Source organism: Streptomyces sp. NPDC053367 (assembly GCF_044545925.1).
Taxonomy (GTDB): domain Bacteria; phylum Actinomycetota; class Actinomycetes; order Streptomycetales; family Streptomycetaceae; genus Streptomyces.
In genome coordinates this window covers 56,315-113,815 of record NZ_JBITYN010000016.1, presented here as the reverse complement: position 1 = coordinate 113,815, position 57,501 = coordinate 56,315, and the positions used below count along the sequence as shown (strand labels likewise).

50 protein-coding genes and 2 pseudogenes (2 of these 52 only partly in view) are annotated in these 57,501 nt (G+C 72.8%); 37 read left to right on the top strand and 15 right to left on the bottom strand.

The annotated features are described in order from the left end of the window. Positions 1-589: the 5' end (the start) of a polymorphic toxin-type HINT domain-containing protein gene (locus ACIGXJ_RS35565; protein ID WP_399654547.1), read on the bottom strand. 6,140 nt of this gene lie to the left of the window's left edge; 589 of the gene's 6,729 nt are visible here — the first part of the coding sequence; the start codon lies at positions 587-589; the stop codon falls past the left edge of the window. 212 nt (positions 590-801) lie between these two features. Here ACIGXJ_RS35565 and ACIGXJ_RS35560 point away from each other — a divergent pair, with 212 nt between their 5' ends. Beyond that, positions 802-1,104, top strand: coding sequence for a hypothetical protein (locus ACIGXJ_RS35560; RefSeq protein WP_399654546.1), 303 nt, complete (start codon positions 802-804; stop codon positions 1,102-1,104). Between the two features lie 345 nt (positions 1,105-1,449). Further along, positions 1,450-1,722 (top strand): annotated as a pseudogene (locus tag ACIGXJ_RS35555) (GTP cyclohydrolase I); the annotation flags it as partial. Here ACIGXJ_RS35555 and ACIGXJ_RS35550 read toward each other — a convergent pair. Further along, positions 1,691-2,134 carry a MarR family winged helix-turn-helix transcriptional regulator gene (locus ACIGXJ_RS35550; RefSeq protein WP_399654543.1) on the bottom strand — a complete coding sequence of 148 codons (444 nt, stop codon included), beginning with the start codon at positions 2,132-2,134 and terminating at the stop codon, positions 1,691-1,693. The pseudogene ACIGXJ_RS35555 and the gene ACIGXJ_RS35550 sit on opposite strands and share 32 nt — an antisense overlap. A gap of 147 nt (positions 2,135-2,281) precedes the next feature. Between ACIGXJ_RS35550 and ACIGXJ_RS35545 the strand changes: the two genes are divergently transcribed. The 3 genes from ACIGXJ_RS35545 to ACIGXJ_RS35535 all read left to right on the top strand — a co-directional run bounded on the left by ACIGXJ_RS35545 (position 2,282) and on the right by ACIGXJ_RS35535 (position 5,426). Next, a complete protein-coding gene (locus ACIGXJ_RS35545) occupies positions 2,282-3,784 on the top strand; it encodes an MFS transporter (RefSeq protein WP_399654541.1) in 1,503 nt (500 codons plus the stop codon). A 94-nt stretch (positions 3,785-3,878) separates the two neighbouring features. Next, entirely contained in the window at positions 3,879-4,673 is a 795-nt protein-coding gene (locus ACIGXJ_RS35540) for a maleylpyruvate isomerase family mycothiol-dependent enzyme (RefSeq protein WP_399654538.1), read from the top strand. Positions 4,674-4,889: 216 nt separating this feature from the next. Continuing rightward, positions 4,890-5,426, top strand: coding sequence for an SRPBCC family protein (locus ACIGXJ_RS35535; protein ID WP_399654535.1), 537 nt, complete (start codon positions 4,890-4,892; stop codon positions 5,424-5,426). A 367-nt stretch (positions 5,427-5,793) separates the two neighbouring features. On the opposite strand, the gene ACIGXJ_RS35530 is transcribed toward ACIGXJ_RS35535, so the two are convergent. After that, on the bottom strand, positions 5,794-6,237 hold the full coding sequence (locus ACIGXJ_RS35530; protein WP_399654533.1) for a MarR family winged helix-turn-helix transcriptional regulator: 444 nt from the start codon (positions 6,235-6,237) through the stop codon (positions 5,794-5,796). A 92-nt stretch (positions 6,238-6,329) separates the two neighbouring features. On the opposite strand from ACIGXJ_RS35530, the gene ACIGXJ_RS35525 reads away from it, so the two are divergent. The 25 genes and pseudogenes from ACIGXJ_RS35525 (at position 6,330) to ACIGXJ_RS35405 (ending at position 39,005) form a co-directional block, all read left to right on the top strand. Beyond that, entirely contained in the window at positions 6,330-6,677 is a 348-nt protein-coding gene (locus tag ACIGXJ_RS35525) for a DoxX family protein (RefSeq protein ID WP_399654530.1), read from the top strand. Between the two features lie 313 nt (positions 6,678-6,990). After that, complete coding sequence (locus ACIGXJ_RS35520) at positions 6,991-8,373, top strand: cellulase family glycosylhydrolase (protein WP_399654528.1); 1,383 nt, start codon at positions 6,991-6,993, stop codon at positions 8,371-8,373. Between the two features lie 205 nt (positions 8,374-8,578). After that, on the top strand, positions 8,579-9,784 hold the full coding sequence (locus ACIGXJ_RS35515; protein WP_399654526.1) for a cellulose-binding domain-containing protein: 1,206 nt from the start codon (positions 8,579-8,581) through the stop codon (positions 9,782-9,784). Between the two features lie 134 nt (positions 9,785-9,918). Beyond that, positions 9,919-10,932 (top strand): helix-turn-helix domain-containing protein, encoded by a 1,014-nt coding sequence (locus ACIGXJ_RS35510; protein WP_399654524.1) that lies wholly within the window; start codon positions 9,919-9,921, stop codon positions 10,930-10,932. A 523-nt stretch (positions 10,933-11,455) separates the two neighbouring features. Next, positions 11,456-12,931 (top strand): sugar transferase, encoded by a 1,476-nt coding sequence (locus ACIGXJ_RS35505; protein ID WP_399654521.1) that lies wholly within the window; start codon positions 11,456-11,458, stop codon positions 12,929-12,931. Positions 12,932-13,010: 79 nt separating this feature from the next. After that, positions 13,011-14,327, top strand: coding sequence for a nucleotide sugar dehydrogenase (locus ACIGXJ_RS35500; protein ID WP_399654519.1), 1,317 nt, complete (start codon positions 13,011-13,013; stop codon positions 14,325-14,327). Next, positions 14,317-15,581, top strand: a pseudogene (locus ACIGXJ_RS35495) (glycosyltransferase family 4 protein). The gene ACIGXJ_RS35500 and the pseudogene ACIGXJ_RS35495 overlap by 11 nt, the downstream one beginning before the upstream one ends. Then, positions 15,578-16,945, top strand: coding sequence for a Wzz/FepE/Etk N-terminal domain-containing protein (locus tag ACIGXJ_RS35490; protein ID WP_399654516.1), 1,368 nt, complete (start codon positions 15,578-15,580; stop codon positions 16,943-16,945). The pseudogene ACIGXJ_RS35495 and the gene ACIGXJ_RS35490 overlap by 4 nt, the downstream one beginning before the upstream one ends. Continuing rightward, positions 16,942-18,495, top strand: a complete 1,554-nt coding sequence (locus ACIGXJ_RS35485; RefSeq protein WP_399654514.1) for a Wzz/FepE/Etk N-terminal domain-containing protein — start codon at positions 16,942-16,944, stop codon at positions 18,493-18,495. Before ACIGXJ_RS35490 ends, ACIGXJ_RS35485 begins: the two co-directional genes overlap by 4 nt. 3 nt (positions 18,496-18,498) lie before the next feature. Further along, positions 18,499-20,412, top strand: coding sequence for an asparagine synthase (glutamine-hydrolyzing) (gene asnB / locus ACIGXJ_RS35480; RefSeq protein ID WP_399654511.1), 1,914 nt, complete (start codon positions 18,499-18,501; stop codon positions 20,410-20,412). A gap of 85 nt (positions 20,413-20,497) precedes the next feature. After that, positions 20,498-22,672 (top strand): bi-domain-containing oxidoreductase, encoded by a 2,175-nt coding sequence (locus tag ACIGXJ_RS35475; RefSeq protein ID WP_399654508.1) that lies wholly within the window; start codon positions 20,498-20,500, stop codon positions 22,670-22,672. Further along, positions 22,669-24,615: an alginate lyase family protein gene (locus ACIGXJ_RS35470; protein ID WP_399654505.1), complete on the top strand. Its 1,947-nt coding sequence runs from the start codon at positions 22,669-22,671 to the stop codon at positions 24,613-24,615. The genes ACIGXJ_RS35475 and ACIGXJ_RS35470 overlap by 4 nt, the downstream gene beginning before the upstream one ends. A 15-nt stretch (positions 24,616-24,630) precedes the next feature. Next, complete coding sequence (locus tag ACIGXJ_RS35465; protein WP_399654503.1) at positions 24,631-26,154, top strand: right-handed parallel beta-helix repeat-containing protein; 1,524 nt, start codon at positions 24,631-24,633, stop codon at positions 26,152-26,154. Between the two features lies 1 nt (position 26,155). Beyond that, positions 26,156-27,457, top strand: coding sequence for an O-antigen ligase domain-containing protein (locus tag ACIGXJ_RS35460; RefSeq protein ID WP_399654500.1), 1,302 nt, complete (start codon positions 26,156-26,158; stop codon positions 27,455-27,457). 2 nt (positions 27,458-27,459) lie between these two features. Beyond that, complete coding sequence (locus tag ACIGXJ_RS35455; RefSeq protein ID WP_399654497.1) at positions 27,460-28,683, top strand: glycosyltransferase; 1,224 nt, start codon at positions 27,460-27,462, stop codon at positions 28,681-28,683. After that, the gene (locus ACIGXJ_RS35450) at positions 28,680-29,924 is read left to right on the top strand and encodes a class I SAM-dependent methyltransferase (RefSeq protein ID WP_399654494.1); all 1,245 of its coding nucleotides are present in this window, start codon (positions 28,680-28,682) and stop codon (positions 29,922-29,924) included. Before ACIGXJ_RS35455 ends, ACIGXJ_RS35450 begins: the two co-directional genes overlap by 4 nt. Further along, positions 29,921-30,715: a glucose-1-phosphate cytidylyltransferase gene (locus tag ACIGXJ_RS35445; RefSeq protein WP_399654491.1), complete on the top strand. Its 795-nt coding sequence runs from the start codon at positions 29,921-29,923 to the stop codon at positions 30,713-30,715. Before ACIGXJ_RS35450 ends, ACIGXJ_RS35445 begins: the two co-directional genes overlap by 4 nt. Then, the gene (locus tag ACIGXJ_RS35440; protein WP_399654488.1) at positions 30,712-31,359 is read left to right on the top strand and encodes a PIG-L deacetylase family protein; all 648 of its coding nucleotides are present in this window, start codon (positions 30,712-30,714) and stop codon (positions 31,357-31,359) included. Before ACIGXJ_RS35445 ends, ACIGXJ_RS35440 begins: the two co-directional genes overlap by 4 nt. Before the next feature lie 3 nt (positions 31,360-31,362). Beyond that, positions 31,363-32,388, top strand: a complete 1,026-nt coding sequence (locus ACIGXJ_RS35435; RefSeq protein WP_399654486.1) for an NAD-dependent epimerase/dehydratase family protein — start codon at positions 31,363-31,365, stop codon at positions 32,386-32,388. Next, complete coding sequence (locus tag ACIGXJ_RS35430) at positions 32,376-33,659, top strand: DUF4910 domain-containing protein (RefSeq protein WP_399654483.1); 1,284 nt, start codon at positions 32,376-32,378, stop codon at positions 33,657-33,659. The genes ACIGXJ_RS35435 and ACIGXJ_RS35430 overlap by 13 nt, the downstream gene beginning before the upstream one ends. Positions 33,660-33,664: 5 nt before the next feature. After that, positions 33,665-34,963: a hypothetical protein gene (locus tag ACIGXJ_RS35425; RefSeq protein WP_399654481.1), complete on the top strand. Its 1,299-nt coding sequence runs from the start codon at positions 33,665-33,667 to the stop codon at positions 34,961-34,963. After that, entirely contained in the window at positions 34,960-35,907 is a 948-nt protein-coding gene (locus ACIGXJ_RS35420) for a glycosyltransferase family 2 protein (protein WP_399654479.1), read from the top strand. Before ACIGXJ_RS35425 ends, ACIGXJ_RS35420 begins: the two co-directional genes overlap by 4 nt. Then, positions 35,904-37,115, top strand: coding sequence for a polysaccharide pyruvyl transferase family protein (locus tag ACIGXJ_RS35415; protein WP_399654476.1), 1,212 nt, complete (start codon positions 35,904-35,906; stop codon positions 37,113-37,115). Before ACIGXJ_RS35420 ends, ACIGXJ_RS35415 begins: the two co-directional genes overlap by 4 nt. Continuing rightward, a complete protein-coding gene (locus ACIGXJ_RS35410) occupies positions 37,112-37,663 on the top strand; it encodes a dTDP-4-dehydrorhamnose 3,5-epimerase family protein (protein ID WP_399654474.1) in 552 nt (183 codons plus the stop codon). The genes ACIGXJ_RS35415 and ACIGXJ_RS35410 overlap by 4 nt, the downstream gene beginning before the upstream one ends. Before the next feature lie 7 nt (positions 37,664-37,670). Beyond that, complete coding sequence (locus tag ACIGXJ_RS35405; protein ID WP_399654471.1) at positions 37,671-39,005, top strand: glutamate-1-semialdehyde 2,1-aminomutase; 1,335 nt, start codon at positions 37,671-37,673, stop codon at positions 39,003-39,005. Positions 39,006-39,260: 255 nt separating this feature from the next. Here ACIGXJ_RS35405 and ACIGXJ_RS35400 read toward each other — a convergent pair whose 3' ends face one another. Beyond that, the gene (locus tag ACIGXJ_RS35400; protein WP_399654468.1) at positions 39,261-39,950 is read right to left on the bottom strand and encodes a phosphatase PAP2 family protein; all 690 of its coding nucleotides are present in this window, start codon (positions 39,948-39,950) and stop codon (positions 39,261-39,263) included. Between the two features lie 240 nt (positions 39,951-40,190). Between ACIGXJ_RS35400 and ACIGXJ_RS35395 the strand changes: the two genes are divergently transcribed. Then, a complete protein-coding gene (locus tag ACIGXJ_RS35395; RefSeq protein WP_399654465.1) occupies positions 40,191-40,913 on the top strand; it encodes a dienelactone hydrolase family protein in 723 nt (240 codons plus the stop codon). Between the two features lie 51 nt (positions 40,914-40,964). After that, entirely contained in the window at positions 40,965-41,399 is a 435-nt protein-coding gene (locus ACIGXJ_RS35390; protein ID WP_399654463.1) for a VOC family protein, read from the top strand. A gap of 94 nt (positions 41,400-41,493) precedes the next feature. Here the strand turns inward: ACIGXJ_RS35390 and ACIGXJ_RS35385 are convergent, their stop codons facing one another. From ACIGXJ_RS35385 to mftA, 10 genes are all read right to left on the bottom strand, one after another. Then, a complete protein-coding gene (locus tag ACIGXJ_RS35385; RefSeq protein WP_399654461.1) occupies positions 41,494-42,051 on the bottom strand; it encodes an adenylate kinase in 558 nt (185 codons plus the stop codon). A 42-nt stretch (positions 42,052-42,093) separates the two neighbouring features. Continuing rightward, positions 42,094-42,762, bottom strand: coding sequence for an SDR family NAD(P)-dependent oxidoreductase (locus tag ACIGXJ_RS35380; RefSeq protein WP_399654459.1), 669 nt, complete (start codon positions 42,760-42,762; stop codon positions 42,094-42,096). Between the two features lie 25 nt (positions 42,763-42,787). Next, positions 42,788-44,710, bottom strand: coding sequence for an acetate--CoA ligase (acs, locus tag ACIGXJ_RS35375; protein WP_399654457.1), 1,923 nt, complete (start codon positions 44,708-44,710; stop codon positions 42,788-42,790). Positions 44,711-44,828: 118 nt separating this feature from the next. Further along, positions 44,829-46,325: a mycofactocin biosynthesis glycosyltransferase MftF gene (gene mftF, locus ACIGXJ_RS35370; protein ID WP_399654454.1), complete on the bottom strand. Its 1,497-nt coding sequence runs from the start codon at positions 46,323-46,325 to the stop codon at positions 44,829-44,831. Then, the gene (locus ACIGXJ_RS35365; RefSeq protein WP_399654452.1) at positions 46,322-47,107 is read right to left on the bottom strand and encodes a mycofactocin-coupled SDR family oxidoreductase; all 786 of its coding nucleotides are present in this window, start codon (positions 47,105-47,107) and stop codon (positions 46,322-46,324) included. The genes mftF and ACIGXJ_RS35365 overlap by 4 nt, the downstream gene beginning before the upstream one ends. Continuing rightward, positions 47,104-47,949: a mycofactocin biosynthesis peptidyl-dipeptidase MftE gene (gene mftE, locus ACIGXJ_RS35360; protein WP_399654449.1), complete on the bottom strand. Its 846-nt coding sequence runs from the start codon at positions 47,947-47,949 to the stop codon at positions 47,104-47,106. Before mftE ends, ACIGXJ_RS35365 begins: the two co-directional genes overlap by 4 nt. Position 47,950: 1 nt before the next feature. Further along, complete coding sequence (mftD, locus tag ACIGXJ_RS35355) at positions 47,951-49,123, bottom strand: pre-mycofactocin synthase MftD (RefSeq protein ID WP_399654447.1); 1,173 nt, start codon at positions 49,121-49,123, stop codon at positions 47,951-47,953. Next, positions 49,120-50,355: a mycofactocin radical SAM maturase gene (mftC, locus tag ACIGXJ_RS35350; protein ID WP_399654444.1), complete on the bottom strand. Its 1,236-nt coding sequence runs from the start codon at positions 50,353-50,355 to the stop codon at positions 49,120-49,122. The genes mftD and mftC overlap by 4 nt, the downstream gene beginning before the upstream one ends. After that, positions 50,352-50,666, bottom strand: coding sequence for a mycofactocin biosynthesis chaperone MftB (gene mftB, locus ACIGXJ_RS35345; protein ID WP_399654441.1), 315 nt, complete (start codon positions 50,664-50,666; stop codon positions 50,352-50,354). The genes mftC and mftB overlap by 4 nt, the downstream gene beginning before the upstream one ends. Before the next feature lie 9 nt (positions 50,667-50,675). Continuing rightward, positions 50,676-50,789: a mycofactocin precursor MftA gene (gene mftA / locus ACIGXJ_RS35340; protein WP_399654438.1), complete on the bottom strand. Its 114-nt coding sequence runs from the start codon at positions 50,787-50,789 to the stop codon at positions 50,676-50,678. A gap of 375 nt (positions 50,790-51,164) precedes the next feature. On the opposite strand from mftA, the gene mdo reads away from it, so the two are divergent. The 5 genes from mdo (at position 51,165) to ACIGXJ_RS35315 (ending at position 56,933) form a co-directional block, all read left to right on the top strand. Beyond that, positions 51,165-52,457, top strand: a complete 1,293-nt coding sequence (gene mdo, locus ACIGXJ_RS35335; protein ID WP_399654435.1) for an NDMA-dependent methanol dehydrogenase — start codon at positions 51,165-51,167, stop codon at positions 52,455-52,457. A 77-nt stretch (positions 52,458-52,534) separates the two neighbouring features. Further along, positions 52,535-53,698 (top strand): AAA family ATPase, encoded by a 1,164-nt coding sequence (locus ACIGXJ_RS35330; RefSeq protein WP_399654433.1) that lies wholly within the window; start codon positions 52,535-52,537, stop codon positions 53,696-53,698. Between the two features lie 25 nt (positions 53,699-53,723). Further along, positions 53,724-55,247, top strand: a complete 1,524-nt coding sequence (locus ACIGXJ_RS35325) for a VWA domain-containing protein (RefSeq protein ID WP_399654429.1) — start codon at positions 53,724-53,726, stop codon at positions 55,245-55,247. A 28-nt stretch (positions 55,248-55,275) separates the two neighbouring features. Continuing rightward, positions 55,276-56,202 carry a mycofactocin oligosaccharide methyltransferase MftM gene (gene mftM / locus ACIGXJ_RS35320; protein ID WP_399654426.1) on the top strand — a complete coding sequence of 309 codons (927 nt, stop codon included), beginning with the start codon at positions 55,276-55,278 and terminating at the stop codon, positions 56,200-56,202. Between the two features lie 77 nt (positions 56,203-56,279). Further along, entirely contained in the window at positions 56,280-56,933 is a 654-nt protein-coding gene (locus ACIGXJ_RS35315; protein ID WP_399654423.1) for a GPR1/FUN34/YaaH family transporter, read from the top strand. Between the two features lie 54 nt (positions 56,934-56,987). Here the strand turns inward: ACIGXJ_RS35315 and ACIGXJ_RS35310 are convergent, their stop codons facing one another. Further along, positions 56,988-57,501, bottom strand: partial view of a response regulator gene (locus ACIGXJ_RS35310; protein WP_399654420.1) — the 3' portion only. 152 nt of this gene lie beyond the right edge of the window; 514 of the gene's 666 nt are visible here — the last part of the coding sequence; its start codon lies beyond the right edge, outside the window; its stop codon occupies positions 56,988-56,990.

The window sequence follows — 57,501 nt, the reverse complement described above, 5'->3', positions numbered from 1 at the left end:
CGGCGTTCACGTAGGTGGCGCGCGTGCCCTCCAGCCGCGGCTTGGGCAGGCCGCCCTTCCACTGGAGGGTGATCTGCTGGTCGCCTTCGCCCAGGGTCACGAGGTCGCGTGCCGCGGCGGTGGCCGTCTCCCGCAGTGAGCGGGCCTTCGCGCCGCCGCCGGCGTTGAGCCGCAGCCCGTTGGGGTGGCCCACGGGCTCGACCGCGCCGCCGGCCTGTTGCACCAGGGTGAGGTCCACCGGGTGCCAGCGGCCGTTCTCCTGGTAGCGGATCGGGCCGGCCGTGAGCTCGGTGGTGAGCGAGCCGTCCTTGTTGGCCCACGTCGTCGAGGTCTCGGTCCGTTCGGAGAGGGCCTCGACCCGTCTCCCCGACAGTCGTGCGGCCACGCGGGCGGACGGGATGTCGGCCGCCTGCGTCACCGCGGGCTTCGGGTCCTTTCCTGCCTTGTCCGCCTCTGCCGCGAACGCCGTGCCGGTGGCGTCGAGCAACGAGACGGCCAGTGCGAGGGCGACGCCTCCCGCAGTCGAGCGGAGTGTCCCCCCGGACCAAGGCCGGCCCCGTTCGCTGGGACCGGGTATATGGATCGTCATGACTCCTCGGTCTCTTGTGAGTTGCTGTGCGTCAGCTGTGTGTGACGCTGTTGCAAAAGTAATGGGGAGGAAGTGAACTGGAATTGCTACAAGTTGCGACAACTGAGGCCGGAAGGTGCTCAAACTGCCCCGTGATCTAGGCCACTTGTGCCATCCGGGCGCACGCCGTGCGGTGTCTGCCGTTCCCTCGGGTGAACGCGGGGTGCCGCGGCATGGGGGCGCCGGTGAACGGCTCCGTCCAGGCGTTCGTCCGACGCTTCACCCCAGCCGGGGACGAGTCGGCGGCGCCTGAGCCCTCGGCTCGGAGGTGCCGGGCGGAGGCGGCTCCCGCCCGCGCAGGCCGGACCGTGCCGCGTGCCGCTCAGCAAGAGCGCGAGCACGAGCGCGGTCAGCACGAGCGCGGTCAGCCGGAGCGCGGTCAGCCGGAGCGCGGTCAGCCGGAGCGCGGACAGCGGGAGCGCGGACAGCGGGAGCGCGGTCAGCGGGAGGGCGGCGAGGGCGGCGACGCGGCCTGACGGCACAAGGGGGGCTGACGGCAAAGAGGGCCTGCGGCTCCTCGCGTCCCGGGCAGCCACCCGGGGCGTCGGCCCGCCCGCGGAGCGATGAGCCGGACGAGGCCGTGACGGTCAGCGCAGTGCGCTGCGGGTCAGCGGTCGGACGACGGCTCGGCTTCGCCCTGACCGGGTGCCGCGCCCTGCTCAGCCGTGCTGGGGCCCAGCCGGACGCAGCACTCCCCCGGCTCCGGGGCCTTCGCGGCCAGCGGGTGGAAGGGGCAGTTGCGCAGCCGTACCCGGGTCGGGGTCTCCCGGAGGGCTTCGTAGCCGTGCTGGTCGAGGAGCCGCTCGCAGGCGGTCAGCCCTCGCGTCGTCGAGCACTTCGCCCGCCGCCCCCAGGTCCAGGAGCGCCTCACCAAGGAGGTCGCCGACTGGCTGCAGCACCATCTACAGCCGAAGGGCGTCGGCGTGGCCATCGAGGCGGAGCACTGCTGCATGACGCTGCGCGGAGTGCAGGCCACCGGCTCCAGCACCATGACCTCCACTCTCCTCGGCCTGACGGGGAGCGGCCTTCTGACCACGGCGCCCCGGGAGGGGGCGAGCGGGCTCAGGCGGTGGCGGGCCGGGACTGCGGAGTGAAGGCCCGTTCCAGGAGGGCGTAGAGCGTGTCCCGCTCCTCGTCCGAGAGGCGGTCCAGGCCGGCGCGGGTGGCGTGCATCTTCCCGCGGATCACGTCGATGACGCGCTCGCCCTCGGCGGTGAGGACGACGTTCTTGACGCGCCGGTCGGTCGGGCTGGGCTCGCGCTGCACCAGGCCGCGCTTCTCCAGCCGGTCGACGATGCCCGTCATGTTGGAGGCGTCACAGGTCAGGATCTCGGCGAGAACGCGCATGGCGGCGGGGCCCCGGCGCAGCACGTTGAGGGTCTTGGCCTGGCTGGCCGTGAGGTTCTCGCTCGCCGCGGCGGCCGTGAAGTCGCCGTAGTAGGCGGCGAGCGACACCGAGAGCAACTCCATCAGCCGAGCTGTGCCGACACCGCGGGTTCCTGTCATGAGACTCACCCTACGCCCGGAAGCTTGACTATCTCAAATATTGAGGTCTACCGTCAGGGCGATTGCTTGAGATTCTCAAGCATCGCGATCCTCAAGCTTTGCGATCCTCAAGCATCGCGGGTTCCACACAGTTAGGGCAGAGCTTCCGTGTCTCACTCTCAGCAAGCGGCGTCGTCGTCGAGACCGTCCGGGCAGACCGGGATCATCCTGGTGCTCGGGCTGGCCGCCATGGTCGTGTCGATGATGCAGACCCTGGTCGTGCCGATCCTGGGGATCATCCAGAACGACCTCGACGCCACCACCGCGAACGTGAGCTGGGTGACCACGGCCACGCTGCTGTCCGCCGCCGTGTTCACCCCGCTGCTCGGCCGCTTCGGCGACCAGCACGGCAAGAAGCCCACGCTCGTCGGTGTGCTGCTCGTGATGATCGCCGGCTCGGTGCTCGCCGCCACCACCACCTCACTGACCTGGCTGATCGTCGGGCGGGTGATGCAGGGCGCGGCCACCGCGATCTTCCCGCTCGCCCTGTCCGTCCTGCGGGAGGAGGTCAGGCCCGAGAAGCTGCACGGCGCGATGGCGCTGGTCAGCGGCACGCTCGCGTTCGGCAGCGGGCTCGCCCTGGTCGGCGCCGGCCTCCTCACCCAGGGTTCGCACCCCGACTACCACCGGGTCTTCTGGCTGGCGGCCGCACTCGCGGTGGTGGCCCTCGCGGGCGTGCTGTTCGTAGTGCCCGCCTCGCGTACGAAGACGGGCGGCCGGACGGACTGGCTGGGCGCGCTGACCCTCGGAGCGCTGCTCGTGCTGGTGCTGCTGCCTCTGTCGCAGGGGCACGAGTGGGGCTGGACGTCCGGCCGCACGCTCGGCGCCTTCGCCGGCGCGGTCGTGATGACGGGTGTCTGGGTCCTGACCGAGAACCGGGTCGAGGAGCCGATGGTGGACATGAAGATGTTCGTCCAGCGCTCGGTCCTGTTCACCAACCTGGCGGGCCTGCTGCTCGGCTTCGCGATGTTCACCCAGTTCATCGGCGTCTCCTACCTGGTGCAGATGCCGGAGGACCTCGTCGGCTACGGCTTCGGCGCCTCCGTGCTCGCCGCGTCGGTCGTCTACCTGCTCCCGACCACGCTCGTCTCCCTGGCCGGCGCCCAGGTCGGCGGGGTGCTGGTGGGCAGGCTCGGCGCACGCGTCACCCTCACCGCGGGCGCCTGCTTCGGAGTGCTCGGCTTCGCCTGGCTGACCCTCGCGCACGACACCAGTGCCTCCGTGATCGGCGCGGGCATGCTCATCGGCCTGGCGATCAGCTTCGGCTACGCCGCCATGCCGGCGCTCATCGTCGCCAGTGTCCCGGCCCACCAGACCGGCATCGCCAACGGCATCAACTCCATCTCCCGCTCCGTCGGCAGCGCTGTCGCGAGCGCCGTGATCACCTCCCTGCTGGCGTCGAAGACCATCGAGCTGCCCGCCGGTATGCCGGCCCTCCCCCAGGAGAGCCAGTTCACGACCGGGTTCGCCCTCGCCGGTACGGCGTTCGTCCTGGTCGCGGCCGTCGCCCTGTTCGGGCTCAGGAAGGCGCACACGCCGTCCGCGGCCAAGGCGCGCAACGTCGCAGCCGCGGAGCCCGCACCGGCCCAGCCGGCGGCCGAGACCGTCTGACCGGGTCCGCTGCCCGCAGCTCCTCCCGTGTGCCGGGCACGGCTCCCTCGCTCACCGCATCCGATCCAAGTCCACCGCAGAAGGGCACCCCACGTTGAACCCCCCGCAGCACAGCGACAGCGACGCACCGGCCCCGGTCGACCACCGCTCGGCGATCGCGGCGGAGACCGCCCGGTTCGTCGCGGCGCTCACCCACGCCGATCTGACGACTCCCGTGCCGAGCTGTCCCGGCTGGACCCTGGCGGACCTCGTCAAGCACACCGGCAGCGTCCAGCGCTGGTTCGCGGCACTCCTGCACGCGCGCATCCAGGAACCGCCCCGGAGCCGCGAGGTGGACCTGCGGCTCCCGGACCGGCAGGACGGATACGCCGACTGGCTGGCCGAGAGCGCGACCGTCGCCGAGAAGGCCTTCGCGGCCACCGACCCCGACCTGCCCATGTGGGCCTGGGGCGTCGACCAGCACGCCCGCTTCTGGGCCCGCCGTATGCTCTTCGAGACCCTGCTGCACCGGGTCGACGCCGAACTCGCGCTCGGGCTGCGGCCCGTGATCGAGCGCCGGTCGGCCGTCGACGGGATCGACGAGTTCCTCGTCAACCTGCCCTTCGCCGCCTTCTTCGCACCCGACGTCGCCCAGCTGCGCGCACCCGGCGGCACCATCCGCTTCCGGGCGACCGACGGTGACGGCGACTGGCTCGTCCGCCTCCGGCCCGACGGCTTCGGCCTCGACACGACCGCGTCGGCGGCGGAACCCGCCGACGCGACCGTCCGGGCCACCGCTGCCGACCTGCTGCTGCTCGTCTACGGTCGCCTGCGCCTCGGCGAGGAGGCCGTCACGCACGACGGTGACGAGGACCTGTTGACTCTCTGGTTCGCCAACTCGGCGTTCTGACCGGCTCACTCCCGGGCCCGCTCCTCGATCGCGGCCGGACGCGGTCGCGCGGCCCGGCTCCGGCTGACGTCGAGCTCGACTCCGCGGTCGAGGCGTCCGGTGCGTGTGAGGTGGACGGCGATACGGGGGGCTCCTCGCCCCCTGGTTGTGCGGCGCGTACCGTGCAATGATCCCTACTCGGCAGTAACTCGCGTTTCCCCGTCGAGAGGCAGCACCATGTCCCGCGTGTTCACCGTGAGCGACAGCATCATCGTCGACGTCGCGCCGGCGGTCGCGTACCGCGCGGTGAGCAACCCGTCCGAGATGGGCCGCTGGAGCCCGGAGAACCTGGGGACGGCCCCCGGAGCGGCGTCCGGCCCGGTCACGGTCGGGACGACGTTCGTCGGGCGCAACAAGCGCGGGAAGTTCCGCTGGGTCACGCGGTGCACGGTCACCGCGGCCGAGCCGGAGCGCGCATTCGCCTTCCGAGTGCACGAGATCGGGCTGACCCGGCCGCGCCTGCGCGCCCCGATCGCCACCTGGGAGTACCGCTTCGAGCCCGTCGGTGACGGCACCCGCGTGACCGAGACCTGGACGGACGACCGTCGGCGCTGGCCGGACTCCGCCGCCGGCCTCTTCGACCGGATCGCCACCGCGGGCAGCACCTTCGCCGACTTCCAGGCCCGCAACATCGCCAGGACCCTGCGCAACCTCAAGCGCGAGCTGGAGCGGGAGCCGGGGCCGGAGCGGGAGCAGGCGGAGGGGAACGTCTAGGGGCCGGCCGGACCACGCGGCCGGGACCCCTCCCGCACGTGCGCGAGGCCACGGGCAAGGACGGCTGACAGCCGGCAGCCCTGCCCTGATCGACGGCCTGCGCTCCACCGCCTCGACTGCTTCCCCCCACCCCTGCCGTTTGCCCCTGCCCCTGCCCCTGCCCCTGCCCCGAAGAAGGGTGTGCCGGGGGCGGGCGGAAACACATCCCGAACACCCCCACGTTCTGCTGGTGGGGCGGGACGACCTACAGCCGCGCCGACGTCCCGCGGTCCACGGCGCACACGGGCTGGAGCCTCAAGTTCCCCGAGTGAGGAGCGCAGGCGCCCGTCGCGGTGCCCTGCACGGCCGATGACACCGGCCTCGCCGCCTACTCGCCACACTCATGGGCGGCCCGGTCCACCACCACACGGTCCAACAGGCCCCGCAGGAGCTCCTGTTCCGCCTCGGTGAGGTTGCCGAACAGCTCGCGCTCGGCCTCGCTCACCGCCTGGTCGATGTGCCCCAGGGCCTCCTTGCCGGCCGGGGTGATCTCCACGATGTGACGCCGCCGGTCGGCGGGATCGCGGCGACGCTCACACAGCCCGGCGGACTCCAACTCGTTCAGTACCGCGACGAGTTGACTGGGATCGATCTCCATCGTCGCGGCCAGTTCGCGCTGGCTGGTGGCACCGGGGGCGAGCTGCATCAGGGTCATCGCGTGGCGCGGGTGCAGTCCCGTGACGGCGACGGCGGCACGGATGCGTGCGCCGGTGAGCTCCCCACGGAAGGAGAGCAGGAAACCGAGGCGGTCGTTCGGGTGCGCAGCTGCCATGCCGTCCACGGTAGCAGCGGGCTGATTATGGACCACCGCAAATCATTGTTACGCTTCAACGGTTTCCCCTCCCCAATCGTTGGAGTCATGCCATGTTCGTCGCCTACGTGATCGTCGCCGCGCTGCTCGCGTTCGCCTGCACCGCCTCCGCCTTCCTCACGTTCACCCGTAACCCGCAGGTCGTGAGCAGCATGACCAAGGTGGGCGTGCCGGACTCCTGGCTGCCCTGGCTCGCGACCGCGAAGGCTGCGGGCGCGGCCGGCCTGCTCGTGGGCCTGGCGGTCCCGGCGCTCGGCGTGGCCGCCGCCGTCGGCCTGGTGCTCTACTTCGCCGGCGCGGTGATCAGCCACCTGCGCGTGAAGGACTACAACGTGGCGCCGGTCGTCGTACTGACGCTGCTGGCGGTCGCCGCGGTGGGCCTGCGCACGGCCTCGGCCTGATCCCGGCCCCCGAACGCCCGCCCGGAGAAGCGGGCCACGCCCTCCGGTCACACCACGGCCGGGCGCGGCCCGCTCTCGGCGCCACTCCTCAATCCGTCGAACGCGGCGCGTCGAATACCTATACGGGGTTCGACACAGCGTGTACGGTCTCGGGCCGACGGGTTTTGGGAGCGCTCCCATTCGGCGCGACTCCCGCACCGCACGGCACCACCCTGCACCGCACCGCACAGCACCAGCACCAGCACCAGCACCAGCACCAGCACCAGCACCACGCTGCATCGCACCGCACCGCACCGCACGAGGAGGAACGCCAGTGAAACGCCTTTTGTCCGGGCTCGCGACCTGTGCGACGGTCCTGGGCCTCACCACACTGGCCGGCTCGCCGGCCGAGGCCGCCACCGGCTGCAAGGTCGACTACACGATCACCAACCAGTGGCAGGGCGGCTTCCAGGCCGGAGTCAAGGTCACCAACCTCGGCGCCCCCGTCACCGGGTGGACTCTCAAGTTCACGATGCCGGACGCGGGCCAGAAGGTCGTCCAGGGCTGGAACGCCACCTGGTCGCAGTCCGGTTCCACGGTCTCCGCCGCCAACCTCGACTGGAACCGCACCCTGTCCACCGGCGGCACCGCCGACCTGGGCTTCATGGGCTCGTTCACGGGCTCCAACCCCAAGCCCAGCGCGTTCACGCTCAACGGCGTGGCGTGCACCGGCGATGTCGGCGGCGAGGAGCCTCCGCCCAATCCCGACCCGGGCGGCTCCACGCCCGTCGGCACCAACGGACAGCTCCACGTCTGCGGAGTGAACCTGTGCAACCAGTACAACCGCCCCATCCAGCTGCGCGGCATGAGCACCCACGGCATCCAGTGGTTCAGCAAGTGCTACAACAACGCGTCGCTGGACGCGCTGGCCAAGGACTGGAAGTCGGACCTGCTGCGCATCGCCATGTATGTGCAGGAACAGGGCTACGAGACCGACCCGGCGGGCTTCACCAGCCGCGTGAACAGCTACGTCGACATGGCCGAGGCCCGCGGCATGTACGCCCTGATCGACTTCCACACCCTGACGCCGGGTGACCCGAACTACAACCTCGACCGCGCCAAGACGTTCTTCGCGTCCGTCGCCGCCCGCAACGCGGCCAAGAAGAACGTCATCTACGAGATCGCCAACGAGCCCAACGGCGTGAGCTGGACCGCCATCAAGAGCTACGCCGAGCAGGTGATTCCCGTGATCCGGGCCGCCGACCCGGACGCCGTGATCATCGTCGGCACCCGCGGCTGGTCCTCGCTGGGCGTCTCCGACGGCTCCAACGAGTCGGAGATCGTCAACAACCCGGTCAACGCCACGAACATCATGTACGCGTTCCACTTCTACGCCGCGAGCCACAAGGACAACTACCGGACCACGGTCAGCCGGGCGGCCACCCAACTGCCCCTGTTCGTGACCGAGTTCGGCACGGTGAGCGCCACCGGCGGCGGAACGATGGACCGGACCAGCACCACCGCCTGGCTGGACCTGCTGGACCAGCTGAAGATCAGCTACGCGAACTGGACGTACTCGGACGCCAATGAGAGCAGCGCGGCCTTCAGGCCCGGGACCTGCAACGGCACCGACTACAGCAGCAGCGGTGTGCTGACCGAGTCCGGCGCCCTGATCAAGAGCCGGATCAGCACCGCCGACAACTTCCCGGCCGGCTGACGCACCACGGGGCTGCGGCTGTGCCGCAGCCCCGCACCGGGGCCGTCAGCCCCTGACGACGGCCCCTTGACCGACGGTCCCCCGACGGCCAGGCCATTGCTGTCGGCCCCTGCCGTCGGCCGCTCCCCCTCCCCCGAACTGGGAGCGCTCCCGAAACCTTCCCCAAGCTCCCAAATCTTCCCAACTCCCTTCGATGGAGGCACAGATGTACTCCCCTCTCCCCCGATTACCGCACCGGCCCTGGGCGGCCTTCGTCACGGTCGCCGCACTGCTGGCGTCGTGCTTCACCGCGGCCGCCACCCTCACCGCGAGCGGCGCGGAGCCGGCGGAGTCCGGCTGCCGGGTCGACTACACGGTGAACGAGTGGAGCGGTGGTTACACCGCCCAGGTCAAGCTGACCAACCTCGGCCCGTCTCTCAGCAGTTGGCGTCTGACCTGGACCTACACCGGCGATCAGCGAGTGACCTCGGCGTGGAACGCCACCGTCACCCAGTCCGGCGGCTCCGTCGTCGCCGTCAACACGTCATGGAACGGCACCCTGGCCACGGGCGCCTCCGCCGAGTTCGGCGTGCAGGGCACCTGGCGGTCGGCCGACCCCGCACCGGTCGACTTCGCCCTGAACGGCATCCCTTGCGGCGGCACGGGCACCCAGCCGCCGACCACACCGCCCCCGACCACACCGCCTCCCACGACACCGCCGCCCACCACTCCTCCGCCGGGCGCGGGCTGCGAAGGCGCGGTGATCTGCTCGGACTTCGAGGACCAGACCGGCCCAACACCCACCGGGGCCTGGCGGTTCACCGCGCCCGACTGCCAGGGCACCGGCACGGCGGCGGTCGACACCTCGGTCGCCCACAGCGGTGGCAGGTCGCTGCGGATCGACGGCCGGGCCGGCTACTGCAACCACGCCTTCGTCGCCGCCACGGCGGACCTGTCCTCGGTCGGCCCGGTGCTGCACGTCCGCATGTGGGTGCGGCACACCACCGCGCTCCCAGCGGCCCACGTCACGTTCGTCTCCCTGCCTGACACCTCCCAGGGCGGCCGCAGCCTGCGCGTCGGGGGCCAGAACGGCGCCCTGCAGTGGAACCGGGAGAGCGACGACGCCACGCTCCCGGCGCAGAGCCCGGCCGGGGTGGCACTGAGCCGGCCGCTGCCGACGGGAAGCTGGCAGTGCCTGCGGTTCGCGATCGACACCACTGCGCCCAGGCTGGACACCTGGCTCGGCGCCGACCAGATCCCGGGGCTGCACGCCGACGGTGTTCCCACCCAGGACATCGACCAGCAGTGGCTCGCCCGCACCACGCCGCCGCGCCCCACCGCGCTCCGGCTCGGCTGGGAGAGCTACGGAGTCGGTGACGACACCCTGTGGTTCGACGACGTGGCCGTGGGCTCCACCCCCATCGGCTGCTGACAGCACGGCAGTCGGCGGCACTACCGCCGTCGCCGGCAGTGCGGCGCGACGCGACCGCAGCCGACCGGAAGCAGTCCGGTGCCGCCGCCCCGCGGTCCGTACGCTGGAGCGGTCACGGATCGCGGGGGGGCGTCATGGGACGGACGGTGTGGCTGGGGTCGGTCGAGCGGGTGCAGGTCAGGGTCTCCATGCATCCAGGGGCGACGCTGTTCTCGGTGCTCAAGGACGTGTTCGGCGGGCACCGCCACGGGGTGCCGGCGCCGTGGCGTGAGACGGTCCGGCAGGCGCTCCCACCCCGTGCGGCGGCGGTCGTGGGCCCCTCGCTGGCGTCGCGCGACTGCTGGCTGCCGGACCGCCTGGCGCTGGTCGGGGACCTGTGGGCCGCCGATATGCGGGGCATTACCGGCGAGTTGGCGGAAACGGACCCGGAGCTGTTCGCCGCCGAGGTGGCCGGTCACCACGGCAGCGTGACGCCGCGCGCGTGGCGGCAACTCGTGGACGATCCCCGTGGGTTCCTCACGGCGTACCGCGAGGTCGTGGGTGCGGCGTGGGACGCGTTCGCGCCACTCTGGCGACGGGCGGACCCGCTTCTGGGCCGGGAGAGCGAGCGGGTCGGCCTGGCCACCGTGACGGGCGGACTCGACGCGCTGCTGGCCGGGCTCGACACCGAGGTGCGCTACGCCGCGGGAAGGCTGGACCTGCCGCACGAGTGTCCCCGTGAGCTCACCGAGTTGGGAGGCCGACCGCTGGTGCTGGTGCCTCTGGCGTCCGGGTCGTCGGCGCAGATGTACGGCGCCGACCGGGACGACGCCCTCTGGATCGCGTACCCCGTGCCCGGCCTGGGGCGGATCGCGGGGCGGCGGGGAGGCACCGACGCCGCCCCGCCGCCCGCGGACGGGCTGAGCACCGTCCTCGGCCCGGTACGCGCCGAGATCCTGCGCCTCCTGCCCTACCACCCGACGGTGAGCGCGCTCGCCCGGCACCTGTACCTGAGCGTCAGCACGGCGACCTACCACTGCGGGCAGCTGGCGGAGGCCGGCCTGCTCCACCGCGAGCGCCACGGCCGTGAGGTACGCCTGCTGCCGAGCGAGCGCGGCCGTGCCCTCACCGAACTCCTCGCCGCTCCCGCCCCCACCAGGATTCGGTGAGGGCTGCGCTCGGTCGTCAGGTCGTTGCGGAAGTACGGCTGCGCGCCGGCGGTCGCGGTCGGTGTGCCGGCGCGGCCGTGAAGTCTCACGGGATTGCTTTTGGCCGGGCTTCAAAACTCGGTTGCCGCCGTGGCCTGCCCACAGGCCCTGCTCGGCCGTCGGTGGATCCGGCCCCAAAAGCTTGAGCACAAAATCCACACATCCTCTCTTCATATTGCTCGCGATGGTCTAGATTGACCGTGCTTCAGCTGTTGGGACATGAGGCGACCAACAAATGATCTTTAGGTTCCAGGTGATCGATTGAATGATCATTTCCTGGAGCCCGGGACGGCCTTGGGTGCGGGGAGCGCCCGGGGTTTCGACGGGTTCCGGTGCATCCCGAGAGCTGTGAAGTAGCCGGGGTGCCGTACGCGGAGGGGCGGGGGCCTCCCGAGGGGAGGAACAGTGCGGGAGGCGGGGGCCTCCCGAGGGGAGCAACAGTGTTAGGCGACCACGTCGAACCACTGGGGACCTGGGGGGTTCTGTGCGGCAAGGGGGACTTGTCAGCCCGTTTCCGTCGGCCGGCGGGCATCTGGCGAACGGTCCGATCAGCCGGCCCGCGAGCGACTGGGAGCAGCGGTACCGCCGTACCGTGATCATCAGCGACACCGTGGCCACCGCCGTCGTGGTGGCGGCGATCGGCAACTTCTTCGGGGCCCGTGACGCGGCCAACTGGCACGAGAAGTGGGGAATTCTCGCATTCGGCACCGAACTTCTGGTACTGGGTTCCCTTGCGGTGACCCGGTCATGGGCTCCGGCTGTTCTCGGCCAGGGCGCGGAGGAATTCCGCCGACTCGGACGTTCACTTTTCACAGCGACCGTCGTACTCGCACTCGGTGGGATCGCTCTCACCTCGCGCAACATCAAACTCTGGATCTTCGTCGCGATTCCCGCGATCGCGCTCGTCACGATGACCGCGCGGTATCTGCTGCGTCTGTCCCTGCACAAACAGCGCAAGGAAGGACGGTGTCTGAGACCCGTGCTGGCCGCCGGGAGCGTGGCCACCGTCCGCGATCTGATCAGCCGTACGCGCAAGTTCCCGCATCTCGGCTGGCGGGTGGACGCCGTGTGCACGGACACCACCGGGCTCCCCGGCGACCAGCTGGACGGAGTGCCGGTCGTCGGCCGGCTGACGGACGTCGCGGGCCATGTCCGCCGTTACGGCTACCGGGTCGTCGCGGTCACTCCGGACCCGCACTGGTCGCCGGACCGGCTGCAGCGGCTGGCCTGGAACCTCGAGGGCAGCGACGCCGAGATGGTCGTGGCGCCCGTACTGATGGAGGTGGCCGGACCGCGGCTGCACGTCGACGCGGTGCTCGGCATACCGCTGCTGCGGGTCAGCATGCCGACCTTCACCGGAGGCCGCCGGGCGGTCAAGGAGGTCGTCGACCGGGTGGGCGCGGCGGTCCTGCTGCTGCTGTTCGCGCCGCTGATGCTGCTCGTCGCGCTGCTCGTCCTGCTCGACAGCCGGGGCGGGGCGTTCTACCGCCAGCGCAGGGTCGGCAAGGACGGCCGCGAGTTCACCATCCTCAAGTTCCGCACCATGGTCCCCGGCGCCGACCGGGCCCGGGCCGAGCTGGCCGAGCGCAACGAGGGCGCGGGCCTGCTGTTCAAACTCCGCCGGGATCCGCGGGTGACCCGGGTGGGGGCGGTGCTGCGCCGCTACTCGATCGACGAACTCCCGCAGCTGTTCAACGTGCTCACCGGATCGATGTCGCTCGTCGGCCCGCGGCCCCCGCTGCCGGAGGAGTGCGCCGCGTACGGGCCGGACATCCGAAGGCGGCTGCTGGTGAAGCCGGGGCTCACCGGCCTGTGGCAGATCAGCGGGCGCAGCGACCTGCCGTGGGAGGAGGCGGTCCGCCTCGACCTGCGGTACGTGGAGGACTGGTCGCTCGCCCTGGACACCGTGATCTTGTGGAAGACGCTGCGTGCGGTGGTCCAGGGGCAGGGGGCGTACTGATGCGCGGGGGGCGGCGCCGTCGTACGGCCGGCGCTCGGACCGCAGGCCGCAAGGGCCTGTCTGGGGGGAGGAACGCGTCATGAGGGTCAGTGTCTTCGGACTCGGCTACGTGGGCTGTGTGTCGGCCGCGTGCCTGGCCGGGATGGGCCACGAGGTCATCGGGGTGGACGTGAACCAGGTGAAGGTCGACCTGGTCAACGACGGCAAGGCCCCGGTGGTGGAGGAGCGGATCGGCGAGCTCGTCGCCGACGTCGTGCGGACCGGAGCCCTGCGCGCCACCGGCGACGTCCGCGAGGCGATCATGGACAGTGAGATCTCGCTGGTCTGCGTGGGCACGCCGTCGGAGCCCAACGGCAGCCTGTGCACGACGTACTTGGAGCGGGTCACCGAGCAGATCGGTGCCGCGCTCGCCGAGCGGGGCGGACGGCACACCGTGGTGTTCCGCAGCACGATGCTCCCGGGCACCTGTCTGAACCTGCTGGTGCCGATCCTGGAGAAGTACGTCGGCGGCACGGCCGGGGTGGACGTCGGGGTGGCGGTCAACCCGGAGTTCCTGCGCGAGGGCACGAGCGTGCGGGACTTCTTCGACCCGCCCAAGACCGTCGTCGGCGAACTCGACCCGGCCAGCGGCGACGCGGTGCTGGCGCTGTACGAGGGCCTGCCCGGCGAAGTGTTCCGGGTGCCGATCCCGACGGCCGAGGCCATCAAGTACGCGGACAACGCCTTCCACGGCCTGAAGATCGGCTTCGCGAACGAGCTGGGCGCGGTGTGCCAGGCACTGGGGGTGGACTCGCACCAGGTGATGGACGTGTTCCTGGCCGACCGCAAGCTGAACATCAGCCCCGCCTATCTGCGGCCCGGCTTCGCCTTCGGCGGCTCCTGCCTGCCCAAGGACCTGCGCAGCCTGGTCCACGCGGCGCAGCGGGCCGATGTCTCGGTGCCCATCCTCGCCCATGTGCTGGCCTCCAACGCCGACCATCTGCAGCGCGCGGTGGAGCTGGTCGAACGCACCGGCAAGCGCCGGGTGGGCCTGTTCGGGCTGTCCTTCAAACCCGGCACCGACGACCTGCGCGAGAGCCCGCTCGTCGAGCTGGCGGAGCGGCTGTTCGGCAAGGGGTACGAACTGAGGATCTACGACGCCAATGTGAGCCTGTCCCGGCTGCTCGGCGCGAACCGCGAGTACATCGAGACCCGGCTGCCGCACCTCGCGCAGCTGCTCGCTGGCTCCGTGCAGGAGGTGCTGGAGCACGCCGAGGTGTGCCTGGTCGGGACCAGGGACCCGGCCGTGCTGGCGGCGCTTCCGCACGGCGGCGCCCCGGTGATCGTCGACCTCGTCCACCTTCCCGACGCCGACGCGCGCCGGGCCGAACCGGGGTACATGGGCCTTGCTTGGTGACACGACCGGCGGCGGCGGTTCCGGCCGGCGCGCGCTGATCCTGGTGGAGAACCTGTCGGTGCCGTTCGACCGGCGGGTGTGGCAGGAGTGCACGACGCTGCGCGACGCGGGCTGGACGGTGCACGTCATCTGCCCGCAGGGGAGCAAACGGGACACCGAGCCGGAGGCGCTGGTCGACGGGGTGCGGATCCACCGCTACCCGTTGCGCGCGGCCACCGGGGGGCCCGCGGGCTATCTGCGGGAGTACGGCTCGGCGTTGTGGCACACGTTCCGGCTGGCCCGCAAGGTCGGCCCGGTCGACGTGGTCCACGCCTGCAACCCGCCCGACCTGCTGTTCCTGCCGGCGCTGTGGCTGAAGCGGCGCGGCGCGCGGTTCGTCTTCGACCAGCACGACCTGGTGCCCGAGCTGTACCTGTCCCGGTTCGGCCGCGGCGAGGATCTGCTCTACCGCGCCGTGTGCGGGCTGGAGCGGCTGACCTACCGGGCGGCGGACGTCGTGATCGCGACGAACGAGAGCTACCGGGACGTGGCGGTGCGCCGTGGCCGACGGCGGCCGGGGGACGTCTTCGTGGTGCGCAGCGCACCCGACACCGACCGGTTCCGGCCCGTACCGCCCGAGCCGGAGCTGAAGCGCGGCAAGCCCCATCTGCTGTGCTATCTCGGCGTCATGGGGCCCCAGGACGGCGTCGACTACGCCCTGCGGGCCCTGGCGAAGCTGCGCGACGAGGTCGGGCGGACCGACTGGCACGCGGTGTTCGTCGGTGCCGGCGACACCTTCGACGAGATGGTGGAGCTGTCCCGGCGGCTCGGGCTCGCGGACCAGGTGGAGTTCACCGGGCGTATCCCGGACGCCGACCTGGCGCGCTACCTGTCCACCGCGGACGTGTGCCTCTCCCCCGACCCGCGCAATCCGCTCAACGACGTGTCGACCATGAACAAGGTCCTGGAGTACATGGTCATGGGCCGGCCGATCGTGTCGTTCGACCTGAAGGAGGCGCGCGTGTCCGCCGGGGACGCCGCCCTCTACGCGCCGGCCGACGACGAGGCCGCCTTCGCCGGGCTCGTCGCGCTGCTCCTCGACGACCCGGAGCAGCGGGCACGGATGGGAAAGATCGGCCAGGAGCGGGTCAACGGACCGCTGTCCTGGCGCAATTCGCAAGTGTCGCTGCTCGCCGCCTACGCCGCTGCCTGCCGTGACCACGCTCCGGTGTCGCGGGCGACCCGGGCCGGGCAGGGAAGAGGCACTGCTGTTGAGCGATGACACCATACGCCTGGTCACGATCGGCCGGATCCTGCGCCGCCGCCGGCGGCTGCTCGCCCTCCTCGTCGTGGTGGGGGCACTCGTCGGCTACGGCACCTCGCTGCTGTTCCCGCCCCGCTACACCACGTCGGCCTCGGTGCTCCTGCCCGGGCAGTGGGAGGAGCGCGAGCTGCTGACCCAGGCGGAGATCGCGACCAGTTCGGTGGTGGTGGACCGGGCGGCCGCAGCACTCGCGTGGCCCGGGGTCGACGGAGGCGAGCTGCGGGACCAGGTGAGCGCCAAGGCCGCCGACGGGAACATCATCAGGATCTCGGGCACGGCCGACACCCCGGAGCGCGCGCAGCGGCTCTCCGACCAGGTGGCCCAGCAGTTCGTCGCGTTCGCCGCGCGGCTCGCGGGCGACAACGGCGACCCCGCGGCGGCGGCGGGGCCCGAGGCGTTGCGGAAGGCGGTCGAGCAGACCAACCGCCGTATCACCGACCTGGCGGAGGCGGCCGATCCCGGCCGGACGGTGGAGAGTGTGCAGGCCCGCACCGATCTGGAGAAGCTGCGCACCACGCTCCTTGAGGCCATGAGGAAGCTGGACGAGGCCGACCCGGCGAGCAACAAGGCCAACATGGTCGTCATGGGGCCGGCGGCCCGGCCGACGGGCGAGGCGGCGCCGACGAGGACGCAGTTCGTCGTGGCCGGGGCGCTGCTGTTCTTCCTCCTCGCGGTCGTCGGCCATCTCACCGCCGCCCGGGTGAGCCGCCGGCTGCGCACCGCGCCGGAGATCGCCGCGGCGCTGGGCTCCGCGCTGCTGGGCACCGTGGACGTACCCGACGAGCGGCACGCGCGCCGGCCGCACGGACGTGACCGGCGGACCGCGTTGCGGCGGCTGCTGGGCGTCGACACCCGTTGGGACGTGCCGGACCCGCAGCCGTCCGACGGCGAGGCCGGCCGGCGGATCCGCTACCGGCGGCTGTGCGCGCGGCTGCGGGACCGGCTGCCGGTCCCCCGGCGGCTGCTGGTCGTCGTACCGGAGGGTGACGAGACCGGCCGCCTGGCCGCCGGGCAGCTCGTCGCCGAGGCCGGGGGCGATCCGCTGCTGCGGGTGGTGGAGGTGGCCGTGTCCCGGCCGCTGGTGCCGGACCGTGACACCGAGTCCGGTGCCCTGGTGCTGCTCAGCGCGGGCGACTGGACCGCGGCGGAGCTCACCGGCCTCGCCGAGGCGTGCGCGGACGCGGGGCACGACGTGGTCGGCGTCGTCGTCGCCGGCACGGTCCGCTCCCGTGCGGCGCGCTCTGCCGACGGCCCCCCGGACGAGGCCGCTCCGGCGCTCGCGGGGCGGGGCCACGCGACGGGAGGTGCAGTGTGACGACGGACAGGACCACGGAGTCGTCGGCATCCGCTCCACTGCTGGACCTGCAGGCGCTGGTGGTGGCCGTGCGCAGGCGCCGTCGCCTGTGGGGCTCCCTGGCGCTGCTGGGGCTGCTGGTGGGCGCGGCGGTGGCGGTGCTGCTGCCGCCCCCGCCGACCGCGGTCGCCAAGGTGCTGGTCGCGCACCAGGAGGACCAGCCCAACGACACGGGAACGCTGATCCGCACCGACGTCGAGCTGCTGCACACCACCCGGATCGCCGGCGCGGCGCTGCGGTCCCTGAAGTCCCCCGAGAGCCCGGAGGACTTCATGCGGGACTACCGGGCCACCGGCCTGACCAACAACCTGCTGCAGATCGAGGTGACGGCCGGCAGCGACGCGGAGGCGGTGCGGCGGGCCGGGGCGCTGGCCGACGCGTTCGTCGCCGACCATGTGCGGCGGATGCGGGAGAGCGCCACGGCCGAGGCCGAGGCCCTGCTCGACCAGCGTGACCGCATGCGCAAGGAACTCGCCGAGGTCAACGAGGCGATCGGCGACGGGGTGCCGGAGGGCGACCCGGAGGGCTCGGCGAGCCTGGAGTCGCTGTTCTCCCGGCGGGCCGAGCTCACCTCCCGGGTGGCGGACTTCGACCAGCGCGCGGAGGAAGCACGCATGGGCACGCCCCGGATCGTCGCGGGCACGCAGATCGTGGACGCCCCGCGCGCGGTACGGCACTCCCTGCCGAAGGCCGCCGCCACCGACGCCGTGATCGGGCTGGTCCTCGGGCTGGTCCTCGGGCTCGCCGTGGCGGCGGTCGGCGTGGTGGTGGCGGACCGTCCCGTGCTGCGCCGGGAGATCGCGGCGAACCTCGGCGCCTCCGTCGTCGCGGAGCTGCCCCGGCGGTCGCCCTGGTTGTGGAGGCGCCGGCGGACCCGGGCGGCACGCGAACGGCTCACGGTGTCCCTGGCGCGCACCGTACGCGGCACGAAGGACCCGGTGTCGTTTCTCGAACTGGGCTGTCCGCGCACCGCGGGCGCCATCGCCCTGGACGTCGCCGGAGCACTGGCGGCGGAAGGTCCCGCGGTCGTCGTCGACGGGCTGCCCGGCAGGCAGCTCGCGGGCCGCCGCCACAGGCCAGGAGACCCGGCCGTGGTCCACGGCGAGCGCGCCGAGGCCGTGTCACCCCAGGAGCGCCGGATCGGTGTCGGCTCGGTCGCGCCCGGCACGGCATGGACCGACCTGCGGTACCTGGGCACGCAGACGGTGCTCGTCGTACGGGCCGGGCACGGCAGCGCCGCATGGCTGCACACCGTGGCGCGGCAACTCGCGGACCAGCGGATCGCGGTGATCGGGGTGGTGCTGATCGACCCGGACCCGCGGGACCGCACCGACGGCACGCTGTGGGACGGGCTGCACACCGCGCTGCGCGGCCGGAACGAGACCCTGCCGCGGCAGAACGGTGGGAGTGCCACCCATGCCGTTGAGGCAGTGGGTGAGGGCAGGCGGCGGGCTGAGCGGCTGCCGCTGTGGGCGGCGCGGGTCCCGGACAGCGACCAGGAGGCGCGGTAGCACATGTGTGGCATCGCAGGCACGTACCGGTGGCCGGACGGGAAGGCCGTCACCGACCGGCTCACCGACACCCTCGCCCACCGCGGTCCGGACGGGTCCGGCCGCTACAGTCACGCCGCCGGTGACGGCGAGGTGCACCTGGGGCACCGCAGACTGGCCGTCATCGACCTGTCCGACACCGGGGCCCAGCCGATGGCCAAGGACGCCCTCGTGGTGACGTACAACGGCGAGCTGTACAACGCGCCCGAACTGCGGGCCGAGCTGGAGTCGGCCGGGGTGCGCTTCCGCGGCACCTCCGACACCGAGGTGCTCCTGGAGGCCTGGCGGCGCTGGGGCACGGACTGCCTGCCCCGGCTGCGCGGCATGTTCGCGTTCGGGGTCTTCGACGAGCGGACCGGTGAACTGGTGCTGGCGCGCGACCAGTTGGGCATCAAGCCGCTGTTCCTGCTGCGGCGCGGCGAGGGTCTGGTGTTCGCCTCCGAGCTCAAGGCGCTCGCCGCCGTGACGGGCGGGTCGCTGGAGGTGGATCCCGGGGCGCTGGTGGCGTCGCTGCTGTACTACTGGGTGCCGGACTCGCGGTGCGCGTTCCGTGACGCGGAGAAGCTGCCGCCGGGGAGCTGGCTGAGGTGCCGGCCCGACGGCCGGGTGGAGCGCGGCCGGTACTGGAACCTCAGGGACGTCGCCCACGAGGCCCGCGACGGTGAGGTGCCGGACCTGGCCGCCGTCGTCGAGGAGTCGACCCGGCGTCACCTGCTGTCCGACGTACCCGTGGCGACGTTCCTGTCCGGGGGTCTCGACTCCAGCTATCTGACCGCGCTGGCGGCCCGCGACCGGCCCGGGATCTCCGCCTACACGATCGGGTTCCGCGCGGAGGACGCCCGGTTCGAGGCGATGCCGGACGACCTGCGCTACGCCCGGCGGGTGGCCGAGCGGTTCGGCGTCGACCTGCACGAGATCGAGATCGCCCCGGACGTGCTCGACCTGCTGCCGCGGATGACGTACCACCTGGACGAGCCGATCGGTGACCCCGCCGCGATCAACACGTTCCTGATCTGTTCGGCCGCCCGGGAGGCCGGGGTCAAGGTGCTGCTCTCGGGGATGGGCGCCGACGAGCTGTTCGCCGGGTACCGCAAGCACCTGGCCAACCTGCTCGCGCTGCGCTACCAGCGTGTCCCGCGGCCCGTGCGGCGCGGGGTGTCCGCGGTGGTGGAACGGCTGCCGGTCGCGACGGCCCGCCGCGGCTACCGCTCGGTGCGCTTCGCGAAGCGGTTCCTGTCCTTCGCCGGTCTGCCGGAGGAGACCGCGTTCCGGCGCAGCTACACCATGTACGACCAGGAGGAGCTGCTCGCCCTGGTCGATCCGGATCTGGCGGGCACGGTCGAGGACGTGCTGACCGAGCACGCGGACGTCTACCGGGACAACGACCTCGACGACTTCGTCAACCGCATGTGCCTGGCCGACGCCCGGATGTTCCTGCCGGGCCTGAACCTCACGTACACGGACCGCTCCAGCATGGCCGCGTCGACCGAGGTGCGGGTGCCGTACGTCGATGTCGAGGTGGTCAGGGCGGCGTTCGCGGTGCCCGGCGACCGCAAGATCGTCGGACGGCAGGGCAAGGCCGTCCTGAAGGAGGCGGCCACCTCGGTCCTGCCGCGGGAGATCGTGTACCGGCCCAAGGGGTTGTTCAGCGCCCCGCTGCGGGCCTGGATGAGCCGGGACCTGGCACCGCTGGTGCGCGAGGTGGTCCACGACGGCGAGCTCGTGCGCTCCGGGTTCCTGCGGCGGGACGCGCTGGCGCGGATGGTCGCCGAGGACGCCTCCGGGCAGCGGGACTTCTCCAAGCACCTGTGGCATGTGCTGACCCTCGAACACTGGTACCGCGGCGCGACCTCCGGGTCCGCCCGGACCCCTTCCTGAAGGCCCCGACACGCACGGCCCGGGGGCAGATACGGCCCCCACGCACGGCTCACACACAAACGGCGCAGAGACAAGAGGACTTCGGGTGAAACAGGTTGTGCAGAACTACAAGAGCGGCGAGCTGGCGCTGCTCGACGTGCCGGTGCCGGGCTGCAAGCCGGGGGGTGTGCTCGTCCGCAGCGCCTACTCGCTGATCTCCACCGGGACCGAGCTGATGAAGGTCTCCGAGGCCGGCATGTCGATGCTGGGCAAGGCCCGCTCCCGGCCGGACCAGGTGGCCAAGGTCGTGCAGAGCGTGGCCACCAACGGGGTGCCCGCCACCTACCGCAAGGTGATGGGCAAGCTGGACTCCTACACGCCGCTGGGCTACTCGCTGTGCGGGGTGGTCGAGCAGGTCGGCGCCGGCGTCGACGACGTGAAGGTCGGCGACCTCGTGGCGTGCGCGGGCAACGAGCACGCGCTGCACGCCGAACTGAACTGGGTGCCGAAGAACCTCTACGTCCCGGTGCCGGACGGACTCGCGCCGCGGCACGCCGCCTTCGGCACCGTCGGGTCGATCGCGATGCAGGGCGTGCGCCAGGGCGAGCCGCAGCTCGGCGAGGTGGCCCTGGTCGTCGGCCTCGGGCTCATCGGACAGCTGGTGGTGCAGCTGCTCGTCGCCTCGGGGGTCCGCGTCGTCGGCGCCGACCCCGACCCGGCGCGCTGCGGGCTCGCCGAGCGCCTGGGCGCGGCCGCCTGCGGCGATCCCGCCTCCGCGGCCGTGGAGAGTGCCGTCGCCGAACTCACCGGCGGCCACGGTGTGGACCAGGTGTACCTGGCCGCCGGCGGCGGCAGCAACCAGCCCGTCGAACTGGCCGCCAGGCTGAGCCGGGACCGCGGCCGGGTCGTCGACATCGGCAAGTGCCGCCTGGACCTGCCGTGGAACGCGTACTACGAGAAGGAGCTCGACGTCCGGTTCTCCCGGTCGTACGGCCCCGGGCGCTACGACCCCGCGTACGAGCTGGAGGGCCGCGACTACCCGATCGGCTACGTGCGCTGGACCGAGCGCCGCAACCTGGCGTGCTTCCTGGACCTCCTCGCCCGTGGCAGCGTCGACGTGGAGCCCCTGATCTCCCACGTCGCCGACTTCGACCACGCCGTGGAGACGTACCAGAGCCTCAAGGACGGCGAGCTGAAGGCCGTGGCCGTGCTGTTCCGCTACCCCGCGGAGCAGGTGGCGGAGGCGCAGGCCCCGGAGGTGGCCGTGCCCGAGGTGCGCGTGCCCCGGAGCCCGGTCCGGGCCGCCGGGTCGCCGGTGCGGGTCGCGTTCGTCGGCGCGGGCAACTATGCGACGTCGATGCTGCTGCCGCATCTGGCACAGCGCGACGGCGTCCAGCTGTCCACGGTCGTCACCACGACGGCGCTGTCCGCGGCCAACGCGCAGCGGAAGTTCGGCTTCGCCGCGGCGACCACCGACCTGGACGCCGTGCTCGGCGACGAGAGCATCGACGCGGTGTTCGTGGTCACCCGCCACAGCTCGCACGCCGACCTGACGCAGAAGGCGCTGCTGGCCGGCAAGTCCGTGTTCGTGGAGAAGCCCCTGGCACTGACCGAGGACGAGCTGGCTGGTGTCCTCGCGGCGGTGGAGAGGTCCGGCAACGACCGGCTGCAGGTGGGCTTCAACCGCAGGTTCGCGCCGCTGCTGCGAGAGGCCAAGGAGCGGTTCGGCGCCCGCACCGGCCCGGCGAGCCTGCGCTACCTGGTCAACGCGGGCCGCCTCGACCACGGCAGCTGGTACCTCCAGCAGGGCAGCGAGGGCTCGCGGTTCGCCGGCGAGGGCGGGCACTTCATCGACACGGCGAGCTGGCTGCTCGGCGCCGACCCGGTCTCGGTGTACGCGCTCTCCCCGTCCGGCGACGACGACCTGCAGGTCGTGCTGCGCTACCCGGACGGGTCCACCGCCACCATCAGCTACGTCACCAGCGGCCCGGCCGGCTTCCCCAAGGAGACGCTGGACCTCGTCGCGGACGGCAAGGCGCTGCGGCTCGACGACTTCGTCCGCGCCTCGGTGTACTCCCGTAAGCGGTGGGTGAGTTCACGGCTGCCCAGGGCCAGGGACAAGGGCCAGAACGCCGAACTGGCCGCGTTCGTCAGGGCCGTACGGACCGGCGGGCCGATGCCGGTGCCGCTGCAGTCGCTGGTCGCCACCACGGCGGCCACCCTCGCCGTGCCCGCGGGGCTGGCCGGCGGCGCGCCCGTGACACTGGCGGGGGCGCGATGACGATGAGCCCGGGCTGGTACCTGCGGCGGCTGTCCCGGATGGGGCCGCGGGAGGTCGGCGGCCGGACGGTCGACGCGCTGCGCAGGCGGCGGTGGCGGTCGGCGCCGCCGGACGGCCCGGCGGTCACCGGCGCCCGGTTCACCGCGGTCCTGCCCGCGGGGGCGGTCGCCGCGGTGCCCCCCGACGCCGCGAAACGCCTCGTCGCCGAGGCGGACCGGCTGATGGCCGGGCACGCGGAGTACTTCGGGGTGGACCGCGACGACCTGGCCGACCCGGACTGGTCGTACGACCCGAAGACCGGGCGGCGCGCCCCGTCGGGCTACGCCTTCGACGTGCCGTACCGCAGCGAGGACGCGGTCGGGGACATCAAGCAGATCTGGGAGCTGTCCCGGCACCAGTACCTCACCGTCCTGGCCGCCGCCTACGCGCTCACCGGGGACGAGCGGTACGCCGAGCGCGTGGCCGGGCACCTGCGGTCGTGGTGGGCGGCCAACCCGCCGCTGCGAGGCGTGCACTGGGTCAGCGGCATCGAGCTGGGCATCCGGCTGCTGTCCTGGGTGTGGGTGCGCCGGCTGCTGGAGGGCTGGCCGGGCGCGGCCGGGCTGTTCGAGGGCAACCCGGTGGCGCTGAGGCAGATCTGGCACCACCAGCGCTGGCTGGCCGCCTTCCCCAGCCGGGGATCGTCGGCGAACAACCACGTCGTCGCGGAGGCCGCCGGGCAGTTCGCCGCGGCCTGCGCCTTCGGGTGGTTCCCCTCCTCGGCGCGGTGGCGGGCCGACGCGCTGCGGTCGCTGGAGCGGCACCTGCGCGGCAACACCTTTCCCTCCGGCCTCAACCGCGAGCTGGCCAGTGAGTACCACGGACTGGTGCTGGAACTCGGCCTGGCCGCGGTGGCCGAGGCGGACAGGGCCGGCGTGCCGGTGCCCGCGACGGTCCGGCTGGTGCTGCTGCGGATGACGGACGCGCTCGCCGCCGTCGTCGACAACCGGCTGCGGCCGCCGCGCCAGGGGGACTCCGACGACGGACACGGTCTGGTCGTGGACGGCGCGGGCACCGACCGCTGGGCCTCCCTGCTGGCCACCGGGGACGCCGTGTTCGGGCGGCTCGCCTGGTGGCCTACGGTGACCGGCACCGACGTGCGCACGCCGCTGCTGGCCGCGCTGATCAAGCGCACGGAGAGCACGGTGACCCGGCCGGCGGGCAGGCCGGCCCACTTCGCCGACGCGGGGCTCACCGTCCTGCGCGGCCCGGGCGAGATCTGGTGCCGCTGCGACGGCGGTCCGCACGGCTTCCTGTCCATCGCCGCGCACGCCCACGCGGACGCGCTGTCCCTGGAGGTCCGGCACGACGGCGTCGACGTGCTCGCCGACCCGGGGACGTACTGCTACCACGGGCAGCCCGAGTGGCGGCGGTACTTCCGGTCGACCCTCGGCCATAACACCCTGGAGCTGGACGGCGGCGACCAGTCGGTCTCCGGCGGGCCGTTCCTGTGGACCCGGCACGCCCGAAGCCGCGTCCTGGTGGCGGAGCCGTCCGGCGACGGGGTGGCCCGCTGGTGCGCCGAACACGACGGATACCGGCCCTCGGTGCACCGCCGGAGGGTGGAGCTGACGGCGCAGAGCCGGGAGTTGAGGGTGGTCGACGAGGTGCGCGGCGGCCCGCGCCGGGCCGTGCGCCTGGCGTTCCATCTCGGCCCCGCTGTCACCGCCGACCTGGTGGGCGACCGGGCGCGGCTCACCTGGACGCGGGACGGCGAGGACCGCTCCGCCGTGCTCGCCCTGCCCGGTCGGCTGGACTGGCGGGCGCACCGCGGGGAGAGCGACCCGCCGCTGGGCTGGTACTCCGCCGGCTTCGGGCGCAAGGAGCCCGCCACCACGCTGGTCGGCACCGGTTTCGCCGACGGCACGGAGGAGTTCGTCACCGTACTCGGGTTCGGCGGCTAGGGAGAGGGAGGACGCGTGGGGATCAAGTGGCGGCGCTGGGCGTGGCCCGTGGCACCGCTGGCGCTGGCCCTGCTGGCGGCGGCCGGCTGTGAGGGCTCGTCGGGCTCCCCGGCGGCGGGGCCGACCGCTGCGCCCTCCACGTCCGTGGCCCGGGTGTGCGCCAAGCCCGCGGCCGGTCCGGCGACGGCGCCGGCGGGCGCGGTGACGGTCGACCCCGCCGTGGTCGGTGATCTGGCCGAGAAGACCGCCGGCAGCCCGCCGAACACCACGTTCTGGCTGCGACCGGGCACGCACCGGCTGGAGCCGGACCGCTACGCCCAGGTCATCCCCAAGGAGGGCGACGTCTACCTCGGCGCGCCGGGCGCGGTGCTCGACGGCCGGAAGACCAACCAGTACGCGTTCGGCGGCAGCGCCCGCAACGTCACCATCCGCCATCTGACCGTGCAGGGTTTCGTCGCGCCGCACGACGAGGGCGTGGTCAACCACGACTCGGCCGACGGCTGGGTGATCGAGCACGCCACGATCCAGGACAACTCCGGTGCCGGGCTGATGGCCGGTGCCCGCCAGCAGGTCCGCGCCAACTGCCTGCGGGGCAACGGCCAGTACGGCATGAACGCGTACAAGGCGCCAGGCCGGATCAGCGCTCTGGTGGTCGAGGGCAACGAGATCGTCGGCAACAACCGGGACGACTGGGAGCGGCGGCGGCCGGGCTGCGGCTGCACCGGGGGCGTCAAGTTCTGGGCCGTCGACGGCGCCGACGTCCGCGGCAACTGGGTGCACGACAACCACGGACCCGGGCTGTGGGCGGACACCAACAACAACGACTTCCGTATCGAGGACAACGTCCTGGAGGGCAACGACGGTGCCGCGCTGATCTACGAGACCAGCTACAACGCGGTCGTGCGGGGCAACACGATCCGGCGGAACAACTGGGTCGAGGGCCGCAAGGCGGCCGACCGCGGCGACACCTTCCCGTTCGCGACCGTCTATGTGTCGGAGTCCGGCGGCGAGCCGCGGGTCCCCGCCCGCACGGACAAGATCGAGATCTACCGGAACGTGCTGGAGGACAACTGGTCCGGCATCACCCTGTGGGAGAACGCCGACCGGTTCTGCAACAGCCCGGCCAACACCTCGTCCGGCCACTGCACGTTGCTGGTGAAGGACGTCGACCGCTGCGTCCGGCCGGCGATCGCCAGGGCCCCGCTGTACTCCGACTGCCGCTGGAAGACCCAGCGGGTGGACATCCACCACAACCGCTTCGTGCTGGACAAGTCCGTCCTCGACTGCACGGTGCGGTGCGACAGCATGGCGGTGCTGGCCAACTACGGCACCTACCCAGACTGGTCGCCGTACCAGGGCGAGCGGGTGGCCGAGGCGATCACCCGGGGGCAGCACAACCGCTGGCACGACAACGTCTACCTCGGGCCCTGGACCTTCGTCGTCCACGACCCGGGCCGGACGCTGGACTCCTGGCAGTGGCAGAGCACGCCGTACCAGCAGGACACGGGCAGCGTCTTCCGCGCACAGGACGGTGGTTGAGATGGGCGCGGACGTGGTGGGGACGGGCGCGGACGTGGCGAAGACAGGCGCCGGCGTGGTGGGGACGGGCGCGGGCCGAGCGCCGAGGGCCGTCGGGACCGTCTGGGGGCTGCTGGTCCTCAACACGCTCGGCTCCGCCGGGGCGAGGACCATCGTCCCGCTGCCCCGCTCCCTGATCCAGATGGTGACCATGGGCGCGCTGGTGGCCGCGTTCACGCTGGCGCTCGCGCTCAATCTGCGGCTGCGTGTCCGGCCCAGCGCCTACCTCTTCCTGCTCACCCTGCTGCTGGTGCCGAGCGTGATCTCCAGCGCGGACCTCCAGTCCGGGTTCGGCGCGCTGTTCCGCTGCGCCCGGCTGGCTCTCTTCGTCGGCACGCTGTGGCTGCTCAGCCGGTGGTGGGACGGCCGCGAGACGTTCGTACGGCACCACATCCGGATGTACTTCGCGGTGCTCGGGTCGGTGGCCGCCGGCCTGGCCGTCTCACCGGGCGCGGCGATGCCGGAGCTCTACGGCGGGCGTCTGGTGGGCGCGTTGTGGCCGCTCACGCCGCCGCAGATCGGGCAGTACGCGGCGGTGATCACCGGGCTGACCGTGCTGCTCCTGCTGGGCCGCCGCACCGACCGGCTCAGCGCGGCGGTGGTCGTCGTGCCGTCGCTGGTGCTGCTCGCGCTGACGCACACCCGGACGGCCACGCTCGGTCTGCTCGTCGGGCTGGCGCTGGCGGTCGGCTCGCTCGTCCTGACCAGCGGCGCCGCCCGCCGGTTCTTCGCCTGGGCGGTGCTGTGCGCGGCGGTGGCCGCGGTGGGGTTCGGCTCCGCGCTGCAGGCGTGGTTCCTGCGCGGGCAGAGCAGGGAGAACTTCTCCAGTCTCACCGGCCGGGCCAAGGTCTGGGACGCGCTGCTGGCAGCGCCCCGGTCGGTGCCGGAGCAGTTGTTCGGCGCGGGCCTGGGCGACAAGTCGTTCGGCGGGCTGCCGATCGACAACAGCTGGCTGGCCGTCTACCACGAACAGGGCCTCACCGGAGTCGCCCTGGTTGCGGGGATCGTCGTCGTGCTGGGCGGTGTCGCCCTGCTGCGGCCGCCGTCGCTGTCGAGGGCCTGCGCGGTCTTCCTCATCAGCTACTGCGCGATCGCGTCGTACACCGAGGCCGGGCTCGGCGACGCCTCGCCCTATCTGCTGCATCTGGCCGTGGCCGCCTCGCTGCTGGCGGCACCCGTGCCCGCCGCCGCCACTCCCCTCCCGGTGCCCGCGGCCCCGCGACGACGCGTCCCGCGCTGGGCCCGGACCTCGGAGGTGACCTGACCATGCACGTCCTCGTGGTGCACAACCGCTACGCTTCGGCGCAGCCGAGCGGGGAGAACAAGGTCGTCGACCAGGAGACGGCCCTGCTGCGCCGGGCCGGCCACCGGGTGGAGCTGTTCGAGCGGCGCAGCGATGACATCGCCGCCAAGTCCCTGCCGGGCAAGGCCGCGCTGCCGTTCCTCGTGCCGTGGAACCCGGCGGTGCGCAAGGAGCTCGCTGCCCGGCTGCGCGCCGAGCGGCCGGACATCGTGCACGTCCACAACGTCTTCCCGCTCCTGTCGCCGGCGGTCCTCGCCGCCTGCGCCGACGCCGGCGTGCCGGTCGTGGCGACGCTGCACAACTACACCCAGGTCTGCCCGCCCGGCACCCTGCAGCGGGACGGCCGGCCGTGCACGGAGTGCGTCGGGGCGGCGCCGCTGCCCGCGGTCCGGCACGGCTGCTACCGCGGCTCCCGGCTCGCGACGGTGCCGCTCGCGGTCAGCCTGTCGGTCAACCGGCGGCGGTGGTGGTCCGGTGTGGAGCGGTTCCTCTGCATCTCCGCGGCGCAGCGCGACGTCCTGGTGCGGTCCGGCATGCCGGCCGAGCGGCTGGCGGTGAAGCACAACTTCGTGCCGGACCCGGGCATGTGCCGGTCGGGCGACGGCGAGCATCTGCTGTATCTGGGCCGGCTGGCGGAGGCCAAGGGCGTACGGCTGCTCATGGCCGCGTGGGACGAGATCGCCGCGGGCGGCGGTGTGGGCGTGCCGCTCGTGATCGCCGGTACGGGGCCGCTGGAGGGAGAGGTGACCGCGTGGGCGGCGGGCCGCGACGACGTGCGCTACGCCGGCCTGCTGGACACGGCGGAGTGCCGTGAGGCGGTGGCGCGGTCGGTGGCGGTGGTGGCTCCCTCGACGTGGCTGGAGGCGTTCGGCCTGGTGGTCGTGGAGGCGATGGCGGCGGGGGTCCCGGTCGTCGCCGCCGGTCACGGCGCCTTCGTCGAACTCGTCGAGGACGGCGTGACCGGGCTGCTGCACCGGCCGGGCGAGTCCGCCTCGCTGGCGTCCTGCGTGCGCCGGATCGCGGCCGGGCCGGCGCTGGGCCGGCAGATGGGCGAGGCGGCCCGGCGCCGTTACGAGCAGGGCTTCAGCCCGGCCGTCGGGCTCGAGCGCCTGGTGGAGGAGTACCGCTCCGCGATCGCGGGTCGGTCGGAATCAGTGGGGGACGAATCAGTGGGGGGCAGTAGATGACACGATGCCGACTGTGCGGCTCGGCGGCGCTGGCGAGCGTCGTCGACCTGGGGGCGACCCCGCCGTGCGAGAGCTTCCTCGCCGCGGACCGACTGGACCTGCCGGAGCCGGCGTACCCGCTGCACCTGCGGGTCTGCACCGACTGCTGGCTGGCGCAGATCCCTCCGCTGATCACGCCGGAGGAGACGTTCGAGGAGTACGCGTACTTCTCCTCCTACTCGACGTCCTGGGTGGAGCACGCGCGCAGGTTCGTCGACGACGCCGTGCGCCGGGTGGGGATCGGCACCGACGTCCCCGACGCGTTCGTCGTGGAGGTCGCGAGCAACGACGGGTATCTGCTGCGGCACGTGGTGGACCGGGGGATCCGCTGCCTGGGCATCGAGCCGTCGGTGAACGTCGGCGCCGCCGCGCGCGAGGCGGGTGTGCCCACGCTGACCGAGTTCCTGAGCCCGGAGACCGGGGCGGCGGTCCGCGCCGAGCACGGACCGGCGGACCTGGTCGTCGCCAACAACGTGTACGCGCACATCCCCGACGTGGTCGGGTTCACCCAGGGGCTGCGCGCCCTGGTCGCCGACGACGGCTGGGTGTCCGTCGAGGTGCAGCACCTGCTGATGCTGATCGAGCAGAACCAGTACGACACGATCTACCACGAGCACTTCCAGTACTACACGGTCGCCTCCGCGATCCGGGCCCTGGCGAGCGGCGGACTCGGCCTGGTGGACGTCGAGTTGCTGCCCACACACGGCGGCTCCATCCGGCTGTGGGCCCGCCCCGCCGAGGCGGCCGGCGAGCCGTCGCAGCGGGTCGCCGACGTGCTCGCCCAGGAGAAGGCGGCCGGGCTGCAGGAGCTGTCCGGGTACGCCGAGTTCTCCGCGCGGGTCGCCAAGGTGCGCCGGGACCTGCTGAAGTTCCTCATCGAGGCGGCCGAGCGCGGCGAGACGGTCGTCGGCTACGGCGCCCCGGGCAAGGGCAACACCCTGCTCAACCACTGCGGCATCCGGCCCGACCTGCTCGCGTACACGGTCGACCGCAACCCCTACAAGCACGGCCGGTTCACCCCGGGCACCCGCATCCCGATCCTGCCGCCGGAGCGGATAGCCGCCGACCGGCCGGACTACGTCCTCGTCCTGCCGTGGAACCTGCGGGCGGAGCTGGTCGAGCAGTTGTCGTTCGTGCACGAGTGGGGCGGCCGGCTGGTCTTCCCCATCCCGGAACTGAGCATTGTCGAGGTCAAGCGATGAAGGTCGTCCTGTTCTGCGGCGGTTACGGGATGCGGATGCGCAGCGGTGCCGCCGACGACGTGCCCAAGCCGATGGCGATGGTCGGCCCCAGGCCGCTGATCTGGCACGTCATGCGCTACTACGCGCACTTCGGGCACACGGAGTTCATCCTGTGCCTGGGCTACGGGGCGCACCACATCAAGGACTTCTTCCTCAACTACGAGGAGACGACGTCCAACGACTTCGTCCTGCGCAAGGGGCGGACGGAGCTGCTGTCCACCGACATCGCGGACTGGACGATCACGTTCGCGCAGACCGGCATCGAGTCCCCGATCGGGGAGCGGCTGCGCCGGGTCCGGCACCACCTGGACGGCGACGAGATGTTCCTCGCCAACTACGCCGACGTGCTCACCGACGCCCCGCTGCCGGAGATGATCGAGAACTTCTCCCGGCGTGACGCCGGTGCGTCGATGATGGTGGTGCCGCCGCAGTCGTCGTTCCACTGCGTGGACCTGGGCGAGGACGGCCTGGTGGGGGGCATCACCGCGGTGAGCGAGCTGCCGCTCTGGGAGAACGGCGGCTACTTCGTGCTCCGCCAGGAGGTCTTCGACCACATCCCCGAGAACGGCGACCTGGTCGCCGACGGGTGCGGTCAACTCGCCAAGCGGGGGCGGCTGGTGGCGTACCAGCACCGCGGCTTCTGGAAGCCGACCGACACCGTGAAGGAGCGGGCCGCGCTCGACGACGCCTACGCCCGCGGCGAGCGCCCGTGGGCCGTGTGGGAGCACGACGGCGTGGGGGTGGGCGCGTGATCCGGCTCGGGGCCGGGCCGCTGGAGCGGATCGTCGCGGTGGGCGCGCACTGCGACGACATCGCCATCGGTGCGGGCGGAACCCTGCTGACGCTGTGCCGCGCGCGGCCGGGCGTCCGGGTCGACGCGCTGGTGCTCTCCGGCGGCGGCGGTGAGCGCGAGCAGGAGGAACGGGCCGCGCTCGAGGCCTTCTGCCCGGGCGCCGACCTGCGGCTGACCGTGCTCAAGCTGCCGGACGGCCGGATGCCCGTGCACTGGGACGAGGCCAAGGCCGCGGTCGAGGAACTGCGCGGGCGCACCGAGCCGGATCTGATCCTGGCCCCGCGCACCGACGACGCCCACCAGGACCACCGCGGCCTGGCCCGGCTGATGCCCACCGCGTTCCGCGACCACCTGGTCCTCGGCTACGAGATCGTCAAGTGGGACGGCGACCTCGGCCGCCCGGCGGCGTACCAGCCGCTGACGCCTCAGGTCGCCGAACAGAAGGTGGCGCTGCTGCAGGAGCACTACCCCTCGCAGCGGCACCGGCCCTGGTACGACCGCGAGGCCTTCCTCGGGCTCGCCCGGATCCGCGGCATCGAATGCCACGCGCGCTACGCCGAGGCGTTCGCCGTCACCAAACTCACTCTCAACCTGGGGGGTTGAACCTTGCGCGTACTGCTCACCGGACACCAGGGCTATCTGGGCACCGTGATGGCCCCGGTCCTCGCGGCCGCCGGGCACGAGGTCGTCGGCCTGGACGCCGGCCTGTTCGCCGACTGCGTCCTCGGCCCGGCGCCCGCCGACCCGCCGGGCCACCGGGTGGACCTGCGTGACGTCACGGCCGAGCACGTGGCCGGGGTGGACGCCGTGATCCACCTGGCCGCGCTGTCCAACGACCCGCTGGGGTCGCTGGCGCCGGAGCTGACCTACGACATCAACCACCGCGCGTCCGTGCGGCTGGCCCGGCTGGCCCGCGACGCCGGGGTGCGGCGGTTCCTGTACGCGTCGACGTGCTCGGTCTACGGCGCCGCCGGGGGCGACGACCTGGTCGCCGAGGACGCGCCGCTGCGCCCGGTGACGCCGTACGCGGAGTCGAAGGTGCGGGTGGAGGACGACCTGCACGTGCTGGCCGACGGCGACTTCACCCCGGTGTACATGCGCAACGCCACCGCCTTCGGCTACTCGCCCCGGCTGCGCGCAGACATCGTGCTGAACAACCTGGTGGGCCACGCGCTGCTGTCCGGCGAGGTCCTGGTGCTCTCCGACGGCACCCCCTGGCGCCCGCTGGTGCACGCCGCCGACATCGCCCGGGCCTTCACGGCCGCGCTGACCGCGCCGCGGGAGGCGGTGCACGACCGGGCGTTCAACATCGGCAGCGAAGCCAACAACGTCACGGTCGCCGAGATCGCGGGGCAGGTCGCCGAGGCGGTGGACGGCGCGAAGGTGGTGATCACCGGGGAGACCGGGGCCGATCCGCGCTCCTACCGGGTGGACTTCTCCCGGTTCCGGGCCGCGATACCCGGCTTCGACTGCGAGTGGACGGTGAAGCGGGGCGCACTCGAACTCGCCGACGCCTACGGCCGGTACAAGCTGACGCGCGAGGACTTCGAGCGGCGCTTCACCCGCCTGGCCGTGCTGCGCGCCGCGTCCGACGCCGGAGCGGTCGACGACACCCTGCGGTGGCGCCCGTGACCGAGGAAGGCCAGGAGATGTACGCGCTGGTGGAGCGGCTCTACCCGCTCTGCCGGAGCATCACCGGCGACGGGGTGCGCGCCACCCTGGACATCGTCGGCGAGTACATCCCGCTGCACACGCACGAGGTGCCGACCGGGACGCAGGTGCTCGACTGGACGGTGCCGCAGGAGTGGAACATCAGGGACGCGTACATCGCCGACGGCGCCGGCCGCAGGGTCGTCGACTTCGCCGCGTCCAGCCTGCACGTGCTCGGCTACAGCGTGCCGGTGGCGCGGACCATGCCGCTGGCCGAGCTGCGCGCGCACCTGCACACCCTGCCGGACCACCCGTCCTGGGTGCCGTACCGCACCAGCTACTACAAGCCGGACTGGGGGTTCTGCCTGGCCCAGGAGACCCTGGACGCGCTGCCGGACGGCGACTACGAGGTGCGCATCGACTCCACCCTCGCCGACGGCCACCTGACCTACGCCGAGCACGTGGTGCCGGGGCAGGTCCCCGACGAGGTGATCGTGTCCTGCCACGTGTGCCACCCGTCGCTGGCCAACGACAACCTGGCCGGCGTCGCGGTGGCGGTGTTCCTGGCCCGCGCGCTGGCGGAGCGGACGCCGTACTACACCTACCGGTTCCTGTTCGCGCCCGGCACCATCGGCGCGATCACCTGGCTGGCCCGCAACGCGCAGCGGGTGGAGCGGGTCAGGCACGGGCTGGTGCTGGCCTGCGCCGGTGACCCGGGCCCACTGACGTACAAGCGGAGCAGGCGCGGGGACGCGGAGATCGACCGGGTGCTGGGGCACGTGCTGGCCGCGTCCCGGCGCCCGCACGAGATCAGGGAGTTCACTCCGTACGGCTACGACGAGCGGCAGTTCTGCTCGCCCGGGTTCGATCTGGGCGTGGGCTCGCTCACCCGGACCCCGTACGCGGGCTACCCCGAGTACCACACCTCGGCGGACGACCTGGACTTCGTCTCCCCGGAGGCGATGGCGGACACCCTCGCCGTCTGCCGCGAGGCGTTCGCCGTGCTCGACCGCAACCGGCGCTATCTCAACCTCAGTCCCTACGGCGAGCCGCAGTTGGGCCGGCGCGGGCTGTACGACGCGCTCGGCGGCCGCAGCGACACCAAGCAGGCGCAGATGGCCATGCTGTGGGTGCTCAACCTCTCCGACGGCGAGCACAGTCTGCTGGACGTCGCCGAGCGGTCCGGGCTGCCGTTCGGCACCGTCGCCGACGCGGCCGACGCCCTGCACGGCGCCGGGCTGATCAAGGCGTGAGGCCGATGAGCACCGAGGAGGAGAGTCCCCCGAGCACGGCACCGGCGGCGGGGTCCGCCCGGCGGGCCCTCCTCGGCCGGCTGTCCTGGGGGCTGGCCGACCAGGCGGCCTCCAGCATGTCCAACTTCGCGGTGGGCCTCTATGTGGCCCGCTCGCTGGGGGTGACCGCGTTCGGCGTGTTCAGCCTGGCCTGGGTGACGTACGGCGTGGTGCTCAACGTCTCCCGGGGGCTCGCCACCGACCCGCTCGTGGTGCGGTTCAGCGGCGTGCCGGACGCGTCCTGGCGCGGGGCGGTGGCCCGTTCCACGGGTACCGCGCTCGGTGTCGGCGGCGCCATCGGCGCGGTGTGTCTGGTGGCCGGCCTCGCGCTCGGCGGCCGGGTGGGGACCGCGTTCGCCTGTCTCGGCGTCATGCTGCCGGGGCTGCTGCTCCAGGACGCCTGGCGGTTCTCGTTCTTCGCCGCGGGAGCCGGGCGCAAGGCGTTCGTCAACGACGTGGTGTGGGGTGTCGCGCTCGTCCCGGCCATGGTGGTGGCGGCCCACGCGGGTACCGTCGCCGCGTTCGTGCTGGCCTGGGGCGCGTCCGCCACCGTGGCGGCGGTGTACGGCCACGTCCAGTCCGGCATCCGGCCCCGCATGACCGAGGCGCGCGGCTGGCTGCGCGAGCAGCGCGATCTCGGCTACCGGTACCTCGTCGAGAACGTCAGCCTCAGCGGTGCGAGCCAGCTGCGGGCGTACGGGCTCGGCGCGATCGCCGGGGTCGGCGCGGTGGGCGCGGTGCGGGGCGCCGAACTGCTGCTCGGCCCGTTCCTGGCCGTGCTGATGGGTCTGTCGCTGGTCACCGTGCCGGAGGCGGCACGGGTGCTGCGCCAGGCCCCGCACCGCCTCGGCTCGTTCTGCCTGCTGCTGGGCGGCGGGCAGGCCGTCGCCGCGCTGCTGTGGGGCGGGGCGCTGCTGCTGGTCCCGGACCGGCTCGGCGAGTTCGCGCTCGGCGGCGTGTGGCACTCCGCCTCTCAGCTGATCGTGCCGGTCACCCTCGGCGTCGCGGGCGCGGGCCTCGGCACCGGCGCGGCGGCCGGGCTGCGCGCGCTCGGCGCGGCCCGGCGCAGCCTGCGCTGCCAGTTGTTCTCCTCCGTCTGCTACGCCGGCGGCGGGCTCGGCGGGGCGGCCGTCGCCGGCACGGTCGGCTCGGCCTGGGGCGTCGCCGCCGCGACGGTGAGCGGCTCGGCCGTGTGGTGGCTGCAGCTGCGGTCCGCCCTGCGCGAGCGCCCGCGCAACTCCGTTCCCGAAGTGAGGACCTCATGACCGACCGCCCCAGGCTGAGCATCGGCCTGCCCGTGTACAACGGCGAGGAGTACCTGGCCGAGTCGCTCGACGCCCTGCTCGGCCAGACGTACGAGGACTTCGAGCTGATCGTCTCCGACAACGCCTCGACCGACGGGACCGAGGACATCTGCCGCGAGTACGCGGCGCAGGACTCACGTATCCGCTACCTGCGGCTGCCCCGGAACATCGGCGCCACGCCGAACCACAACCGGGTGTTCGCCGAGTCCCGCGGCGAGCTGTTCAAGTGGGCCTCGCACGACGACCTGTACGCCCGCGACCTGCTGCGGCGCTGCGTCGAGGCGCTGGACGAGCGGCCGGACGTGATCCTCGCGCACTCCGACCAGGCGGTCATCGACGGCGACGGCCGGGTGAAGGTCCCCTACGCGTACACGCTCGCCACCGCCTCGCCGCACGCGCCCGAGCGGTTCCGCAGCCTGCTGTTCGAGCCCGGCGGCGACGATTTCTACGGGGTGATCCGGGCGGACGTGCTGCGGCGGGTGAAGCCGATGGACAGCTACCACCACGCCGACCGCACGTTCGTCGCCGAGATCACCCTGCACGGGCCCTTCCACCAGGTGCCGGAGCTGCTGTACTTCCGCCGCGACCACCCCGCCCGCGCCGAGCGGGCCAACCCGTCCAAGCGGTCGCGGTGCGTCAACCTCGACCCGCGCAGGGCGGGCCTGCTGCACCCGACGCCCCGGCTGCTCGCCGAGTACGTGTGGGGCTTCGCCTCGGCGGTCCGGCGGGCGCCGCTGTCCGCGGCCGACCGGCGCGCCTGCTACCGCCACCTGGCCGCGTGGATGACCAGCCGGGCCCGGCCGGGCGCCGGCGAGCGGGTCGAGGACCGCGCCCCGGTCGACCCGGCCGAGCTCACCGTGTCGGTCGACGCCCTGGTCGCCGGCCGTGAGGGGAGGCGCACGTGACCGCCGCCCGCGTAGGGGTGTTCGGCCTGCTCGGGTCCGGCAACCTCGGCAACGACGGCTCGCTCGAAGCCGTCCTCGGCTACCTGCGCGCCGAGCACCCGGACGCGGTCGTGGACGCGCTGTGCGGCGGGCCCGAGGCCGTGACGACCCGGTTCGGGATCCCCGCCGCCCGGATGCACTGGAACCGCGCCGAGTACCGGACCGCGTCCCGGGCGGGCGCCGTCGCGGCGAAGGGTCTGGGCAAGTTCGTCGACGTCTTCCGCACCGCCGCCTGGGTGCGCCGGCACGACGTGGTGATCGTGCCGGGGATGGGCGTGCTGGAGGCCACGCTGCCGCTGCGGCCGTGGGGCTTCCCGTACTCCCTGTTCCTGCTCTGCGCGAGCGGCCGGCTGCTCGGCACGCGGGTGGCGCTGGTCGGCGTCGGCGCCGCCCCGATCGGCAGCCGGCCGACGCGGGCCCTGGTGCGCTGGTCGGCGCGGCTGGCCGCGTACCGGTCGTACCGGGACGCCCCGTCACGTGACGCGATGCGGGAGATGGGCGTGGACACCTCGCGTGACGCGGTCCACCCGGACCTCGCGTTCGCCCTGCCGACGCCTCCCGCGAGCGCGCCCCCTAACCCGCCGGGACCGGTCTGTGTCGGTGTCATGGACTTCCACGGCGGCAACGACGACCGCGCCCGGGCCGAGGAGATCCACCGGCGCTACGTCGACGGGATGATCCGGTTCGTCCGCGCGCTGACCGTCGAGGGCCGGCCGGTCCGGCTGCTCACCGGAGACGACTGCGACGCCTCGGTGGTCACGGCGATCCTCGACGCGGTGGACTCGCCGCTGGTCACCGCCGCCGAAGCGGCCTCGCTGGCCGACCTGATGAAGGAGCTGGCGGCCGCCGACACGGCGGTGGCGACGCGCTACCACAACCTGATCTGCGCCCTGAAGGTCGGCACACCGACGCTCGCCCTCAGCTACGCGACGAAGAGCGACGCGCTCATGGACCGGATGGGCCTCGGCGCGTACCGCCACCCGGCCCGCGAGGTCGACGCCGGCCGGCTGCTGGAGCAGTTCCGGGAGCTGGAGCGTCGGTCGGCCGAGCTGCGCCGCACGCTCGCCGAGCGCAACCGGGTCGCCGCCCGGCAGCTCCAGGAGCAGTTCACCGCCTTGACCACGGCCCTGTTCCCCACGGCCGTCCACGCGTATCGGGAGGCTCCATGAAAGCGGTCCAGGTCCCGGAGATCGCCGGCGCGTACCTGTTCGAGCCGACGCCATACGCCGACGAACGGGGCTTCTTCTGCCGCACCTTCGACGCCGACGTGGTCCGCTCGGTGGGCCTCGACCCGGGCGCCTTCGTGCAGGACAGCGTGTCCCGCTCGGTGCGGGGCGTGCTGCGCGGCCTGCACCTGCGCTCCGGGGCCGGCGAGGCCAAGCTGGTGCGCTGCTCGTACGGGCGCGTCTTCGACGTGGTCGTGGACCTGCGGCCGGACTCGCCGACCTACCTGGGCCGGGCGTTCTTCGAGCTGTCCGGCGAGACGCAGGTGAGCCTGTACATCCCGGCGGGGTGCGCGCACGGCTTCCAGGCACTGACGGAGACCGCCGACACGTCGTACCGGATCGACCGCCCGCACGATCCGGCCGAGGACGTGACGATCGCCTTCGACGACCCCCAGCTCGCCGTTCCCTGGCCGCTGCCGGTCACGTCGATGTCCCAGCGGGACCGGGAGGCGCCGAGCCTCGCCGAGGTCCTGAAGCACAAGGAGAGGTGAGACCGCCGTGGACACCGAAGACACCGAAGAGTTCCGGCTGCCCCGGTCGCGGACGGCGAACGAGCGGCTGCACGCCCTGATCCCGGGAGGCGCGCACACCTACGCCAAGGGAGACGACCAGTACCCCGAGAACCTGGCGCCGGTCATCAGCCACGGCCGCGGCGCCCATGTGTGGGACGTCGACGGCAACCGCTATGTCGAGTACGGCTCCGGGCTGCGGTCGGTCAGCCTCGGCCACGCCCACCCGCGCGTGCTCGAGGCGGTGCGCCGGGAGCTCGACCGGGGCAGCAACTTCGTCCGGCCCTCCGTCCTGGAGGCCGAGGCGGCGGAACGTTTCCTGGCGACGGTGCCGACCGCGGAGATGGTGAAGTTCGCGAAGAACGGCTCGGACGCGACGACCGCCGCGGTGCGCCTCGCGCGGGCCGCCACCGGGCGCCCGCGGGTGGCCCTCTGCGCCGACCATCCGTTCTTCTCCGTCGACGACTGGTTCATCGGCACCACCCCGATGTCCGCCGGGATCCCGGCGTCGACCACCGGCCTCACCGTGTCGTTCCCCTACGGGGACCTGGCCGCCACGGAGGAGCTGCTCACCCGGTACGAGGGCGAGGTGGCCTGCCTGATCCTCGAACCCGCCACCCACACCGAGCCGCCGCCCGGATACCTCGCCGGGCTGCGCGAGCTGGCCCACCGGCACGGCTGCGTCCTGGTCTTCGACGAGATGATCACCGGTTTCCGCTGGTCCGAGGCCGGCGCCCAGGGCCTGTACGGCGTCGTCCCGGACCTCTCCACGTTCGGCAAGGCGCTGGGCAACGGGTTCGCCGTCTCCGCGCTGGCCGGGCGCCGCGAGCTGATGGAGCTGGGCGGGCTGCGCCACTCCGGCGACCGGGTGTTCCTGCTGTCCACCACGCACGGCGCGGAGACGCACTCCCTGGCGGCGGCGATGGCCGTGCAGACGACCTACGTGGAGGAGGGCGTCACCGCGCGGCTGCACGCCCTCGGCGAGCGGCTGGCCGCCGGTGTCCGCGCCGCGGCGCAGAGCATGGGCGTGGGTGACCACGTCGTCGTCCGGGGCCGGGCCAGCAACCTGGTCTTCGCCACCCTCGACGAGCAGGGGCAGCCGTCGCAGCGGTTCCGCACCCTGTTCCTGCGCCGACTCCTCGCGGGCGGGGTGCTGGCCCCGTCGTTCGTGGTGAGCGGCGCGCTCGACGACGCCGACATCGACCACACCGTCGACGTGGTGGCGCAGGCGTGCGCGGTGTACCGGAAGGCGCTGGACGCCGGTGATCCCACGCCGTGGCTGGGGGGACGTCCGGTCAAGCCTGTGTTCCGGCGCTCGGTGTGAGGTGACCTGACGCCGCTGATCCCGCGCCGTGGCCGGCCCGGTGTTCCGCCGGTCGGTGTGGGGTGAACTGACGCCGCTGATCCCGCGCCGTGGCCGGGCCGGTGTTCCGCCGGTCGGTGTGGGGTGGCCTGACGTCCGTGAGCCGGCGCCGTGGCCGGCCCGGTGTTCCGCCGGTCGGTGTGGGGTGGCCTGACGTCCGTGAGCCGGCGCCGTGGCCGGGCCGGTGTCCGGCCCTCAGTCTGAGGTGACAGCCGGTCAGCGGCGTTGCTGCGGGCGGGAGCCGGTGGTTCTTCGGCCGGCCAGGCGGTCGGCCGTCCGGTCGATGAGCCACGCGGTCGCCGGTGTCACCGCCAGCGCGGTGCACCAGCCGCCGAGGACGTCGGTCGGGTAGTGCGCCCCCAGGGCGACCTGCGCCCACCCCATGGCGGCGCCGGCCACCAGCGCCGCGCCGAGCACGAGTGCCGTGCCGGCCGCCCTGCCGAGGCCGAGCCGGCCGGCCGCCGGCAGCGCCACCACGAGCGCGAAGGCGGTGGCGAAGGCGGTGTGCCCGCTGGGATAGGACAGGTTTCCCGCGCCGTGGATGGTGCGTCCCACCAGGGGCTTGAGCACGGTCGTCGTCCCCACGGCCACGCCGACGCCGGTGACGGCGAACACCGCCGCGCGAGGCCACCGCCGCAGCAGGCAGACCGCCACGACGGTCCCGACCAGCGCCGCCGCTCCCACGGGCTCCCCCAGGAAGTCCGTGGCCAGGGCGACCCGCCGCCACGGCGGACGCACACTGTCCGCCGTCGGGTGGACGATCCACCTGTCCACGCCGGCGGGCTCGCTGTGGCCGGCGTACAGGGCCCCGACAACGACGACCACGAGGGCGGCGAGGGCCGCGATCAGCCCGAGCGGCGCGCGCAGCGACGGGGGCAGCACCGGGGGCGCCGGGCGGCCGGTCACACGCCCACCGCGGCCGAGGAGGACGCCCGCACACCCTCGCGGACGGTCCGGCGGATGCGCTGCACTTCCCTCTCCCGTCGGGCCGACCTCACAACTCCCCGAAGGCGAGTCTGCGCGTGCCACCCTAGCCAACCACACGGCCGGGCACGCCGACGCCGGAAAGCGACCCGCGTCCGAGTCGCTCTGCCCACAGCCGAGAAAAGCCCGACAGGCACCCGGCTCTCACTACAGTCCGGTCCCATGACGACGGTCACCACACGCACAGTCGAATACCCTGCGGACGGCCTGACGATGATCGGGCACCTCGCGCTCCCCGCCGGTGGGGACCGCCGGCCCGCGGTCCTGATCGGCCCCGAGGGCCCCGGCCTGAACGACTTCCAGCGCCGCCGGGCCGACGCTCTCGCCGAACTCGGTTACGTGGCGCTGGCCTTCGACATCAACGGCGGGCGCTGGTTCAGCGACCCACAGGAGATGCTGGCGTACGTGAACCCCCTGCTCGCCAGCCCCGACCGGATGCGGGACATCGGCCATGCGGCGCTCGACGTGCTGCGCGCCGAGCCGCGGACCGACCCGGACCGGATCGCCGCCATCGGCTACGGCACCGGGGGCGCGATCGCGCTGGAACTCGGGCGCGACGGAGTCGGTCTGCGCGCGATCGGGACGGTCAACGCGCTGACCACGGGGCGGCCGGGCGAGGCGGCACGCATCCGTTGCCCCGTGTGGGCCGGGGTCGGATCGGAGGACCCGATCATGCCCGCGGAGCAACGGGACGCCTTCGCCGCGGAGATGCAGTCCGCCGGGGTCGACTGGCGCCTGACGGTCTACGGCGGGGCCCTGCACGCCTTCCACCACCCGCCGGTCGGCCACGCCGTGCTCCCCGGTGTCGGCCACCACCCGCTGCACGCGCGGCGGGCCTGGCAGGACGTCGTCGGCCTGCTCGCCGAGTGCCTGCCCCTCACATAGCCCCCGGATGTGGGCGATTGAGCAAGATCGTCCCCCTGCTACGGTGGCCCGATGGCATCGGTCAAACAGTTCCAGGTCACCTTCGACTGCGCGGACCCCGAGCGTGTCGCCCGGTTCTGGTGCGAGGTGTTGGGATACGTCGCTCCGCCCCCGCCGGAGGGGTTCGCCACGTGGGACGAGTTCAATCGGTCACTGCCGCCCGAGGAGCGGGGTGCGTGGTTCGCGTGCAGTGACCCCACGGGCGTGGGACCGCGGCTGTACTTCCAGCGCGTGCCCGAGGGCAAGGTCGTCAAGAATCGCGTCCACCTCGACGTACGGGCCGGCACCGGCCTCGTGGGCGAGGAGCGCCTGGCCACGCTGGAGGCCGAGTGCGAGCGGCTGGTGGCACTCGGCGCGGTACGCGTGCGGCTGCTGCCCGCCGACGAGGAGAACGAGTCGTGCATCCTGATGCAGGACGTCGAGGGCAACGAGTTCTGCCTGGACTGACCGTGCACGGGTGTCGACCGCATGACGGGCGACGGCCGCACGGCGGGCACCGCCCGCACACCAGACGTGGGCCGCGCGCCAGGCGTCGTAGTGCTCAGGCGACCCCCGCCTCCGCCAGGCCGGCCAGGGCGCGTGCCGTGATCTCCTCGACCGGCCCGGTGGCGGGGACCGTGACCAGGATGCTCGCGTAGTGGGCGAGGAGAGGCGCGGTCCGGCTCTCGTACACCCGCTGGCGGTGTCGTACGACTTCCTCGGTGTCGTCGGGCCGACCGCGGCTCAACAGGCGTGCCACCACGACGTGTTCGGGGGCGGTGAGTTCCAGCACCGCGTCCAGGGCGGCGCCGGTGGCGGCCAGGACGGTGGCGAGTTCCCGGGCCTGCGGCACCGTACGGGGGAATCCGTCGAGCAGGAAGCCGTGCCGGGCGTCCGGGCGGGCGAGGCGTTCGCGGACCATGGCGCCGGTGAGGGTGTCGGGGACGAGTTCGCCGGTGTCGAGGTAGCGCTGGGCGTCCCGGCCGAGGGGTGTTCGGCGGGTCACATGGTCCCGGAACAGGTCTCCGGTGGAGATGTGAGGGACGCCGAGCCGCTCGCTGAGCGCGGCCGCCTGGGTGCCTTTGCCCGCTCCCGGAGGGCCGATGAGGACGATGCGCATCAGGGTGACAGCCTTTCTGTCGGTCAGGTGGAGGTGGGCCGGTCAGGCGGCCCGGCAGCCAGGTGCGTCGCTCAGGACGAGCACGGGGCCGTCCGCGGGGTCCGTACCGTGGGTCAGCAGCTCGCCCAGCACCTGCGGCACGGCCTGCCGGTAGGCCACCGCCCCCAGCGACGGGCTGGGCATCAGGGTGTGGACGTGGACACGCGGGGCCAGTTCGGCGGCGAGCCATTCGGTGAGCTCGGTGAGAGCGCCCAGGGCGGCGTCCTGGGGGCCGCTGCGGGCGGTGTCCGCCACCACGTTGACCACCGATCCGCCGTGGGCGGCCATCCAGCGCCAGTAGGCGCGTTGGGTACAGGCCAGTGGGGTCACCAGGTCGTGGTGCAGGATGTCGCGCAGGGCCAGCGGGTCGAGTTCCATGAGCGGGCCCGGGCTGGGGCGGGCCGCCACCAGGTTCACCAGGTGGTCCAGGCGGCCGAGACGCTCGACGACCGTGTCGACGGCCCGCGCGGGCCCGGCCAGGCCGTCCCCGGCCGGGGGCAGCGCAAGCAGCGCGGAGCCCGGCCGTGCCGTGCGGCGCGTCTCCTCGGCGTCGGGTCCCGCGAGCGCAACGACGGCGCCGTGGGCCAGGAGGCCTCCCGCCGTGGCGGCGGCCAGGTCGCCGCCGCCGGTCACCAGGACTGTCCGGCCGGTCAGCGTGGGTGCGTGTGCCATGGCGGTGCCTCCTGGGGTTCGCCGGTCAGCCGGCCTGACGCGATGTGCCGGTCGGGCCGGCGTTGATGAGGTCCATGACGGAGGCGTCCGCGAGCGTGGTGACATCGCCGACCTCCCGGTTCTCCGCGACGTCCCGCAGCAGCCGGCGCATGATCTTGCCGGAGCGGGTCTTGGGCAGCTCGGGGACGACCATGATCTGGCGGGGCTTGGCGATCGGGCCGATCTCCTGCGCCACATGGTCGCGCAGGGCACCGGTGGCCACCTCGCCCGCGGCGCCCGCGCGCAGGATGACGAAGGCGACGATCGCCTGGCCGGTCGTCGCGTCCGAGGCGCCCACCACGGCCGCCTCGGCGACAGCGGGGTGGGAGACGAGCGCGGACTCGACCTCGGACGTGGAGATCCGGTGCCCCGACACATTCATGACGTCGTCGACGCGGCCCAGCAGCCAGATGTCGCCGTCCTCGTCGTAGCGGGCGCCGTCCCCGGCGAAGTAGTAGCCCTGCGCCGCGAACCGGGACCAGTAGGTCTCCCGGTAGCGCTCGTCGTCGCCCCACACCCCGCGCAGCATCGACGGCCACGGCTGGTCCAGCACCAGATAGCCGCTCTCGCCCCGGCCGACCTCCTTGCCCTGGTCGTCGACGACCTTGGCGGAGATCCCCGGCAACGGGGTCTGCGCCGAGCCGGGCTTGAAGTCCGGGCTGTCGGGCAGCGGTGCGATCATCACGGCGCCCGTCTCGGTCTGCCACCAGGTGTCCACGACCGGTGCCCGGCCGGCGCCGAGGTGCTCGCGGTACCAGCGCCACGCCTCGGGATCGATCGGCTCGCCGACACTGCCGAGCACACCGATCGAGGACAGGTCGTAGCGGGCGGGGATGTCCTCGCCCCACTTCATGAAGGTGCGGATGAGGGTTGGGGCCGTGTAGTAGGCGGAGACGCCGTACTTCTCGATGATCTCGAAGTGCCGCCCCTCGTGCGGGGTGTTGGGCGTGCCCTCGTACAGCACGGACGTGGTGCGGTTGGCGAGGGGCCCGTAGACGATGTACGAGTGCCCCGTGATCCAGCCGATGTCCGCGGTGCACCAGTACACGTCGGTGTCCGGGTCCAGGCCGAAGACCGTGCGGTGGGTGGAGGCGGCCTGGGTGAGGTAGCCGCCGGAGGTGTGCAGGATGCCCTTCGGCTTACCCGTGGTGCCCGAGGTGTAGAGGATGAACAGCGGGTGCTCCGCGTCGAACGCCTCGGGGACGTGCCGGTCGGGCTGGGCGTCCACCAGTTCGTGCCACCACAGGTCCCGGCCCTCGGTCCACGGCACCTCGGTGCCGGTGCGGCGGACCACCAGGACGTGCTCGACGCCGGGCGTGCCTGCTGTCGCCTCGTCGGTGTTCGCCTTCATGGGCTCGGCCCGGCCCCGGCGGAACTGACCGTCCGAGGTGATGAGCAGCCGTGCCTCGGCGTCCTCGATACGGGACTGCAGCGCGGCCGGCGAGAAACCGCCGAAGACCACGCTGTGCGGCAGCCCGAGCCGCGCGCACGCCAGCATGGCGATCACCGCCTCGGGGATCATCGGCAGCTGGATCGCGACCCGGTCCCCGGCCCGCAGGCCCAGGGACAGCAGCGCGTTGGCGGCACGGCAGACCTCGCGCCGCAGTTCCTCGTAGGTGACGGTGCGGGTGTCGCCCGGCTCGCCCTCCCAGTGGAAGGCCACCTGGTCGCCGTGCCCGGCCGCCACATGCCGGTCGACGCAGTTGTACGCCACGTTCAGCTTCCCGCCGGCGAACCAGCGTGCGTAGGGGGCGTCCGACCAGTCGAGGACCTGGGTCCACTCGGTGTCCCAGGCCAGTTGCGCCGCCTGCTGCGCCCAGTAGGCCAGGCGGTCGTCGCCGGCTCGCACGGGCGGGACGGACCCCGCCGTGGGCTGGGGGCGGGGCGAGTGGTCGGAACGGGGAGACATACGAATCCTCCAGTGCGGTGCGGGTGCCGGGACGCGGCCCGTCCGGGGGCGGGCCTGTCCCCGTGGGCCACTGTGGGCGGACAGGGTTGGCGGCAGGTTGGCGGGACGGGCGGGCTCACTACGGCTGCGGTCGTGCGCCGGTCCAGCGGCTCACCACGCGCAGCGCGAGCCGGGGCCGCAGCGGGGCGGTGGTTCTGTGGCGCGCCGCGCCCTGCCATACGCCCCAGCCGTAGGCGAGGTCGTCCAGGCGGCGCAGCGCCACATGCGCCAGGGGCGTCAGCGCGCTGCCTGAGCGCCGGTGGTCGAGCAGTCCGTCGGCGACGGCGGCGGCGATCAGTACCTGCCGTGCGCGGCGGTTCACGCACGCCGCGGCGAGCGCGAGCGGCCAGTGGTGGCGGGTGGCGCAGCGCAGCAGTTGCTCGGCGGTGCCGCGCAGCGCGGCGAGCGACAGCAGCGTGCCCGCGCGGGCCGGGTGGTCGGCGTCGGGCATCCGGCGGGCAAGCCGTAGGGCCGTCGCCCCGGTCAGCACGGTGGCCGCGGCCACCGGGAGCGGCCTGCCCCGCAGGAGCAGGGCGCACGCGGCCAGCGACCAGGGCGCGGCGTAGAGCGGCGGCACCTGGCCGGGGTGACGCACAGCCAGGGCGGCGGCTCCGGTGCCGTATCCGACGCGCTGGGCGAGCCAGCTGGGCAGGTCGGTGCGGTGGCGGTGGCCGACGCGGGCCGAGGGGACGTAGCGCAGCCGCCAGCCCGCCTCGTGCAGCCGCATGCACAGGTCGACGTCCTCGCCGACGCGCAGCCTCGGGTCGAATCCGGCGCCGACGGCCGCCCGGCGCACCACGATGGTCGCGCTGGGGACGTAGGACAGCGCCGACACGGGCACCACGGGCCCTTCCGCCGGCCCCATGTCCAGGGGCGAGCGGACCTCCTCGTACCGGTCCAGCAGCCGCGGTGCGGTCACCGGCAGCGCGACCACCCGGGGCGCGGCGAGCGCCACCGCCGGGTCGGCGAACTGGGCCAGCAGCGGGGCGAGCCAGCCCGGTTCGGGAACCACGTCGGAGTCGCAGAACGCCACATAGGCGGTACGGGCGTGGCGCAGGCCGGTGTTGCGTGCCGCGGCCGGGCCCCGGTTGTACCGGTGGACCAGCAGCCGGGCGCCGTGCCGGCTGGCCACTCCGGCCAGAGCGGCAGGGTCCTTGGAGCCGTCGTCCACGACCAGCACCGGCAGGGCGGCGGTCGCCGGATCGCCGCGCAGGGCGCCGAGGAGCCGGTCGAGCGGGTCGGCGCGGTCGCGGACGGGGATCACGACCGTGGTGTGCTCGGCCGGCGCCGAGGCCGGGGCCGGTGCGGGGCGCGGGTGTGCCACACCGGCGTCCAGGAGGCGTCGGGCGAGGGCCGCGCTCGGCGCGTCCGTCACGGCGAACCGGCCGTCGCCGAGGCGGCGTACCGCCGCGTCGGTCAGCCGTATCAGCCGCAACGGCGAGCCGCCGGTCATCAGCCGGCCGTCCCGTGAGCGGTGGGTGCCGGGGGCGAGTTCGACCGTGAACCCGTCGGGCAGGGTGAGGTCCGCCGGGGACGCGAGTGCGGCCGGTGAGGACAGGGAGCGTAGGAGTGTCATGCGGTGAATCCCCCGTCCGCGTGGAGTACGGAGCCGGTGACGGCGAAGGAGTCGGCCGAGCAGGCCCAGGCCACCACGGCGGCCACCTCCTCGGGTTCCAGTGGGCGACCGGTGAGCTGCCGGTCGGCCAGGTCGTGGACGTCGGGCAGGCCGTAGAGGGCGGCCGTGGCCCGCAGCATGTCCGTGCGGGTGGAGCCGGGTGACACGGCGAGGGCGTTGACGCCGGTGCCGCGCAGGTCGCAGGCGAGGCCGCGGACCAGGCCGACCACGGCGTGCTTGGCGGCGCAGTAGGCGCCCAGGTGCCACAGTCCGCGGTGGGCCGCGGCCGAGGCGAGCGCCACGAACCGGCCGCTGCGGGGCCGCGGCCGGCGCAGCAGGGCGGGCACGGCTGCGCGGGCCAGCCGCGTGACGCCCATGACGTCCACGTCGAGCAGGGTGTGCCACTGCGCGTCGGTGTGCTCCCAGAGCGGGGCGCCACCCAGCATGACGGCGGCCCCGGCGACGGCGGCGTCGAGTCCGCCGAACTCGCGCTCGGCGAGGTCGACGGCCTCGCGCAGCGCGGGCTCGTCCCGGACGTCCGCGCGGACCGTACGGACCAGCGGGAACCCCCGGGCGACGACGTCCAGTCGAGCGGGCTCGGCGAGCGGATAGGGAACCTCGGGGTCGTCGGCGCAGCGGTCCACTGCGACCACCGCCCAGCCTTCTCGGGCCAGTCGGCGTACGGTCGCCGCCCCTATCCCCCGGGCGGCACCGGTGACCACGGCGACCCTCGGGCCGGTCATCGCCCCGTCCCCGCGGTCTGCCGCTCGGGCAGCCCCAGCCGGCCCCGCCCGGAGACCTTCCAGGCGCGGATGTCGGCGGCGAGGCGGTCCGCCATGGCGGCCAGGAGCCGTTCGCCCTCGCTCGCCCGGGCGCCGGTGGGATCGCCGAGCACCCCGGAGGGGCTGACCCCGCGCACGGACTCGCCGATCAGGCGGTCCATGAGCAGATGGACCGGATCGGTCGGTCCGGCGACGGCCCGTTCCCGGCGGACCGCCGAGGAACGCAGCCGCAGCATCATCGAGGTCTCGGCGTGGCCCGCGTGGGCGTCCGAGCCGGGTGGCAGACACGGCCACCAGGCCACGTCCCGGCTCTCGCGCCGCAGCCCGGTCACCGCGTCGGCGAGGCTCACCAGATTGCCGCCGTGGCCGTTGACCACGAGCAGCCGGCCCGCCCAGCGCAGCATCGAGCGGCCGATCTCCGTCACCAGCAGGCGCAGCGCGTCATGGCCGACGGACACGGTGCCCGGGAACCCCTCGTGCTCGCCGCTGGCCCCGTACGGCTGGCACGGCGCGACCAGTACGTCGGCCTCGCCGTGCAGCCGCTGGGCGGCACGCGAGGCGACCACACAGGCCACCGTGGTGTCGGTGTCCAACGGCAGGTGGGGACCGTGCTGTTCGCACGAGCCGAGGGGCAGCAGCACCAGCGGGGCGCGGTCGGTGAGGTCGGGCCAGGCGAGGTCGGCGAGACGGGGCGCCGGGGAGCCCCCCGCCCCGCCCGGCACCGCGGAGACCCGCGCCCCCTCCGACGCCGCGGAGACCCGCGCTCCCTCCGCTCCCTTCGCGGGGACGGGACCGGCCGCCATCTCAGGCCGTGCCCAGCGTCCGGGTGAACCCCGGCGGGATCACCACGTCGTCGCGGCTCAGCTCCTGCACGGACGAGCGGCCGAGTCCGAGCAGCGCGGAGTCGATACCGCCGCGCAGGATGTCCAGCACGTTCTCCACGCCGGTCTGGCCGCCTGCGGCCAGGCCCCACAGATAGGCGCGGCCGATCATGACGGCCCGTGCGCCCAGCGCCAGGGCCTTGACCACGTCGCTGCCCCGGCGGATGCCGCTGTCGAGGAGGATCTCCACCTGGGAGCCCACCGCGTCCGCGATGGACGGCAGCACGCGGATCGGGGCCGGGGTGCTGTCGAGGTTGTTGCCGCCGTGGTTGGACACCGAGATGGCGGTGACGCCGGCGTCGACCGCGCGCAGGGCGTCGTCCACCCGGCACACGCCCTTGAGCAGGAACGGCCCGTCCCACCGCTCACGCAGCCAGCGCACGTCCTCCCAGGACGGGGGCGGGGTTCCCATCCACTCGCCGTAGGCTCCGAAGAACGTGGGCGCGTGCTGGCCGGGGTCGGCGAGGTTGGGTGCGGTCAGATCGGGCAGACGCCCGGACTTGGCGAAGTCCAGCAGCCAGCGCGGGCGGGCGAGCGCCTCCGGGGCGAAGCGTGCCATCGCCTTGAGGTCCAGCCGCTCGGGGATCTTCGGGCTGCCCCAGTCGCGGCCGTGCGAGAAGGACCAGTCGAGGGTGACGATCAGCGCCTTGGCGCCGGCCTCGTACGCGTACTGCATGCGGCGCAGCATCGCGTCCTTGGAGCCCATCCAGTACATCTGGAAGAACGTCTGCGGATTGGCGGCGACGACGTCCGTCAGCGGCTTGCTCGCGAAGGAGCTCAGGCCCATCGCCGTCCCGCGGGCGGCCGCCGCGCGGGCCACCGCCACCTCGCCGTCGGGATGCACGGCCTGCACACCGGTCGGGGAGATGATCACCGGCATGGAGATCTGCTCGCCGAGCACTGTCGTCGACTGGTCCCGCTTGGCCGACAGTCCGGCGACGTGCGGCGCGAAACCCAGTTCCGCGAACGCCTTGGTGTTGTCGTCGTAGGACGTGCCCTTCTCCGAACCGGCGAGCAGCGCGCTGTAGACGGACTTCGGCAGTCGTCTGCCGGCCCTTCGCTGCGCCTCGGCGACCGTCTCGAACCACTTGCTCATGACGTTCCTTTCGTGTCGTGCGGGGCGGCGACGCCTGCCAGCGGGCTCTCGTCGCAGAAGCGGTCGGGGCGCGCGGTGCGCACGGCGGGCATGCCGAGGGGCACGGTCCGGTGCGAGTGGTCGTTGCCCTGGCGCGGCAGCGCGTCCGGCCGCACGGACGCCAGCGCGGCGGCACCATGGCCCTTCACGCACTCCGGGTCCGGGCCGTCCAGCGGCAGCCCGGTGAAGAACTTCGCGGCCATGCAGCCGCCCTGGCAGCTGTCGTAGGCCGAGCAGCCCGAGCAGGCGCCCCCGGTGGCGGGCCTGCGCAGCTCGGCAAACAGCTCCGACTCCCGCCACACCCGGTCGAATCCGCCCGGGGTACGCACGTTGCCCGCCTTGAACGCGTCATGGATGGCGAACGGACAGGCGTACACATCGCCGACCGGGTCGATCAGGCACACCACGCGTCCGGCGCCGCAGAGGTTCAGGCCGGGCAGCGGGTCGGAACCCAGCGCGTTGAGGTGGAAGAAGGAGTCACCGGTGAGCACGCGCTCGCCGTGGCCCAGCAGCCAGTTGTAGATGGCGTACTGCTGCTCGGCGGTCGGGTGCAGCTCGTCCCACACATCGGCGCCCCGTCCGGACGGGCGGAGCCGGGTGATGCGCAGCTGCGCGCCGTACCGGTCGGCGATCGCGGCGAACGCGTCGAGCTGTTCCACGTTCTGACGGGTCATCACCACTGAGATCTTGAAGTCGCGGAAGCCCGCGTCGGCGAGGTTCTCCATGGCCCGGATCGCCATGTCGTACGAACCGCGGCCGCGGACCGCGTCGTTGACCTCTCGGGTGGCTCCGTCGAGGGAGATCTGGACGTCGACATAGTCGGTGGCGGCCAGGCGGCGTGCCCGTTCGGGGGTCAGGCGCAGCCCGTTGGTGGAGAACTTCACGCCCACCTGGTGGGCGACCGCGTAGTCCAGCAGCTCCCAGAAGTCGGGGCGGACCGTGGGCTCGCCGCCGCCGACGTTGACGTAGAAGACCTGCATGCGCTGCAGTTCGTCGATCACGGACTTGATCTCGTCCGTGGACAGCTCCAGGGGGTCGCGCCGTCCGGACGAGGACAGGCAGTGCGTGCAGGACAGGTTGCACGCGTACGTCCACTCCCAGGTCAGGCAGATCGGGGCGTGCAGGCCGCCCTTGAACTGCTCGACGAGGGCGGGCACGCGTTCGGCGGGCGGGGGATCGTGCAGGGTCGTCATCTCGGCGCTCCGGTGGCACTGCGCTGGGGAATGATCATGTCGGCGGCGGCCAGGGAGGCCAGCGCGCGCAGGAAGACGGCCCGCCGGGCGTCGGGCACGCCGGCGAGGGCGTGCCCGATGCTGGGGTGGCGGTCGAGTCCCCGAACCAGTTCGACGAGTTCCGGTGCCTTCAGGAAGGACAGCCGGCGGTTGCCGAAGTGGTAGGCGAGCGCACCGAACGGCTCGGGGCGCAGCGCGACGGAGGGGTTCAGCCGGTACGCGCTCGCCATGTCGAGTGCGGCGGCCGTCGGGGCGTTCGCGGGGATGGTCATGGCCGCGGGTCAGTAGACGCCGCACATGCCGTCGATGGAGACCTCTTCGACGAGGACCTCCTCGACGACGTCGTCGGCATTGTTCACAGTGTCCAGCTCGGCTCTGATCTGGTCCTCGTTCACGGCGGAACTCCTTGAAGGGAAAAGGGGTGGGAGGCCGGTGCCGTCATTCGCCGACCGGCCGCCTTCGACGCTACGGGCGGCCCGTCGCGGTGCTCGCCCTGCTTCCGGCCGCCCTCGCCCTGTCCGGTCGGACAGGTGCGCCCCGCCGAAGCCGGTGCCCTCGGCGTCCCCCCTCCGATCGGACAGGTCCCGCCCCCTGCGTCCGCGCCCCGCAGCCGTCCGAGCGGCCGGTGTCGCCACTCGACGCGTTCCCGGAGGGTGAGTCACGCCACGAACACCCGGCACGTCCGTGCTCCACCCGGACCCTGCGCCGCCGGCGACGGAGCAGTCGACGCAGAACGCGCGCCCTGTTGCGCGGAGAGGAAAGTCGCGATCATGCAGGTCGAAGAACTTCTCAAGCCTTTCCCGATCAAGGAGTTCCACCCCTTCCCCCGGGCACTGATGGGCCCGGGCGCCCATGAGCTGATCGGTCCGGAGGCCAAGAAGCTGGGGTTCCGCCGCACGCTGGTGATGACCACCGGTCTGCGCGGCAGCGACACCGTGCACAAGATCGTCGAGTCGCTGAAGTATCACGGCCTTGAGGTCGTCGTGTACGACAAGGTCGAGTCGAACCCCAAGGACTACAACGTCATGGACGCCGTGGTGCTGTACCAGGAGAACAAGTGCGACTCGTTCGTGTCGATCGGCGGCGGCTCGTCGCACGACGCGTGCAAGGGCGCCCGTGTCTCCGTCGCCCACGACGGCCGCAACGTCAACGACTTCGAGGGCTTCAACAAGTCCGAGAACCCCAAGAACCCGCCGCACATCGCCGTGTCCACCACGGCCGGCACCGGTTCGGAGACGTCCTGGGCGTACGTCATCACCGACACCACCACCGACCCCGACAACCCCCACAAGTACGTCGCGTTCGACGACGCCTCGGTGGCCACCCTCGCCATCGACGACCCGACGCTGTACTACGACTGCCCGCTGGACTACACCGCCCAGTGCGGCTTCGACGTCCTCGCGCACGCCTCCGAGCCGTACGTCTCACGGCTGAACTTCCAGCCCTCGCTGGGCAACGCGCTGCACGCGATCCGGCTCACCGCGCGCCATCTGCGCCAGGCCGTGTGGAACGGCCAGGACCTGGCCGGCCGCGAGGGCATGATGTACGCCCAGTACATCGCGGCGCAGGCCTTCAACTCCGGTGGCCTGGGAATCATCCACTCCATCTCGCACGCGGTCAGCGCGTTCTACGACACCCACCACGGCCTGAACAACGCCATCGCGCTGCCCCGTGTGTGGGCGTTCAACATGCCGGCCCACTACGAGCGGTTCGCGGACATCGCCGAGGCGATGGGCGTCGACACGCACGGCATGACCAAGGTGCAGGCCGCCGAGGCCGCCCTCGCCGCGGGCATCCGGCTGCTGCGCGACGTCGGCATCCCGGAGAAGTTCACCGACGTCCAGCAGGACACCTACTCCAAGAACCGCCTCGGCCAGGGCCCGACGAAGTTCTACGAGCAGGCCAAGGTCATCAAGGGCGACGCCGAGGACGTCGACCGCGTCACGCACCACGTCCTCGGTGACGCCTGCACCCCGGGCAACGCCAAGGAGTGCACCTTCGACACCGTCCGCCCCGTCGTCGAGCACTGCATGACCGGCGATCTGGACGACCTGCTCGGCTGAGCACCACGAACCGGGAGCGGGGGGGTTCGCACTGTGGGAGGTCACCCCCCGCTCCCGCCCCACCGGACGGAGAAACCGTGCTTGCCACACCCGAGAACCCCGCTTTCGCCTCGGTCGACGAGGTCACCGAGCGGTTCGCCGCCCACGGCTACATCGCCGACCGACGGCTCGCCACCACCGTCTACCTGCAGACCCGCCTCGACAAGCCGCTGCTCCTGGAGGGCCCGGCCGGCGTCGGCAAGACCGAGCTCGCCAAGAAGCTCGCCGCCGCCACCGGCCGCCGACTGCTGCGCCTGCAGTGCTACGAGGGCCAGGACGAGAGCCGCGCCCTGTACGAGTGGGACTACGGCAAGCAGCTGCTGTACACCCAGATGCTGCGGGAGAAGATCGGCGACCTCACCGCCGACGCCCCCGACCTCGCCACCGCCGTCCACCGGATCGAACAGCAGGACAGCGTGTTCTTCTCCGACCGGTTCCTCGCGCCCCGCCCGCTGCTGGACGCCGTGCGCGGCGAGCAGCCGGCCGTGCTGCTGATCGACGAGGTCGACCGGGCCGACGAGGCGCTGGAGGCCGTGCTGCTGGAGTGCCTTGCCGAGTACCAGGTGTCGGTGCCGGAGATCGGCACGTACACCGCGAAGATCGCGCCGTACGTCGTCCTGACCTCCAACAACACCCGTGACCTGTCGGCGGCGTTGAAGCGCCGGTGCCTGCATCTCTTCCTCGACTATCCCGATGCCGGGCGTGAGCTGGAGATCGTCCGGGCCAAGGACACCGGCCTGCCCGAGGCCACCGCACGCCAACTGGTGGACGTGGTGCGGGGCCTGCGCGAGCTGCCGCTGCGCAAGCGCCCCAGCATCTCCGAGACCGTCGACTGGGCCCGCACCCTCGCCGTGCTGGGCGTCGACGAACTCGACCCCGCGGTCCTCGCCGACACCGCCAACGTGGTCCTGAAGTACGAGCGTGACCTGCACAGGGCGCTGGACGTCCTGCCACGCCTGGTCGACCCCAACCGCACGCTGCCGGAACCCGGCCATCACCATCACCCTCACCATCACGGACCCGGGCACACGGGGCACGAGGAGCCCGACGGGCGCTCGGTGCGGGCCGCCATGGACCGGCAGGGCCGTCACGACGAGGGCTACTACGGCGCTCCGGGAGCGGGTCCGACGCACCACACCACATCCGGTACCGGGCAGGGCGCCCGCTCGTTCGCCGCCATCGCGCGGCGCCGCACCGACTGATCGGGAGGCGTGCATGGAAGCCGGCGTGCACCGATTCGTCCGCCTGCTGCGGCTGTTCGGCCTGCGGGTCTCCGTGGCGGAGGCGATGGACGCCATGCGCGGCGCGGCCCAGCCCGGCGTGCTCGGCGAACGCGAGACCCTGCGCGAGGCCCTGCGCATGACACTGGTGAAGGACCGCCGCGACCACGCGCTGTTCGACGACCTGTTCACCGCGTTCTTCTCCCTGCACCCGGTGTCCCCCGACACCGACGGGCACGGGCACAGCCACGAGCACGACGACCTGAGCGACACCGGCGAGCTGGAGTCGTTCACCGTCTCCGACGAGCCCTCCGAGACCCCGCAGCAGGGCCACAGCCATGGCAGACCGTCCGACATCCGCGACTACTTCGACCAACAGGACCTGGCCCAGCAGTACAACCTGCACCAGGAGGCCAACAAGATCGACCTGGCCTCGATGACGGACGAGATCGTGCTGTCGAAGGACGGCGCCGCCGGCGGCCGCGACGACATGCCGTCCGTCCAGCTGGAGACCGAACGGCTGCACGGCGCCGGGATCCCTGGCCGGCTCGCCGCCACGTCCGGGCAGCCGATCGACACCACCCTGACCGTCGCCCAGCACGACGCCCTGCTCGGCTGGCTCGCCGGCCAGGACGACGACCCCGACCGCGATGAATCGGCTGTACTGCGACGGCGGTTGAAGGGTCTCATCGACAACCTGCCCGAACTGCTCAAGCGCCATCTCGACCGGCTTGCCGCACTGCAGTCGGTCGCCGTCGAGTCCACCCGGATCGCCGAACGCGCCCGGCTCGAAGCGGTCGACGAACACGAGCGGACCCAACTGGAGGAAGCGCTGCGCCGGGTGGGCCGCAGCCTGGACGGCGCCCTGACCAGCCGTAAACGCGCCACACCGAACGGCCGGGTCCATCCGGGCCGGACCATGCGCCGCAACATGCGCTACGACGGCGTACCGTTCCGGCCCGTCACGGTCACCCGCGCCGAGGACCGGCCCCGCCTGGTGGTCCTGGCCGATGTCTCACTGTCCGTGCGGGCCACCGCCCGCTTCACCCTGCACCTGGTGCACGGACTGCAGTCCCTGTTCGGGCAGGTCCGCAGTTATGCCTTCGTCGACGAACCCACCGAGATCACCGAGCTGTTCGCGGAGCATCCGCTGGAGCGGGCGCTCGGGCTGGTCTTCGACGGGCTGCCGGCCGGCGGACTGCTGGACGTGGACGCCACCTCCGACTACGGCAGGACCTTCGAGACGCTGCTCGCCGAACACACCCCGGCGCTGTGCCGCCGCACCACCCTGCTGGTGCTGGGCGACGGGCGCGGCAACGGCAACCCGCCACGCACCGAGACGTTCGCGGAGATCACCCGCCGGGTGCGCCGGACGGTCTGGCTGACCCCGGAACCCCGCTACTCCTGGGGCCTGGGCAGCTGCGACCTGCCCTCCTACGCCGAGTACTGCGACCGCGTGCAGGTGGTCGCCGACCTCGCCGGCCTGGACCGCACCGCCCACCGCATGGCGGCGCAGTCCTCGGGCCGATGAACACCGCACACCGTCCGGGGGAGCCGTCGTGAGTGTCCCGAGCCTGCGCAGCGCGATCGCCGCGCGCCGCATCGACCCGCTGGCGCCGAACGCGTCCGGCCTGTACGCGGACCACCTGGTCCGGGTCGTCCGCCACGACCGCGCCGCCGGGGGCGGGCCGTCGCAACCCATCGTCCGCACCCAGCACTTCACCCTGCACCGCCGCGGCCGCCGCGTCGAGCTGGGCCACCGCCTGCGTCCCGAGCAGCTGGACAACGACCTGGCCGGACTGCTCGCCGAGGAACTCTTCGCGCCCGGCTGGCTGTCCGGCAGCGACATCTTCGAAAGGGTCTTCACCGGGGTGGTCCGCTCCTGCGTGGACGGCCCGCTGCCCGCCTGGACCACGTTCTACGACAACACGCTGACCCGCATCGGACAGTACTGGCGGACGCCGGAGCCGGCCGTGCACTCCTCCATCGCCGGGTTCGCCCCGGTGTACCGGCGCACGCTGGACCTCGTCGGGCCAGGCTCCGTGCTGGACCTGGGCTCCTGCTTCGGCTTCCTGCCGCTGCTGCTCGCCGAGCGCCACGGGCAGTCGGTGATCGCCTCCGACCTCTCGCGGGGCACCATGCGCCTGCTCGGCACCGTGGCCGGCGCCCGGGGCCTGATGCTGGACGTCCTGGTCTGCGACGCCGCCCAGGTGCCGCTGCCGGACGCCTCCGTGGACACCGTCACCGTCGTCCATGTGTTGGAGCACCTCGATCCCGAACACGGCGACGCCGTCCTCAAGGAGGCGCTGCGGCTGGCCCGGCGGCGCGTGGTGGTGGCCGTGCCGTACGAGGACGAGCCGACCGCCGCGTACGGGCACGTGCGGTGCTTCAGCGAGGAGCAGCTCGCCGCCATGGGCCGCCGTACGGGCCACCGCTTCCAGGTCGGCACCTTCCACGGCGGCTGGCTGGTCGTCGACCCCGGCTGACACCGGCCGCCCCCAATACTGCGCCGCCCGATACTGCGCCGCCCGAAGAAGAAACACGGCAACGCAAAGGAGCGTTCATGTCCCTCTCGGAAACGGACGCGGTGGGCAATGCCCCCGCGGCCCACGCGACCTCCCGGCCACCGGCCACCCCAGGCCCGCTCGACGGGGATCCGGCACTGATCGGCGTGCCCACGTTCATCGTGGGTTCGATCGCGCTCGGCCTCACCCTGGTCGGCTACGTCCCGGCCGGCACCGCCGGAGCACCACTCGCGATCATCCTCGCGGCCACGGCGCTCGGCCAGCTCATCGCCGCGGTCTGGGCGGCCGCGCTCGGGCAGAGTGCCGTCGCGGCGATCTTCGGCGTTTTCACCGGGTTCTGGCTCAGTTACGCCGTGCTGGTGCTCGGGCTCCTCCACGGCTGGTTCGGCATCACGGCGGACACCGCGGTCCGGAGCCAGGCCCTGTTCCTGATCTCATGGCTGGCCACCGTCGTACTGCTGACCGTGAGCACGCTGCGGCTGCCGGCCGCCTTCACCGTACTGTTCACGCTGATCGACCTGGCCCTGGCACTGGTGCTGTTCTCCACCCTGAACGGCTCCAGCGCCCTGCAGACGGCAGCGGGCTGCACCGTCTTCGCCTTCGCCGCGGTCGGGGTCTACCTCTTCCTGCATGTGACGTCGCTGGCCACCGGAGGGCGCGGGCTGCCGCTCGGCCGCCCGGCCGTGATCTGACACCCGAGGGAAGGAGCCGGAAGCCGCCGACCAGCGGCTCCCGGTTCCTTCGCGTCAGATCACACCCAGCTTGGTCGCCTCGTAGACCACTTCGGCCCGGCTGCCCGCGTCCGTCTTGCGCATGATGTTGCGGACATGGAACTTCACCGTCGTCTCGGAGATGTACAACTCCGCTCCGATCTCCCGGTTGCTGAGCCCATGGGCGAGCAACTGCAGGACCTTCAGTTCGCGTTCGGTGAACCGCGGACGGTCCGGCTGCACCCGCATGGAGCGCACCATCGCGGCGGCCGCGTGCGAGTCGAAGGCACTCTCGTTGCGGGCCACGGCACGGATGGAGCGCAGCAGTTCCGTGGTGTCGACGTCCTTGACGACATATCCGCGCGCCCCGTGGTGGATGGCTCGCACCACCAGCGAGTCGTCGAGGAACGTGGTGAGGACCAGCACCGCCAGGTCCGGGTGACGCTGTGTCAGCCGGGCGCAGAGGTCGAGGCCTTCGGTGTCGGCCGCGGTGGACAGTTTCAGGTCGAGAAGCACGATCGCAGGACGGGTCCGCTCGACGACGGCGGCG

Bases quoted from the DNA above. Each gene is read 5' to 3' on its own strand.
- ACIGXJ_RS35395 (WP_399654465.1), top strand. From the start codon at position 40,191: ATGACGACGGTCACCACACGCACAGTCGAATACCCTGCGGACGGCCTG.
- ACIGXJ_RS35425 (WP_399654481.1), top strand. From the start codon at position 33,665: ATGAGCACCGAGGAGGAGAGTCCCCCGAGCACGGCACCGGCGGCGGGG.
- ACIGXJ_RS35390 (WP_399654463.1), top strand. From the start codon at position 40,965: ATGGCATCGGTCAAACAGTTCCAGGTCACCTTCGACTGCGCGGACCCC.
- mftC (WP_399654444.1), bottom strand. From the start codon at position 50,355: ATGACGACCCTGCACGATCCCCCGCCCGCCGAACGCGTGCCCGCCCTC.
- ACIGXJ_RS35535 (WP_399654535.1), top strand. From the start codon at position 4,890: ATGTCCCGCGTGTTCACCGTGAGCGACAGCATCATCGTCGACGTCGCG.
- ACIGXJ_RS35420 (WP_399654479.1), top strand. From the start codon at position 34,960: ATGACCGACCGCCCCAGGCTGAGCATCGGCCTGCCCGTGTACAACGGC.
- ACIGXJ_RS35470 (WP_399654505.1), top strand. From the start codon at position 22,669: ATGACGATGAGCCCGGGCTGGTACCTGCGGCGGCTGTCCCGGATGGGG.
- ACIGXJ_RS35510 (WP_399654524.1), top strand. From the start codon at position 9,919: ATGGGACGGACGGTGTGGCTGGGGTCGGTCGAGCGGGTGCAGGTCAGG.
- mftF (WP_399654454.1), bottom strand. From the start codon at position 46,325: ATGACACTCCTACGCTCCCTGTCCTCACCGGCCGCACTCGCGTCCCCG.
- ACIGXJ_RS35525 (WP_399654530.1), top strand. From the start codon at position 6,330: ATGTTCGTCGCCTACGTGATCGTCGCCGCGCTGCTCGCGTTCGCCTGC.
- ACIGXJ_RS35365 (WP_399654452.1), bottom strand. From the start codon at position 47,107: ATGACCGGCCCGAGGGTCGCCGTGGTCACCGGTGCCGCCCGGGGGATA.
- ACIGXJ_RS35515 (WP_399654526.1), top strand. From the start codon at position 8,579: ATGTACTCCCCTCTCCCCCGATTACCGCACCGGCCCTGGGCGGCCTTC.
- ACIGXJ_RS35450 (WP_399654494.1), top strand. From the start codon at position 28,680: ATGACACGATGCCGACTGTGCGGCTCGGCGGCGCTGGCGAGCGTCGTC.
- ACIGXJ_RS35530 (WP_399654533.1), bottom strand. From the start codon at position 6,237: ATGGCAGCTGCGCACCCGAACGACCGCCTCGGTTTCCTGCTCTCCTTC.
- ACIGXJ_RS35560 (WP_399654546.1), top strand. From the start codon at position 802: ATGGGGGCGCCGGTGAACGGCTCCGTCCAGGCGTTCGTCCGACGCTTC.
- mdo (WP_399654435.1), top strand. From the start codon at position 51,165: ATGCAGGTCGAAGAACTTCTCAAGCCTTTCCCGATCAAGGAGTTCCAC.
- ACIGXJ_RS35460 (WP_399654500.1), top strand. From the start codon at position 26,156: ATGGGCGCGGACGTGGTGGGGACGGGCGCGGACGTGGCGAAGACAGGC.
- ACIGXJ_RS35500 (WP_399654519.1), top strand. From the start codon at position 13,011: ATGAGGGTCAGTGTCTTCGGACTCGGCTACGTGGGCTGTGTGTCGGCC.
- acs (WP_399654457.1), bottom strand. From the start codon at position 44,710: ATGTCTCCCCGTTCCGACCACTCGCCCCGCCCCCAGCCCACGGCGGGG.
- mftE (WP_399654449.1), bottom strand. From the start codon at position 47,949: ATGGCGGCCGGTCCCGTCCCCGCGAAGGGAGCGGAGGGAGCGCGGGTC.
- asnB (WP_399654511.1), top strand. From the start codon at position 18,499: ATGTGTGGCATCGCAGGCACGTACCGGTGGCCGGACGGGAAGGCCGTC.
- mftD (WP_399654447.1), bottom strand. From the start codon at position 49,123: ATGAGCAAGTGGTTCGAGACGGTCGCCGAGGCGCAGCGAAGGGCCGGC.
- ACIGXJ_RS35445 (WP_399654491.1), top strand. From the start codon at position 29,921: ATGAAGGTCGTCCTGTTCTGCGGCGGTTACGGGATGCGGATGCGCAGC.
- ACIGXJ_RS35410 (WP_399654474.1), top strand. From the start codon at position 37,112: ATGAAAGCGGTCCAGGTCCCGGAGATCGCCGGCGCGTACCTGTTCGAG.
- ACIGXJ_RS35385 (WP_399654461.1), bottom strand. From the start codon at position 42,051: ATGCGCATCGTCCTCATCGGCCCTCCGGGAGCGGGCAAAGGCACCCAG.
- mftB (WP_399654441.1), bottom strand. From the start codon at position 50,666: ATGACCATCCCCGCGAACGCCCCGACGGCCGCCGCACTCGACATGGCG.
- ACIGXJ_RS35380 (WP_399654459.1), bottom strand. From the start codon at position 42,762: ATGGCACACGCACCCACGCTGACCGGCCGGACAGTCCTGGTGACCGGC.
- ACIGXJ_RS35315 (WP_399654423.1), top strand. From the start codon at position 56,280: ATGTCCCTCTCGGAAACGGACGCGGTGGGCAATGCCCCCGCGGCCCAC.
- ACIGXJ_RS35455 (WP_399654497.1), top strand. From the start codon at position 27,460: ATGCACGTCCTCGTGGTGCACAACCGCTACGCTTCGGCGCAGCCGAGC.
- ACIGXJ_RS35550 (WP_399654543.1), bottom strand. From the start codon at position 2,134: ATGACAGGAACCCGCGGTGTCGGCACAGCTCGGCTGATGGAGTTGCTC.